Raw genomic sequence first — 57671 nt, 5'->3', positions numbered from 1 at the left:
TCTGCAAATTTTCTGGCTCTGGTTACACTCCCCAAATCTGGAGAAACTACAACTACATCATCTTTTTCATCAAATCCTTTTTGTATAAAATATTTCGCAAGTATAGGTGTTCCTAAAAGATGATCAAGCGGTATATTAAAATACCCTTGAATTTGAGAGGCATGTAAATCCATTGTAAGTACTCTGTCTGCACCAGTAGCCGTTAATATGTCAGCTACAAGCTTTGCTGTGATTGGATCTCTTGCCTTAGCTTTCCTATCCTGTCTTGCATAGCCATAATAAGGTATTACAGCCGTTATTCGCCCTGCAGAAGCTCTTTTAAAAGCGTCAATCATAATTAAAAGTTCCATTAAATTGTCGTTTACTGGATTATTCGTGGATTGTACTATAAATACATCCATTCCTCTTACTGTTTCATTAATATTTACACATATTTCCCCATCACTAAAAGTTGTAACTTTGGAATCTCCTACCTTGATATCTAGGATATCCCCTATTTGTTTAGCTAAATCAGGATGAGAATTTCCTGCAAAAATTTTAATATTTTTACCATGGGTTATCATTATGTAAAGCCCTCCTAAAATTTTTATTTCTTTAATCCTTTTTTATACACCCAACTCTTTTTGTTAACCTGCCGTGCCCTAGCTATAGCCAATGCTCCCTCGGGAACTTCATCTGTTATAGTAGAACCTGCCGCTATATAAGTATTGTCATTAACCTTAACGGGAGACACTAAATTTGTATTACATCCTATAAATGAATTGTCTCCCACTAAAGTTTTATTCTTATTCTTCCCATCATAGTTTACTACAACGGTTCCACAGCCAAAATTACACTTGCTTCCAATTTCAGCGTCTCCTATATATGTTAAATGAGATATTTTTGTATTATCTCCTATTGTAGACTTTTTAACTTCTACAAAATCACCTATCTTTACAGACTTTCCTATTGTAGTTTCAGGTCTTATATAAGCAAAAGGCCCTACATTAGTATTTTCCCCTATTGTACTTTCTAATATCACGGAATTTTCCACTGTTACATTATCTTTTATTATGCTGCTTTGTATTCTAGAATTAGAATACAAAATACAATTTTCGCCTATTACAGTATTTCCCTGAAAAACATTTCCAGGATATATTATAGTATCTTTTCCTATTTCAACATCTAAGTCTATATAGGTATTGTCATAATCAATTAATGTAACTCCTCTTTCCATATGTATTTTATTTATTCTGCTTCTCATGATCTTTTCAGCCTCTGCAAGCTGTACTCTTGAATTAACTCCCATAGTTTCCTCAAAGGAAATGGGAAGTGCACCTATTTTTTTACCTTGCTTTTTTAATATTTCTATAACATCTGTTAAATAATACTCTCCTTGAGCATTATTATTATGTATTTTACTTAATCCTCCAATTAAACTTTCTATATCAAAACAATACATTCCTGAATTTATTTCATTAACCTGAAGTTCCTCCTGCTGACAATCCTTATGCTCCACTATTTTAAGTACTTGGTTATCTTCCTCTCTTATGATTCTTCCATAGCCAAAAGGATTCTGTACTATAGATGTAAGTATGGTAACTCCATACCCTCCAGATTCATGAAAATCCAGCATGTTTTTTATAGTATCTTCTTTTATCAAAGGTGAATCCCCTGTAAATACAGCTACAGTTCCCTTTTTATTTTTCAAAAAATCAACAGCACAAAGGACCGCGTGTCCTGTACCTAATTGTTTATCTTGAAAGGAATAATTTATATTTTTAGCCTCAGTAGCCCTTTTTACCTTTTCTGCATTCTTTCCAATTACCACATTTATATCCCTTATTTGTGCTTTTTTTACAACATCAATAACTATATTTATCATTTCTTTGCCACAAATTTTATGAAGTACTTTAGGATTGGAAGATTTCATTCTCTTTCCTTCACCTGCAGCCAGTATTATAGCACAATTATACATTTCAACACCTCTTTAATGGTTATAAATATTCACTTTTCTACAATATATCATTAAACATCCCTTAATATTATATTTTATATAAAAATTATTTGCAACCTTATAAAAATAGCATAAAATAGCCAAAAATAATAAAAAGGAGTAATTACTCCTTTTTATTATTCCTCTACCTTTTCTTCGGTAACAGTTTCCTCATTTTTTACTTTTTCATACTCACCAAGAATTGCTTTTTGTATTTTCTCTCTTGTTTGAGTATTAATTGGGTGAGCAATATCCTTAAACTCTCCATCAGGAGTTTTCCTACTTGGCATTGCTATAAAAAGACCATTCTGACCTTCTATAACCTTTATATCGTGAACAACGAATTCGTTATCAAAGGTTACTGAAACAATAGCTTTCATCTTACCCTCGGCAGCAATTTTCCTCACTCTGACATCTGTAATTTGCATATAATCCACCTCCAAGATGCTTATGTATATACTATTCTCTATATCTTATATTTTTCCTTCTTGTTTTTTGAAAAACTAATAAATTTTTTGAAAATTTTATTACTTAAATACTTTCAGAAGGAAATAATAATGCATTACCCTCTTCATCAATACCTTTAAAATCCACTATAGACTTATAATCCTGTACTAATTTTTTAGGAGTTTCCACATTATCTATTAAAAACCCTATGCCTAAAAGCTCACTTTCAAATTCTCGCAACAGATTTATTATACCGATGGCAGTTCCTCCTGCCCTCATAAAATCATCAATAAAAATACATTTACTCCCCTTATTCAATGCTTTTTTAGATAAAGACATAGTTTGAATTCTTCCCGTAGAACCTGAAACATAATTTATAGTTAGAGTAGAGCCTTCCGTAAACTTCTGTTCTCTCCTTACAACTACAAGTTGGACTCCCATCATTCTGGCCACTTCATAGGCCAAAGGAATTCCCTTGGTTTCAACCGTAACCACATAATCAATATCTTTCTCTATGAAAATAGATGCTAAGACCACCCCTGCAACATGTATTATAGCAGGATTAAACATTATATCTGTCATATATAAAAAATTACCTGGTATTATTCTTTCTCTATTTTTCAAAATAATACATAATTTTTCAGCAAATTCTCTTCTCTTCCCACTGGATATTCCACAGACATACTTTATACCCCCTGAAGCCCCAGATATAGTATCTATTCTTCCCATTTGAAATTTATTTAAAGTATCTTTTACTACTAATATATCTTCACTTACCGTGGACTTGGCCGTATTAAACATAAGAGTGAAATTGTTCAGACTCATTATTTTATTAGGATTTTCCAGCAAAATTTTGGTTATTGCTGCTATTCTATGGTTTCTACTGAATTTCTGCATCTTATCACCTATCTATAAATTTTACGAATAATATCTTAAGATTTTATTCTATTATTCATATTGTATTCTAAAAGCTGCTAATAATCAACTCTTATTTAATTATAACATTAACACAAATACATATATTTTATTTTAAAAAGTACAATTTTATGTGTTTTTTAATTAAGTTTTGTATATAATTAGTAAATAGGTTAAGTTAATTATAAGGAGTGATTTAATTGTCATTTGATTTTATAAAAAATAAAAGAGTGCATTTTATAGGCATAGGCGGCATAAGCATGAGTGCACTGGCAGAAATTCTGCTAGAAAAAAATTTTCAAGTATCAGGTTCAGATACTAAATCTTCTAAAACTACAGAAAGATTAAAATCAAAAGGAGCAAAAATATACATAGGACAAATAAGTAAAAATATAACTCCTGATATAAATCTTGTGGTGTATACTGCTGCAATTTCAGAAAACAATGAAGAGCTATTACAAGCTCAAAATTTAAAAATTCCTCTTATGGACAGGGCTGAATTTTTAGGTGAAATAATGAAAGGACATAAGTATAATGTAGCAGTATCTGGTACCCACGGTAAAACCACCACTACTTCCATGTTATCCTCTATAACTCTTGAAGCTAACATAGATCCTACCATACTTGTAGGCGGAAATTTAGATATAATAGGAGGAAACGTCCGTATTGGAAATAGTCCTTATTTTATTACAGAAGCTTGTGAATACAAAGAATCCTTTCTTAAATTTTTTCCTTTCATAGGAGTAATATTAAATATTGATGCAGATCATCTAGATTACTATAAGGATATAGATGAAATACAAAAAGCATTTATAAAATTTGCAAAACTAATTCCACAGGAAGGATACTTGGTATGTTGTGCCGATGATAAAAGAATGGGAGAAGTTATATCAAATGCAAATTGCAATATAATAAGTTACGGTATAGAAAGGGGAGAGGTTACTGCTAAAAACATACTCTTTGACGGAGAGGGACGTGCTTTATTTGAAGTATATAAATCTGATAAAAAGTTATTTTCCTTAAATTTAAGTGTTCCAGGTAAACATAATATATTAAATGCACTAGCAAGTATATCCGTTTCTTTAATTTTAAATATATCAATTGATAATATAAAAGAGGGCTTAAAAAACTTCAAAGGCACTCATAGACGATTTGAAATTAAAGGCAAGAGGAAAGGTGTAGTAGTTATAGACGATTATGCACATCATCCTACAGAAATCAAAGCAACATTAAATACGGCAAGAAATTATCCTCATGAGAGAATAGTTTGTGTATTTCAGCCTCATACTTTTTCAAGAACTATAAGTTTATTTAAAGAATTTACTGCTGCCTTTGATAATGTAGATGAGTTAATACTAGCTGATATATTCGCTGCAAGAGAAAAAGACACTGGTGAAGTAAGCTCATCTATGCTGTGTGATGAACTTGTAAAAAGAGGGATTAACTGCAGGAACATAAAAGACTTTAATTCTATAATCCAATATTTAAATGATATTTTAAAAGAAGGAGATATACTATTGACAATAGGGGCAGGAGACATTTTTCAAGTTGGTGAATTATATTTAAATCAATAATTCCATCAAAAAATTTATAATTAGGTGTAAAACACCTCTTATAGGGTAATACTATATTCGATATCCTATTGGAGGTGTTGTTAGCATGAAAAACTTTTTAATATCTGCTGTTGTAGATATTTTCTTGATCTTAATATCCTATTTCTTGTTTGTAAAAATAATCAATGGCCCTACAAGACATAAATTATATAAAAAATTCTTTAGTTCTTTTGCTAAATTTGTAATTTATATATTCATTATAAGTATACTTATAACTGGTATAACTGCTTTCATATTATATAAAACTTCTTACATAGCTTATATAAATATAATATCCCCGGCTTTAGTTTCCATATTAGTGGGATTTTTAATGTCTACAGTACCTACAAGAGGTGAAGGAGACAATGATAATATTGCTGTGAAATGATATTACCTTAAATAAATCTAGTGCTACATTTATTGAAAGTAGCTAAATCCTAAAATAATGGTATATTTCAGGATTTAGCTACCTTTTTATTTTTAGAAGATATATTACTGAAAATTTCGAAATAATATACTATTCTGCAATTGTCTAAATATGTTATAATTGTAGAATAAAAAGCTTAAAAAGGAGTTGTTAAAATTATGAAAGACAAATATAGAGCTCTATTTAAATCAATTGTAAAATCCTACTACGATGAAAACTTTGAAGAAACCATAGAACAAATTTTATCTGAACACAAATTAGATAGGGAAGAGTTCTGTAAAATAATATCTTCATTGTGTGGCACTAACATAACTTACAGCTCAAATTTTATAGAAGAATTAAAAAAAGCAATAAAATGTTATAATAAGGACGAAAAAATCATAAATAAAGTCACTAGTTGTTCCCACGAATGTAAAAACGGAGATAAAACTCCATGTGAAAAATCTTGTCCTTTTGATGCTATATTTATTCATAAGGATAAAAAACATACATCCATAGATGAAGATAAATGTACTGACTGTGGCTTTTGTGTAGATGCCTGTCCTAGCGGTTCTATAATGGACACTGTTCAATTTCTACCACTTGCCAATATCTTAAAAAGTGATTCCCCTGTAATTGCCATAGTAGCTCCTGCTATAACCGGACAATTCGGAGATAACATTACAATGGAACAATTGAGAGCTTCTTTTAAGAAAATAGGTTTTACGGATATGATAGAAGTAGCATTCTTTGCAGATATGTTAACCTTAAAAGAGGCGGTAGAATTTGACAGTCATGTAAAGGATAAAAAGGATCTTGTAATAACTTCTTGCTGCTGTCCTATGTGGGTAGGCATGTTAAGACGAAAATACAATAATCTAGTAAAGCATGTATCTCCTTCCGTATCTCCAATGACCGCTGGTGGAAGGGTACTTAAAAAATTAAATCCTGAATGCAAAGTTGTTTTTATAGGTCCTTGTATAGCTAAAAAAGCAGAAGCAAAAGAAAAGGATATAGTTGGGGATATAGACTTTGTACTTACTTTTACAGAAACAAAAGATATCTTTGATGCACTTAACATAGATCCATCTAAAATAGAAGGTGATGCTTCAACTGAATATGCTTCTAAAGGAGGAAGGTTATATGCCCGTACCGGAGGAGTATCCATTGCCGTTGGAGAAGCTGTGGAAAAAATGTTTCCTGAAAAAAAGGAACTATTTAAGCCAATTCAAGCAAATGGTGTAAAAGAATGTAAGGAATTATTAAACCGTGCTGAAAAAGGAGAAGTCTCCGCTAACTTTATTGAAGGAATGGGATGTATCGGTGGTTGTGTAGGAGGTCCAAAAGTACTTATACCAAAAGAAAAAGGCAGAGATAAAATAAATGCCTTTGCAGAAAACTCTGAAATTAAAGTTTCTATAGACAGTAAATGCATGGATAAAATACTAGAACTTTTAGATATTAATTCTTTAGAAGACTTTAAAAATGCTGAAGAAATTGAACTGTTAGAAAGACGTTTTTAAAATATCTTTGTCATCTTATTATGTTAATTTTGTTATATATAAATTATTTTACTATTACGTTTATGAAATTTTAGTATTTATGTTACCTTATTTGGATGTTATACTTAAATATGAGGTGATCATGATGCTTAAAAACACTAAAGGGGTTATTTTTGATATGGATGGAACCCTTGTAGATTCTATGTGGCTGTGGGAAAGTATTGATAAAAAAATTTTAAATAAAAGAAACATCCCAATACCCAAAAATTTGAAAGAGGCTATACAAACCATGACTTTTCATGAAGTTGCAAAATACTTTAAAACTAGATTTAATTTGCCCGAAAGCGTAGAAGAAATTCAAAATGAATGTTATGACACATGTGTTTATGAATACTCTACAAACATACCATTAAAACATGGTGCCAGAGAATTTCTACTCTTATTAAAACAGAAAAATATTAAAATAGGCCTAGCTACCAGTAATTCCAGGGAGTTAACAGAAATAAGCCTTAAAAAAAATAAGGTATATGATCTTTTTGATGCCATAACCACAGTATCTGAAGTTAAAAGAGGCAAAAGTTTTCCTGATATATTTCTCTTAACTGCTAAAAAATTAAATTTATCTCCCAAAGATTGTATAGTATTTGAAGACATTTTACCTGCAGTTAAAGGTGCTAAAGCCGCTGGTATGTCTGTAGTTGGAGTATATGATTTTTATTCAGATTATCAATGGGATGACGTAATAAAACATGCAGATATGTATATATTTAAATATAAGGATTTAACAGAAGGTAGTATAAAATTTTCATCTTTAAGTGAGTTATTGAATATAATGTAATGTTATAGAAATATTAATGGAGAAGTTAAAAATGCTTACTTTTTTATTTTTACTACTTATAATAGGTAATGGAGTTATTTTATATCATTTTTCGAACACAATTTCATCTCAAAGGAGACAAATAATTTCCTTAAAATATGAAAATGATTCCTTAAAATCAAAATTATTAAAAGAATCTCCAAAGAAGGTAGATATAAACTATATTACTCCTGAAAATTCAAATGGAATAGTTACCATAAAAACTAGTCTCTATTTAGCTCCCACTTTAAAATCCAGTATAGTAAATATTCTGGATGAAAATACCACACTAAAAATTGAGGATACCGCTAAAATACAAGATCAACTGTGGTATGAAATATCTTTAAGTGGAATTAACAGATTATCTAGAATAAATTCCAAAGGATGGGTAAGATCTAATTATATAAAAATAACCTGAATAAACTCCAGCACTAGATAAGCTGGGGTTTTTAATTATAACTTAACTTATTATTCCATCTATATATTCTGGAACAATTTTTATTATATCTTTCCTGCAGCAGTATTCTAAATCATCATACAACTTTAATTTTTGTATTCTTTTATAATGAGAGGCTTTCTCTATAAAAGTTATAATATCCGGGTTCTGTTTATAAACATATAGTGCAGTTTTAGCTATATCTGTAAGGGTTACCTTCATCTTTTTTATTATACAACTTATTATGTATCCGCTGCATATAAAATCATCCATAGAAAATTGTCCATAGGTACCTGCATTAACTATTACCACATCATTATTTAAACTTACACTTCTGTTTGCCACTTCCTCTGCATTTATAAGAGCACCCATTAATATATTTTTAGCCATTATGCTCCCTTTGATAGCTCTGGTTCCATTACTTGTAGTAATTATCAATGTCTTATTTTCTACAACTTGTCTACCATATTCCAAAGGAGAATTAGAGCAGTGAAATCCTTCTATTTTTAAAGCTTTCCTCTCTCCTCCCATTATGTATTTTCCTCTATTTTTATGGTATATTTCCAAGGCCTCTTCTATAGTTAACACTGGTATTACTTCTTTGCATCCATTATTAATAGCAGTAATTATTACAGAGGTTGCCCTGAGCATATCTACTATTATTACAGACTTATGTAAAATCTTTTCGTCCTTTATATCATCTGCCGATATTATTATATCTATTTTCAATTGAACTTCCGCCTTTCTCAAAAATGATTCTACAATATACTACTTGCAATATATTCCCTGATATATATTTTTATCTTTCATTGCCTTATCAATTTCATTTAAAATTTCCCACTTTTTTAAGCTCCATTTAGGTTCTATAAGCAAATTTCTGGGAGAATCTCCCGTTAATCTATGGATTACAATATCAGAACGAGTATTTGATAAAGCCTTACATATTATGTTTACATATTCCTGTTGTTCCATGAACCTCAACTTACCTTCATTGTATAATTGAACCATAGGGGTATGTTTCATTAAATGAAGAAGATGAAATTTTACCCCCTGTATATCTTGATTTGAAATATATTTCACTGTATTTATCATATCACTTTCCTCTTCTCCCGGAAGACCCATTATCATGTGTATCACTACATCAATATTTCTTCTTCTAAGATTATACACAGACTTTTCAAAAACACACAAATCATATCCTCTATTTATTCTTTTGGCAGTATACTCATTGGAAGTTTGAAGTCCAAGCTCTACCCAAACATAAATTTTTTTACTGAATTCCTGCAATAACTCTAAAACATCCTCCCCAAGACAATCCGGTCTAGTGGCTACCGCCATTCCAACTACACCTTTCTGTTTTACAGCTTCTTCATATTTTTTTCTCAAGATTTTTACAGGTGCATAAGTATTTGTATAAGCTTGAAAATAGGCTATATACCTTCCCTCTTTCCACTTTTTATTCATCATTTTCTTAATATTATAGAATTGTTCTGTTATAGAAAGATTCCTATTACCTGCAAAGTCTCCTGCTCCTCTTTCACTGCAAAAAATACACCCTCCTCTACTTATTTTGCCATCTCTATTAGGACAAGAAAACCCCCCATCTAAGGATATTTTAAATACTTTTCCTCCAAACTTTTTTCTCAAATAATAATTCAAAGTATAATACGCCTTATCTCCCCACTGCATTATAAATTTTCATCCTTTCAATAATACATAACTGATAAAACTTATTATATCATATTTTAACTGCCTTAAATTCTTTTAAGTTGAGCCTCCATTTTCCAATTATATCAGGAAGAGATTCGCCGTTGGTTGCTTTAGATATGACATCAAAATTTAATGTATCTGTATCAAAGGATGAAAAAACGACATCTACTTTATTAAGTGGAAACTTATCTTCAAATTTAAAACTTATCATATCCCCAGAATCCATTTTATAAACTCTTATGCAGTGACCTACACTGCTATTTGTATATTGAAGTGCAATAAATTTTTCATCAGAAGAAAATGTTAAAAATTCTACCTTAGCATTTTTTAGAATATCTACATTTATTATATTCTTACCTATAATTTTTTGATTGTATTCATCTATTTGATTTCCCTGTGTATCATTACTCTCACTACTTCCCTGTCCATCTGAAGATCCCGCATTACCAGATTGTACTTCCATGCTTTCATCTACTTTTACCACACCTATATATGAATTTTTATCATAAGTAACTAGAGCTAGGTAGTCTCCTCCATAAGAAAAATCCAATATTCCAAAGTTATCTCTTGGTACAGACATTTTATTTACATTTGCTTTATCATCTTTAGAAAATACATATTGAGGCATATTATTTATACCTATTATTACATTTACACTTATATTGTCCTTACTTCTCATTTTTATCTTATTCTTCTCAACAAAAGCTTCCCTATCTAAAATGCTGCTAATTTCGCCAATCTTATAATCATTTTCTTCCTTTATGACCTTTATGGAATATTCATCTAAAGTTGAAAAAGGTTTACTTAGATCTGATCTTACAACCTTTACTTTAAAAACTCCAGATCTACCAACTTCACTATTGTCACTTAAATTATAACCCATAATATTCAAATTTTGATTTCCATTTGCTGCAGGATTTTTTAAAAGCTCCTTACAATATAATTTTTTGATGTTTTCAATATCATCCTTCATAAGATACTTCATGTAGGTATCCACTGTATTAGCTGCAGCTTTCATATCAAAATTTTCATTTATATTGGTAGAATTTAATTTCTCATTTGAACTACACCCAAACAATATACCTGAAAAGAAAATGACAATGACCATTATTTTAAACACATATATCTTTTTCATAAATTTTCTACCAACTAATTCTCAAATTTAGTAGAAACTTCACCCCCTTAATTGAAGATAATAATTAATTTATAAATCTTATTTTTCCCTCAAATAAAATTTTAATTTATAATTCATTATTTTTATTTAATATCTATATACTTAATATTGGGATAGCTTTATCAATTGTATTTTATGGGGGGATATTTTTTGAAAGATAAAATAATCTTAATTTTTCAAATATCTACAGTTTTTATAGGAACTGTAGTTGGGGCAGGTCTGGCATCTGGACAAGAAATTAGCCAATTTTTTACACAATATGGCTATAAAAGTTTCATAGGCATATTAACTTGTTCAATTATTTATATAGTAATGTCCATTATAATAATAAATATAAGCATGAAATATGGATTAAATTCTTACGATGGTCTTATAAAATTGGTTAGTCCCGGATTTTTAGGTATGGCTACTAATTTTTTGACTACCTTTTTTTTAATAGGAAGTTCAGCAATAATATTGGCTGGAAGCGGTGCTTTAATACACCAGTACTTTCAACTGCCTAGATGGATAGGCATATTATTAATGCTCACTATATCCATAATTGTATTATCTAGAAATATTAAGGGCCTAATGGAGATAAATTCAATCATAGTACCTTCTCTCATATTAGTCATACTCACTTTATTTATATTATACCTGGCTTTCTACAAAAATATAAATATATCATATTTAAAGAATATACCTCATTACAAAAATAACTGGTTTTCTTCTTCATTGATATACGCAGGATTTAACATATTATGTTACAGTGGAGTATTAATTCCTCTCACACTTTCTATAAATAAAAAGAAAAGTCTCATAGCAGGTTCCATCATAGGTTCTTTAGTTCTTACCATATTAGCCCTTATTATAAATTTTCTATTGATTTTAAACATACCTTATATTTTTAAATATGAAATTCCTCTGCTTTATATAGCCAACCGTTTTGGAAAAACACTTCAAATAATGATACTTATTATAATGTGGCTTGAAATGTTCTCTACTGAAGTATCCAACATATATAGCGTAGGAAAAAATTTTCAGGAAATATTTAATATATCTTATAAAAAATCAATATTTATAATTATTCTCATTACAATTCCTATATCCCAAATTGGTTTTATAAATCTTATTTCTTTTTTATATCCGGCCTTTGGAGTAGTTAGTCTTATATTTATAATACAATGCATAATTTTTTACTTTAAAAATTAAATTTATAATAAATGGCATAATAATAACTGGACACCTGTATGTAATGAGAATATACTTAAAAAGTGCTGATAAAATTCTATCATTAACTCTACATAATATATTATTTAAGGAAGTGCTTTTTATGATAAATCACCTTAAAAGTTGTCAGTTATGCCATAGATATTGTAAGGTGGATAGGCTAAAGGGAAATACCGGTTTTTGTCATGCAGGTAAAGATGTAAAAATAGCCAAGGTATGCCTGCACACTTGGGAGGAACCCTGTATATCTGGAAATAAGGGTTCTGGAACTATATTTTTTTCTAACTGCAATTTTAGATGTGCTTTTTGTCAAAACTACAAAATAAGTGCCAATGGTTTGGGAAAGGAAATATCTATAGAAGGACTTAGTAAAATTTTTCTATTTCAACAAAGTCAAGGAGCACATAATATAAATTTGGTTACACCCACCCATTATATTCCTCAAATAATTAAAGCCTTGGATATAGCAAAATCACAAGGTCTTAATTTGCCAGTTTTATTTAACACAAACAGTTATGAAACTATACATGCATTAAAATCTTTAAAAGGATACATAGATGTATATTTACCAGATTTAAAATACTTTAGCAATAAATATTCCATTAAATATTCTGGTGTTTCAGATTATTTTATTCATGCCACTAAAGCTATAGAAGAAATGTTTAATCAAGTAGGAAGTGTAAAATTTGATGAAAATGGATTAATAATAAAGGGGGTTATAATAAGACACCTTATGCTTCCCGGACTACTATTTGACTCTAAAAAAATAATAGATTATATTTATAACACTTTTGGTGATTCAGTATACATAAGTATAATGAATCAATACACCCCCCTTTATAAAGCCTATAAATTTCCTGAAATAAATAAACCCTTAAATCCAAAGCACTATGATTCTTTTATAAATTATTGTCTTTCACTTGGTATAAAAAATGCATTTATACAAAGCACTGGCACTTGTTCTAAAAATTTTGTACCTGATTTTGATTTAGAGGGAATTTAATATAAAATATAGTAAGAAACTTGGCCAAAGATACGGGCCAAGTTCTTTACTATATTTTATACTTATGCAATTCTGTTTTAAAAGATTCTGTTATATTCTTAAATTCATGTATATTAATCATGAGGTTTTTAATTTCATTAGTATAACTTGATACACTGGCGCTCACTTCCTCAGAAGATGCAGAATTCTCCTGTGCAATTGCAGCTAAAGACTCCATATTTTCATATATTCCAGATATGGTTTTTGATTGTTCATTTAACTTATCTATAGTTTTTATCATTGATTCCGCTACGGATTCTGCTGCAGTTGTCGCCTCATAACTTATACTCCTTACCTCTTTTAAGTTTTCACTTTCTCCTTTAAGAACATTAAATTGTGATTCTATCTTATCCACCAATACTTTTATTTCATCTACAAATTTAATTAAATTAGAATCTATATTCTTAACTGCATCTTGAGACTGTTCTGCTAAAACCCTGATTTCATCTGCTACCACTCCAAATCCTTTGCCCTGCTCTCCTGCTCTGGCCGCTTCAATAGAAGCATTAAGTGCCAACAAATTGGTCTGTTCTGAAATCTCTGAAACAACTGAAACTATACCTGTAATATCTTTTACTTTTGATTGTAGTTCTAACCCTTTGTCATTAACCTCTTTAAAACTCTGTAATGTAGTCAATATATTTTCACTTGTATTATCTATATTATTGTAACTATTATTTATCTTGTCTATTGATTTTTCCAGTTCTAACTTATTATTGTTTTCACTTTCTACTATATTTTTCAAATGTGTTATATTGTCATTTAACACAGATACCACACTTTGAGTATTTTCTGCCTGTTCCACAGCACAGTTGGCCACTTGTTCTACCACATCGGATATTTCACTTGAAGTACTGTTCATAGAATTAGATATCTCATTTATATTAGATACAAAGGTATTCATCTCATCCGTTACACCTTTAAATCCTGTAAAGTCTGCCTTAATGATACTTTTGTGTTTTTTAAGAAGATTAAATATATCCTCAAAAAAATCATTTGTCTCTATATCTCCATCTTCAATAAAATTACCATTATTAATTTTATCTATAGTCTCCATTATGATGGATTTAGGTCTCATAAGTATAGAACCAGAAATATATGATGCAAAAAGAACTAATATTGAAACAACTATAGATTTAAACCAATCATTTAATCCAAACATTAAAATAGAAATTATAAAGCAAAGTATAAAATTAATTATTCCCATTTTTAAGCCTAGATTATTTATGATACCAAAAGAAAGAATTTTATTGAACCTGTATACCTTCTTATAATATATCTCATTCTCAAAAATAAATTTAAATTTTACTGAATTACTGGTTCTCTCCATTTCTTCTATCTTCAATTTTTCACCAAAAAATTTTGTACTTCCCTCTATCATTCCCACAAGATAATCAAACATGCCTCTTTCAGACTTATACTCAAATACGGCAGTTTTTGAAGATGTGGGATTAATCATAACTAAAGGTGGCTTAGCTCCTGGAAACTTTTTAGTCATGGCTACATGAACATCAAACATTGATCTTAAAAAAGAATATAAGTTTTCATGTTTAAAAAAAGCTGGATAATCCTTGTAAAAGGCATTTATGTTGTCACGGCCTATTTTTTTCCATAACTCTTTCGTATTTTCCCTGTTAGCTTTTGCTATATACTCTATTACTTTTTTTATTTCCCCGTCATTTACATTTTCAGCAGGGGAAAATATTTTAGATGGCCCCCATCCCACTGAACTCATAGCATCATTTACAACCTGGTCATTATATAATTTTCTGCAAGTTCTCATCCATGTGGCAATAACAGTTCCTTTCATTTCTATTTCTCCTTTCAAAATTTTTATTTATAATAATTAAAACTAATTCTCAAAAAATATTTTTAATGGAAAGTTTTTTAAAGGAGCTTATAATATAGCTAATTATACAACAAAATCTATATTTTATAAAATTTACTTTTGAATCTACTAATTATCTATGAAATAAAAGTCCTAACCATAACTTTATTTTAGATTAGAACTTTAAATTATGTATTTAATAATTTTCTGTATTACTATAACTTTATTTCCAACTTATCTAACTTTGCAATAATTTTAAAATTTTTAATTTCTACAGTTTCAGTTCTTATGCTGCTTCCTCCACTTACAAGTAAAATTTTTCTATTGTCTAATTTTTTTACCTGTCTTAACTCCCTCTTTCCATTATATTCAACCAGACATATGGAATTATTCTCTATTTCTCCAGTTATATGTGCCAAAGCTAAATCTCCATGTTGAATTCTAAACCCTTCCATATCATTGCTTTCTATGTGCAAATATATTACCTTGTCTTGAGCATAGCCCTCTACTTTATTATTTATTACAGGTAATTGTTTGAAATTAATCACTTTATCCATGTTATATCCATAAACAGGCACCTTTTTTAAAACCGAGCCAAAGGCTTCACTCCAAACATCCTGAACCTGAGTTTTTTCTTTCTTAGATACAGGAGCAAATTTTTCATTTTTTTCTTCTTCATAGGCTTGCTCTTCAAAAGACATAGTTATATCATTTATATTTTTTCCTAAAATTTTGGATACTTTATCAATTATACCTTCACTTACTATTTTCCTTCCTAATTCTACTTCATTAATAAACTTTTCTGATACACCTAATTTTTTACCCAATAATTTTTGACTAATTCCTAATTCTATTCTTGCAGATTTTATTTTTTCTCCTACCCTACTCATCTTTCCCTCCTGATTTAATCTCATATATAATTTAAATTCTATGTAAAACTTAAAAATTTCATTCTTTTAAAAGCTTATAACTTAATTTTATTATATATTGACTATTCATAGAATTAAATATCTTTATCTTTCCAACTTTACTATTTTTACTTTCTATATGATGTTTAATAAGCTGTCTTTTCAACTGCCTAACGGTTCCCTTACTTCCATCAACTATTGGAACATCCTGATTTAAAACCTTAGATATACTTTTCTTTATAAAGGGATAATGGGTACATCCAAGTACTACTGCTGCAATTCCTTTTTCTTTTAAAGGAGACAATTTTTTTTCCAGATAATATTCTATTTCCTCTCCTTCTGTTTTTCCTTCCTCAATAAGTTCTACCAAACCGCTGCAGGGAAGAGGCACCATATTTGAATTGCCATATTTTTTCATGAGATTATTAAACTTACTTTCCGCTAAAGTCATAGGTGTTGCCATTATTATTATATTTCCTCTTCTATTACATTCCACTGCAGGTTTCAAAGCTGGTTCTATACCCACTATAGGCATATATTTACTATATGCCTTTCGCAAATCTATTATAGCAGCACTAGTAGCAGTATTACAGGCAACTACTAAAGCCTTTATATTTTTTTTTAATAAAAATTCTACAGCATTAAACGTGAGTTTTTTAACCTCTTCCACCGTTTTGACTCCATAAGGTGCCATCTTTGAATCCCCAAAATAAACAAAATTTTCATTTGACAGGATCTTTACAGCTTCTTTTAGTACACTTATTCCACCCACTCCTGAATCGAAAAAGCCAATTGGCCTATCCTCAGAATCCACTCTATCACCTCATAACTTAATAAAAATGTTATACATTTTATTATATAATATAGATTTAAACTACACAAATTTTTAAAGACATGAATAAATGACCTCAATTTTTAAACTTTATTCTTAAAATCAAATATTATATTTTATATTTTTTAACTATTGCAACATAACCCATAAATTTATTCAAAATCTATTGACATATAGGAATATTAATTATAAAATCATAAATATATAAATTTTAAATAATTAATAAATAATTTATATTTTATCAACTAGAATATAAATTAAATTGACTATACACTGACAGAGTATTAAAAATTCATACTCTTCTAATTATTTATAGGAGGAAAAAACTATGTTAAAAGATTTAATCTATGTAATACCTACCACTATGCAATCTGAAGATAGTTTAAAAGAAATACTAACTTCCCATCCTGAAATAAAATTCGTATCCCTTGTCGGCATAGACCTTTCAGGAAATGATACTGACGAAAAAATTCCTATTAAGATTTTTCTAAAAGATATCTCTGGATTTTTAAAAGGATCAATTCAAACTGATGGTTCATCGGTAGTTCTTCCAGGCATAGCTACCCTAAATAATGCAAAAGTTGATATGGTATGCGATTGCGATGTAAATTGGTATGTAGACTATAATACCAATAATATCGATGTTGAAACAAATAAACCTGTAGGAACGCTTAGAATTCCATGTTTTTTCTATCATGAACACAAAGCTGTAGATTCCAGGCATATATTGAAGAATTGTATACAACATTTTAAGACAAATCTTATGAGTTTATTCAAGAAATATCCAAGTTGTCTGTCTTCTTTCGGAATAAAATACGAAGATATAGATGATTTAATTGCTACCTGTGCAACAGAACTGGAATTCTGGGTAAATACTCCTAATAATCCTGCTGAAATTGAAGAACTATCCACATCTCAAACATTACAAGAACAATATTGGACCAGAACTAAAGGTTCAGTAAGAACTGCCTTAGAACAAACACTTTCAATTATGGAATTATACGGATTGGAACCTGAGATGGGTCATAAAGAAGTAGGAGGAATAAAGTCTAACATTGATGACAGAGGAAGATTCAATCATATAATGGAACAACTTGAAATAGACTGGAAATATTCTACTGCGGTACAATCTGTGGACAATGAATTACTAGTAAAAAGCATAGTTAAGGAAACCTTCAGAAATAATGGACTAGAAGTCACTTTCTTGGCTAAGCCTATAGATGGAGTAGCTGGAAGTGGAGAACATACTCACATAGGTATGGCATTGAAACTCAAAAATGGTAAAATGATAAATTTATTTTCTTCCACTAAAAACCACTTTTTAAGCATTTTTGGTTACGCTTCAGTAATGGGAATACTTAAAAACTATGAAGTCATAAATCCTTTCGTATCTTCTACAACAGACTCACTGAGAAGATTGAAACCTGGATTTGAAGCACCTATTTGCATAGTAACATCTATAGGTCACTCTGTTGAAATACCTTCAAGAAACAGAACCGTACTCATAGGAGTTGTAAGAGATTTAGAAAATCCGTTGGGCACAAGATTTGAACTTAGAGCACCAAATCCTCGCACCAATACTTACCTGGCTGTAACAGGATTGTATATGGCTATGTTAGATGGAATAACCTATGCAATAACCAACTCTAAAACAGAAGATGATCTTTTGACTGAATTATCTAAAAAGCCTGGAGAAGATGCATCATATCTTGAAAAAGATAGGGCTTATAGAAGTGAGGAAGACGTATTTGAAGATTTTACTGATGAAGAAAGAGTTAAATTCTTCGGTAAAGCACCTGGAACTGTATATGAAAACTTAATTGCTATTGATAAATACCCTGAAAAAAAAGCTGTATTAACTAAAGATGATGTATTAAATGACAAATTAATAAACAGTTTTAAATTGGGTGCTATAAAAAGGTGGTTAGTAGAACTTAATCATAGAATTTTAAATGAATATACTGATGAAATAAGAGGTTATAAATTGCTTCATTCTGTAGATAAAGCTTTAGACTTGGATGTAGCTACCTGGATGAAAATAGATGCTTTAAAATGCCACTTAATGAAGGATTCCTATTCTAATAAGAGTTTATTCTCCAAGATAAGAATTGCGTCAGAAGAAGAAAACTATGAAGAAGTATCTAACCTTCAGCTGGAAGTAGAACAGAAAATGTCTGAATTAAGAGAACTATATTCCATATATAAGAAAAATTTACTTGATATTTAATATAAATAAAAAACAGAGGATGTCTCCACAGTCTCCTCTGTTTTAAACTTAATCTAAAAATTTCTTAGAGAAAATTTTCTTAATGTTACCTCTTTTTTGTTGTTTACAGCCTTCCAGAGTTCAATTCTATCTATTTTAACCATCTTATGGTTACTTTCTCTCTTAATATTTTCATGAAATGTATTACTATGTTGTTTGGAATTTGATTCTCTCATTTGATAACTGGTATTTGCCAGCAATACTTTTAAGTTGATATCATTTAAATTTTCTCTTACATTAAATTTATGTAATCTTAGAATTTCATTTATTTGCCTGGCTAACCTTATAATATATCCTTTATTCTCAATCTTCAAATTAATAGCTTTATAAAAAGGATCCATACTAATATCATTTATCTGTACCTTGAATTTCTTATACGGTTTTAGTATATCCGAAATAACTTTAGTCAGTTTTTCCAAATCGGGATTTTCTATAACTTCAAGAGTTATATGTAACATGGGTATATTTTTATATAATTTATATTTTCTACATATACTCTTTTGTATACGCTGAATATAGAAATAAGAATCTTTATCAAATAAAGCCACCAAATAATACTTCATTATTTTCCCAATCCCCCAAATGTACATTTTGTTTAGGTATTATTATAACATAAAACTACTATATATAGTATTAAATATTTATATTAATTTATAGAATACAAATTATATAGAAAGACAATACTATTAATGTTTAAAAATTCACATAAGGAAAGAGGTGACAAATCCTACTTAAATAAAAATATTATATTTTTATTAAGTAGGTAAAATTATGAGTAATAGTAAAAATTCTAGTATAGGATGTATAGTTAACGAATGTAAATTTCATGCCAAAGACACTAATTATTGCACACTTGACAAAATAGAAGTGACAAAACATGAAGCAATGGCTAAAGACATACAATGTACTGACTGTGGGAGTTTTAAAAAGGAATAATTACTTCCACAGTATATCACAAGTTACACTAAAAAAACCTAGCTTTATTTTTTAAGGCTGGGTTTTAATTTTGCAAATAAATAATTTTATCACACCCTTCATATTTTTAAATTTATTATTAAAATAATATAGAATTATGTTATAATAAACTTTGTGTAATATGAATTAAATTTAATATTTTCTACAACTTTATGTAAATTAAATTTATGATAAGGATGGATACATAAATGAATAAATTAGTAATTAATGGCGGAAATCATCTTTCCGGTTCTATAGAAATTAACGGTGCTAAGAATGCTGCCGTTGCAATATTACCAGCATCAATACTAGCCAGCAGTGGCATATGTTCTATTGACAATATACCCGATATAGAAGACGTACACTGTATAGAAAAAATTTTAAAGAGTTTAGGCTGCAAAGTAAAGACTGGTAAAAATTTAGTGGTTATAGACAGTACTACCATAAATAAAATAGATGCAGATACCGATGATGTAAGAAAAATGCGGGCTTCTTATTATCTTATAGGTGCTCTGCTTGGCAGATTTAAAAAGGCAAGGGTTGAACTGCCAGGGGGATGTCCTATAGGAGTAAGACCTATAGATCAACATATAAAAGGTTTTGAGGCATTGGGGGCCAAAGTAGAAATCAAACATGGCTGTGTATCAGTAAGTGCAGAAAAACTAATTGGCACAAGTATATTTTTTGACGTTGTAAGTGTAGGTGCTACTATAAATGTAATGTTAGCCGCTACCCTAGCAGAGGGAGTAACAACTCTTGAAAATGTAGCAAAAGAACCCCATGTAGTTGATGTGGCAAACTTTTTAAATAGCATGGGGGCAAATATTAAAGGTGCAGGTACTGAAATAATACGTGTAGTGGGAGTAAAGGAACTAAAAGGATGTTCCTACAGTGTAATACCAGATCAAATAGAAGCAGGTACATATATGATTTCAGCTGCCGCTTGTGGTGGTGAAGTAGTAATAGAAAATGTTATACCTAAACATTTAGAATCCATATCTGCAAAACTTATAGAAATGGGTGCCGAAATAATAGAAAATGGTGATTCCATAACCGTGAAATCAAAAAATAAACTGAAAGGTGTAAATATAAAAACTCAACCTTATCCGGGTTTTCCTACTGACGTTCAACAACCTATAAGTGCTCTCTTGACAGTTGCAGAAGGAAGAAGCATTATAAATGAAAGTATATGGGAAAGTAGATTTAAACATATAGACGAATTAAAAAAAATGGGTGCAAATATCAAAGTAGAAGGAAGAATTGCTATTATAGATGGGGTAGATAAACTAAGCGGTGCCATAGTAAAAGCTACAGATTTAAGAGCTGGTGCAGCCATGGTTATAGCAGGTCTTATTGCAGATGGTACCACTGAAGTTTTGAGTATTGATCATATTGACAGGGGATACCCTAATATAGAAGATAAATTTAAAGCTTTAGGTGCCGATATAAAAAGAGTATCTTATGTGGAATAATTAAAATTTAGGAGATATTAAAATGATTTTTTGTCCTTTATACAGCGGAAGCAGCGGAAATAGCACCTTTTTAGCCTCGGATAATACTAAACTTTTAGTAGATGCAGGTCTTTCAGGTAAAAGTATAGAAACTGCTCTTTTAAAAATCGGATTCAATCCCAATGAAATAGATGCTATACTAGTCACACATGAACACATAGATCACATCAAAGGAGTAGGTGTTTTATCTAGAAAATACAATATACCTATTTATGCAAATGCTCTTACCTGGGGATGTATGTTAAAACATATCGGAAAAATAAAAGAACATAATATAAAAGTAATTTATAATAATCATATAAGTATAAAAGATATGGACATAACAAGTTTTAGTACATCCCATGATGCTGTAGACCCTTATGGTTATGCTGTTGATTGTAAAAATAAGAGAGCTTGTATAGCAACGGATTTAGGGGTTATTTCAAATGAAATTAAATATATTTTAAAAGATTCTGATGTAATTCTTCTAGAAAGTAACCATGATGTTGAAATGTTAAAATTCGGACCATACCCCTATGATTTAAAAAGACGAATTCTAAGTAAAATAGGTCATTTGTCCAACGACGACTGTGGAAAAGCCATATTAAACATTATAAATAATAAATTTAAAAAGATTATTTTAGGACATCTAAGTAAAACAAATAATTATCCAGAACTAGCATATCAGACTGTAATAAACACATTAACTGAAGCTGGTGTAAAATTAAATATGGATGTGACTATATCTATGGCAAGACGTGATAAACCCAGTAATTATATAAAATTTAAATAGAAAAAGGTGATACATATGAAAAAATTTTTTGTTATATTTCTATGCCTTATAACTACATTTTCTATTTTAACATTATCTGCCTGTGATAAAAAGGACAAATTAAGCATAAACAACAAAGAAAAAGAAAAAACTATAGCTTTTTCAAAAGAAACAGACAATACCTTGGATTTAAGTATTTATTTTAATTCTTCTAAAGATTCAAATACAGTTGAAATATCTAAAGAAAGCCGAATAATAAAAAAAGATGAACTATTTGCAGAAACTATAATAAATGAAATAATAAAAGGTCCTTCTGTTAAAAGTAACTTGGCTCCTGTACTCCCTAAAAACACCAGAATCATAAGTATGTCAATAAAAGATAATGTAGCTTATCTAAATTTAAGTGAAGAAGCCAACATTGAAATGACCTCAATTAAAGAAGAAACTTGTTTAAAAAGTATAGTTTTTTCTCTCACTCAAATTTCAACAATAGACAAAGTTAAGATTTTCATAAATAATAAGGATTTAGACATATGGAGCAATAATTTTGACTTATCAAAACCTATTGGAAAGGATGATATTGAAAATGCCAGAAGAAAATAAATACTGTTGCATTGAACATATAGATATATCTTTTGACGATTTTATATTAGATAACGAGACTTTTCCTTATTTGGTGAGTTGTGAAAAACACAAATGCACTTATTGTGATAAGGAAGCTAAATACATTTTAAAATTGAAACCTTAAAATAAAAATTTCTGAAGGGAGGTACTGCTACAAAGTTAAAGTAGCAGGATATAACTATGAGTTTATATAAAGATTGGACAGATATGGTGGTAGACTTTGTAAAAACTAACGGAGAAAATGCATTCTGGAAACAGTACGGCTCAATTGAAAAAAATATTTATTCAAAAATATTATGTGAACACAAAAATATACTGAAGGGAACCATAAGAGAACTAGCAGAAGAATTTGAAACATCAACTATATATTTCATGGGATTTCTAGATGGTGTAAATACTAGCTTGGATACTCCTCTGGAATTAGACACTTTGGAAGAGAACTCTAAGATAAATATAAATATTAACTTTGAGAAATTGTATTATAATATGTTAGATTCAAAGGCAGATTATCTATATAAGCTTTCTCCATGGAATTCTATATTCTCCACCGAGAAAAGAAAAGAAATCCGTAAAAAATGGCTCAGTTCCAAAACAATAGTCAATAAAAATAAAGTAGGTAGAAATGATCCCTGTCCTTGTGGAAGTGGCAAAAAATACAAACACTGCTGCGGAAACAACTAAATTATAAATTACATAAAATCCTACACACACGCCACTAATATTCAATTATTAGTGGCGTATATTATAAACCTTATTATTGAATTTAAAGGAGGAACCTAATGAGAATTTTACATACTTCTGACTGGCACCTTGGAAAAAGTCTGGAAGGTCACAGTCGCATGGAGGAGCAGGAGTCATTTCTTGAAGATTTTATAGACATAGTTGAAAATAATCATATAGACCTAATAATTATTGCAGGAGATATTTATGATAACGCAAACCCGCCGGCAAAAGCAGAAAAAATATTCTATAATACATTAAAAAAATTATCTTCAAATGGCAAAAGAATTACTTTAATTATATCTGGAAATCATGATAATCCCGATAGACTAATAGCCGCAGAGCCTTTAGCTAAGGATCATGGCATTATAATGGTGGGAACTCCAAAATCCATAGTACCACGAGGTAATTACGGAGATAACAAAGTAATACATTCCGGTGAAGGCTTTATTGAACTCGAAATAAATGGAGAAAGAGCTGTAATTATAACAGTACCTTATCCTAGTGAAAAGAGATTAAATGAAGTTCTATATAATAATATGGAAAATGAAAAAGAACAAGTAAAATCATATAATGATAAAATTAAAACGTTATTTTATAATTTAAGCAAGAATTATAGAAAAGACACTATAAATATTCTTGTTTCCCACCTATTTACCATGGGAAGTGACCAAGCTGGTTCCGAAAAAAATGTACAGCTTGGTGGAAGTCTTATTGTAGATAGTACTTGTTTCCCTGAAAATGCACAATATATAGCTTTGGGTCACATTCATAAACCGCAAATAGTACCAGGAACCAATGGAAAAGCCAGATACTCCGGCTCACCCATTCAATATAATAAAAAAGAAATCAACTTTAAGAAAAAATGTTTTATTATAGATATAAAAGCTGGAGAAGATTTTAATATACGTGAAGTTGAATTCAAGGTGTATAAGCCTATAGAAGTGTGGAAATGTTCCAGCATTGAGGATGCCATAAAAAAATGTATTGAGAACATGAATAGAAACTGTTGGGTTTATTTAGAAGTAACTACAGACAGATTTATAAGAGAAGATGAAATAAAGTTTATGAGAACCACAAAAAAGGACATAATTGAAATTATACCAAAAATAAAAAATAGTTCTTCTAGAAAGATGAATATATATGATTTTTCCCATAAGTCCTTTGAAGAAATTTTCAAAGAATTCTACTTTAAGGAAAGAAAAGTAAAACCCCAGTCAGAATTAATAGATCTATTATTATCTATTATAGAGGAGGGAAAAAAAGATGAAGCCCATTCGTCTTAAAATTAAAGGATTAAACAGCTTTGAAGACACCCAGGAAATTGATTTTGAAAGATTAACAAAAAAGGGTATATTCGGTATATTTGGACCTACCGGCAGCGGAAAATCCACTATTCTTGACGGTATTACCCTTTCTCTATATGGAGAAATATCCAGAAAAAGCTCAAATTTTATAAATGTAAACTGCAATAATTTATATGTAAGCTATCAATTTCAAATATCTGAAAAGGAAATAAGAACTTACAGGGTAGAAAGAGAATTTAAAAGAGATCAAAAAAGTGGAAATGTAAGAAGTAAAAGTGCTAGAATAATAAGTATTGAAGGACCTACAGAAAAAATTCTAGAAGAAGGAGCCAAAAATGTAACTGAGAAATGTGAAAAAATATTAGGACTTAAACTGGAGGATTTTACAAGAACCGTAGTACTTCCTCAAGGCAAGTTTAGTGAATTTCTAAAACTTGAAGGTAAGGATAGAAGAAATATGCTTGAAAGATTATTTAATTTACAAAAATATGGAGATGACCTTTCATTTAAACTAAATTTGAGAAATACAGAAGAGAAAAGAAAATTTGATGAACTCAATGGACAGTTGAAGGGTTATGAAGAAATTAATAAAGAAATTTTAGAAAATAAAATAAAAGAAATAAAAAAATTGGATAATAACTATAATAAAGTTAAAAATGAGTATGAGCAATTAGAAAAAAGGTATAATGATGAAAAATATTTATGGAAGCTTCAATTGGAAGTAGCAGAAAAATCTCATGAATTAGAAATATTAAAAAAAAGGGGAAATAAAATAAAGGACTACGAGGAAAAGATCAAATTAGCAGAAAATGCTTTAAATGTAAAACCTTACTTAGATAATCTTAAAAACACATGTGCACAAATACAAATCACCAAAAACAGCCTATCCAATTTAAATATTAAAATAAATAGTATAAAAAAGAATAAAAATGAAATAGAAATATCATTCAATAAGTCCAAGAGCGAAAAAGATAAAAAACTCCCTGAATTAAAATTAATGGAACAAAAAATAAAAGATGCTATGGAAGAGCAAAAACTGCTTGAAAAACTGAAACAGCAAAAAATTCTTATTGAAAATCATATTGAATCCTTAAGAGAAAAATTCAATAACAAAAATAATCAGATAACAACAAATGAAAAGTATGTCTCTGATTTATCGAAAGAACTAAAAAATAAAGAAGAATTAATGGAAACTTTAAAGATCCCCCAGGACTATATAAGAAAAATAAATGAAAGTATTATCATTTTAACTAATTATGAAAATAAAATACTACAAATAAATAAACTCACTAAAAGTATACAAAATTGTGAGAAAAACATAAAAGTGTCCATTTCTAAAAAAGAATTATTGTCAAGACGTATAAGTGAACTGGAAAAAGCTTTATATAATTGCAACAAAAAATTAGATACACTAATTAAAACCTGTCCAGGAGATGAAAACACACTATTAAATTTTCACCAACATTTATCTTATTTAAAAACAAAATGGGACAAATATGATGAATATATGGCTCTTTTAGCTAAAGATAAAAGTATAGTTGAAAATTTGAAGAAAAATCTTCAGGATATAAATACTATAAAATCCAACATGGAAAATTCCATAGAGGAACTAGAAAAAAATATTCATCAATGTGAAAAAGACAATATGGCCCTTATGCTAATGCACACTCTAAAAGAAGGGGACTCATGCCCTATATGCGGCTCCATATATCATGAAAAAAAAGAAACCCGTAAAATCAATATAAATAACCTTGAAAATTTAAAATCACAATACCTTGAAAAAAATGCCATCATGGAAAAATCCATCAGGGAATCAATAGAAATCCAAACTAATATAGCATTAAAAAGAAAAGACATAGAGGAAAATAAAAAGAAAATAGCATCATTGGGAGAAGACTTTAAATTAACGCCTCTAAAGATACTTCAAGATAAATTTTATAAATTAAAACAGCAGATAAATGATTTTAAAAAAGAAAAAAATTTTATAGAGGAAAAAATAAAAACATTAAAAGACAACAAAAATTCCATGGATATGGACTATAATAAGGAAGTTATAATAGAAGATGAAAACAGTAACCAGCTAATACGGCTACATGAAGATTTAAAATTGGAGGAAGAACAAATCAAATCTATAGAAACCCAATTATCTTTGTTGAAGACGGATTTATCTGTAAAAGATTTGAAGAACAAATCAAATGAGATAATAAAAACACAAAAACGTATATCTCACCTGGAAACTGAGGCAAAAAAAATCAGGAAAACCTTAGAAGTAAATCAAGGTGAAATAGAGCTAATGAAAAATGATATTATAGAATTAAAAGAAAAACTTAATGAAAATCAAACAAGAATTGAAGAGATGGATAAAAACATAGTTGAAAAAGAATACAATATAAAAAATAAAGTAGGTGAAATAACTGATCTAAAACACTTCAATAAAGAAATATGCACGCTTATAGAGAAAATCGAAAACGACTATACAAAAACTGAAAAAGCTACTATAAAGATATCAAAAGAATATGATGAAATCAATAATAAAATAATATTATCTCAAAATAATTTGTTTAATTTAAATGAGAGAAATATAAAAGAAGAAAAGATACTTAAAGACATGCTGTATAATTACGGATTCAAAAGCACCTATGAAGTTGAAAAATTTTTTATGGATAAATCAGAAATAGAAAAATTAAATAAAGAAATACAAGAGTATAGAACTTCTCTTTCAAAAATAAAAGGTGCCCTAGAAAATATTTATAAAAATATGAATGGAAAAACCCTTACAAAAGAACAATGGGTCAAAACACAAAATGATAAAGATAAAAAAAGCTATGAACTAAAAAAATTATACGACGATAAAATAACATTGGATAAAGAAGTAATTTCTATAAATACAAAATTGTTAGAATTAAAGGATCTCTTAAATAAAAAGGAAAGCATAGAACATAAATTAGGGCTCCTAAATGATCTGGAAAAGTTATTTAAAGGTAAAAAATTTGTAGAGTTTGTAGCATCAAATCAATTGCAATATATATCACTGGAGGCAGATAAAAAATTAAAGGAAATCACCTGTGGCAATTACGGTCTTGAAGTAGACCAGAATGGAAAGTTCTTTATTAGAGATTATAAAAATGGAGGTAAAGAAAGAGACGCTTCCACATTATCAGGAGGGGAAGTTTTCCTTGCATCCCTGGCACTGGCACTGGCACTATCATCTCAAATACAATTAAAGGGAAGATCTCCTTTAGAATTATTTTTCTTAGATGAAGGTTTTGGAACTTTGGATGATAACCTACTTGAAGTAGTTATGGATTCACTGGAAAAAATTCATAATGACAAGTTATCCATAGGAGTGATAAGCCATCTGGAAATCATAAAGGAAAGAATGCCCATAAAACTCATAGTAACTGCTGCTGAATCCGGAATGGGGGGAAGTAAAGTAAAAATAGAAAGAAACTAATTAAATTTGCTAAAAAAATGAGAAAGGAATATTCATGATATATGTGGAATAGAAAAATCCTATGGCTAAGTTCAATATTAATAATTTTATTTTTTACACTAACATATTTCAATAGCCCTTTAAGAGATAATAAAAATTATCCTATAGTAGATGGTTCCTTCATACAATTAGATTTAACACAAAACTGGAATTCAAATAAATGGGAAAAAGAATTACTCCATCTTAAAGAAAATAAAATGAACTATCTTGTAATAACAAACGTTTCTCAAACAGAGAAAGGTATTACTAAAATATGTTATAAAAGTAAGAACAAAAACTTCCAAAAACTATATGGTAATACTGATCCTGTAGAACTGTGTTTAAAAAATGCTGAAAAGTTAAATATTAAAGTTTTTATAGATACCAATTTTAATAGTGAATGGTGGCAAGTACCTGCAAATAATTCTCTATGGTTAAACTCTCAAATGGAAAGAGCTAATTTTATAGCCAGTGAATTATATGAAAATTATCATTCTAAATATCCCAATGCATTTTATGGCTGGTATTTTCCCTATGAAGTGGACAACGCCAAGTTTAATAAACTTAGTGACTTTGATACCTTAGCTAGTGCCCTTAATATTCATTTAAATTACCTAGATAAAAACCATAAACGTTTGCCAATCCTGTTATCACCATTTATGAATTCTTCTGCAGGTACTGCTAAAGAATATGCTTCTAACTGGGAGTATTTGTTTTCAAAAACTAATTTTAAAAAGGGAGATATATTTTGTCCTCAAGACTCTATTGGAAGCGGCAGACTAAAACTTGAAGAAGTTAACTCCTGGTATACCGCTCTTAGAAAAGCAGTCTCTAAAAAATCTGAGATGTTATTCTGGGCTAATACAGAAACCTTTGATTATGTTAATAATTCAACGGTACCTCTAGATAGATTCTTAAAACAACTTAAGCTAGAACAGCCTACTGTAGATAACATACTCTGTTTCTCATATAGCCACTACTACAGTCCAAACAATATCTCCAGCGGTTTTAACAAAGCATACTCTTATTATGTAAAGAACGGAAAACTTCCTAATAAAAAGTTAGATATACCCCAAAATGTCAATGTAGCTATCATAGAAAAAAATAAATTTAAAATAACCTGGCAAACTCCAAAAAAAACCGATAATATCTGCGGATATGAAATTTACAGAGATAATATTTTAATTTCAAGAACTATGGTTCAAAGAAATTATGGAGGAGATCCTAAAGTATTTTCAAATACTATTATAGATATTCCTATATTAAAAGAGGGTGTGAAATCCCACACCTATATAGTAAAATCCCTTGGATTTTCAGGCAATATATCTAAACCATCCAATATAGTGACAGTTAATGTGGATTCTATACAGAAACTACCTAATATAGTTTCTACAAATTGCACTTATACTTTATCTCCCATGCCCCATGAAAAATATAATGACTCAAACCTTACTAAAATCACAGATGGTAAATATTCTTCTGTAAACTCGGTAAAAGATAAAAGTTTTGTAGGGTGGTACAATGATCCCCTAGATATAACTATAGACTTAGGAAAAGTAATACCTGTACAGCAGTTCATGGTAAGTTATCTTAGAGATCCCATTCCTTGGTCTGAATTGCCTGATGGAGCTTCTATCTCTATATCACAAGATGGTATAAATTATACCCCAGTGGGATCTATAAGGATACCCTCAGTTCCTTTTTCCGATAGATATGGTTCTAAATACCCTTTATATCTTACATTAGATACTCCTGTAAATGCCAGATATGTAAGACTGTTTTCTGTAACTAAAGCCAATCATTATACTTTTATAGATGAATTTGAAGTGAGAAATTGAAAGTGATAATTTTTATATAGAAAGGAGTAATTAATTATGGAAATCTCAAATACCTCTTATTATTCTTCTCCTATTGGAACTATAAAAATAGATGGTGACAATACAGGAATAACTTCTATATTATTTTTAAACCATGAACCGGAAATTACAAACAATAGCCATTGTAGTATACATATAAAAAATTGTATAACTGAACTGGATGAATATTTTAAGGGAACCAGAAAAAACTTCTCAATTAAATTTCATATTTCAGGTACCCCTTTCAGGGAAAAAGTGTGGAGAGAACTTTTAAAAATACCCTATGGTCACACCTGTTCTTATTATGATATAGCCAATTCAATAAATAATAAAACTGCTGTAAGAGCCGTAGGAGGGGCAAATCACCATAATAAAATAAGTATAGTTATCCCCTGTCACAGAGTTATAGGAAAGAATAGAAATTTAACTGGATATGGAGGCGGATTATGGCGAAAAAAATGGCTTTTAGAGCATGAACAAAAATACAGCTGATATTAACATATTTTTTCATAATCATTGACAATAAATTTCATAAATATTATAATTTTAAAATAAAGATTAAAGTTATAATAAATTTTAACTATAAATTAAAAACTATGATGAGACGAGTAAATATAGGAACTTTCCAAAGCGAATTGGTTATGGTGAGAGTCCAATGTAAGTCTATATTGAAAAACATCTCGAAGTTTCTAACCGAAACCTTTATGGAACTAGGCTTAGAGGTATTCAACACCTTAAAATTGAAAGATAGGGTATTTACTTTATCTTAAGAGTCGGTCATATTTATGACAAATTGGGTGGTACCGCGAATTAAGTCTTTCGTCCCTTTAGGGATGAAAGGCTTTTATTAATAACATAATAAATTTACGGAGGAAAATAACATGGAAAAAACATTAGTAAAATCTCTTTATAGAGAAACTGAAAAATTTACAAATAAAGATATCGAAATCTCAGGCTGGATAAGAACCATAAGAGATTCTAAGTCCTTTGCCTTCATAGAATTAAATGACGGATCATTCTTTAAAAATGTTCAAATAGTCCTAGATGATAAAACAGAAAATTTTAAAGAAATAATAAAATTACCTATTAGTTCATCACTGTCTGTAAAAGGTACTCTAGTTTTGACGCCAAATGCAAAACAATCTTTTGAAATTAAAGCTAAAAAAATATCTTTAGAAGGAAATTCTTCTTCTGACTATCCTCTTCAAAAGAAAAGACACACTCCTGAATACCTAAGAACAATAGCTCATTTAAGACCACGAAGCAATACTTTCTCTGCTGTATTTAGAGTTCGTTCTATTGCAGCCTATGCAGTACATAAATTCTTTCAAGAAAAAGATTTTGTATATGTAAATACTCCCATTATCACAGGTAGTGACTGTGAAGGTGCTGGAGAAATGTTCAGAATAACTACAATGGATCTAAATAGTATTCCAAAAAAAGAAGATAACTCTGTAGACTTTTCCAAAGATTTTTTCGGTAAAGAAACCAATTTAACTGTAAGCGGTCAGTTATCTGCTGAAACCATGGCACTTTCTTTTAGAAATGTATATACCTTTGGCCCTACTTTCAGAGCTGAAGATTCAAATACTTCAAGACATGCAGCTGAATTTTGGATGATAGAACCTGAGATGGCTTTTGCTGAACTAAAAGATTATATGAATATTGCAGAGGAACTGGTGAAGTATATAATAAACTATGTGCTTAAAAAAGCTCCTGAAGAAATGGCCTTTTTCAATTCATTTATTGATAAATCTCTATTTGACAGATTAAATAACGTAGCTAATTCAGAATTTGGAAGAATAACCTACACCGAAGCTGTAGACATTTTACAGAAAAGTGGTGCATCCTTTCAATATCCAGTAGAATGGGGTATCGATCTTCAAACAGAACATGAAAGGTACTTAACAGAAAAAGTGTTTAAAAAACCCATATTTGTTACAGACTATCCAAAAGCTATAAAAGCTTTCTATATGAGAGAAAATGAAGATGGAAAGACGGTAGCCGCTGCAGACCTTTTAGTACCGGGAGTAGGCGAAATAGTGGGAGGAAGTCAAAGAGAAGAAAGATTGTCTGTCCTTGAAAAAAGGATATCAGAATTTGGACTTAATAAAGAAGATTACTGGTGGTACCTGGAACTTAGGAAGTATGGTGAAACCAAACACTCTGGTTTTGGATTGGGCTTTGAAAGAATACTCATGTATATAACAGGTATGTCTAACATAAGAGATGTAATTCCATTTCCTAGGACACCGGGTTCTGCTGAATTTTAAAATATATATTACTAAAGGGGGAATATTTTTTGGAAAAAAGAATTGCTGTGGTTGGAATAGTTGTGGAAGATCTTGATAATACCTCAATTGTAAATAATATACTTCATTCTTTTTCAGATATTATAGTAGGGAGACTGGGCATTCCCTACAGGGAAAGAAATATTTCTGTTATATCCATAATAGTAGATGGAACTTCTGATGAAATAAGTTCTATGACAGGAAAGTTAGGCAGAATAAATGGGGTAACTGTAAAAACAGCTATTACCAAAAAATAATATATTTTTATTTCATAAGGCTTTTATAATTTATGTACATTATAGAAGCCTTACTTTTATATACATATAAGGTATATTTATTATGCGAAAAGAGATCCCATATTTTCACTATAATTTACAGTAATCGTTATAAATCATTTTATTTTTAAAATTAAAAATAAATTTTTAGTGTAACCGGTTGCACATTGTTTTAATATATATCAATTTTAGCTAAAATATTATTAAGTAAAAAATTTTTTTACAATAATTATATCAATATGGAAAGGCGGTCTGTTTATGGATCTTGTAAAATTATTTGAATTACAAGAAAACTTGGATGAAAGAACAAAAAAAAATATTTTTATGGAAAAAAAAGATTTGCTTTCAAAAAAAACTCTTGCACTTCAAGTAAAAATAGCTGAACTGGCTAATGAAACTCAATGTTTCAAATTTTGGACTGATAATGCACCTACCAATAAGGATTTAATTTTAAAAAGTTATGTAGATTGCTTGTACTTCATATTGACTTTAGGACTTGAAAAAGGGTTTACAGATATTAAAGTAAACATAAAAGTTAATGAAGATGTTATTACATCACAATTTTTAAACATATATATTGATATAAATGATTTTATAGTCTGTTCTTCTAGAGACCATTATATTACTTTATTCGAAGACTTTATAAGTTTGGGAAAAAAGATAGGATTATCTATAAAAGAAATAGAAAATGCTTACTACTATAACAATTCTATCTATAAAGAAAAATTTAAATGTTGAAAGACTATTCTCTGTATGTTGATTTAATACAGAGAATAGTCCACTAATTAGACCTATATTAAAATCTCACTTATAGTTTTAATAATATATTGCCTTTATGGTTACACTAATTTTCAGGAAGGTGATGTATTATGGTTGGTATATTATATGCAATAGTATCAGGAATAAGTATGAGCATACAGGGTGTGTTCAATACAAGACTTAGCGAAAAGATAGGATTATGGTTAACAAACGCAATAGTACAAGGCATTGGTTTTATAATAACTCTTATAATAGTTTTTACCATTAAAGACAAAAATTTGTCAAATTTAAGCTGCTGCAAAAAACTATACTTTCTAGGAGGAGCCTTGGGAGTCATTATAATCTTCACTGTAATGCAGGGAATTAAACTTTTAGGGGTAACCCACTGTATTGCTATAATTCTAACAGCACAACTTATAGCTGCAGCTGTAATTGACCTTTTTGGTTTATTCGACTCCCCTAAAATCAGTTTTACCTTAAATAAAATAATAGGAATTGCAGTAATGATAACAGGAATTATTATATTGAAATGGAAAGGGTAGATACATATTTTTATAAATATATATTAATTATTATACTTAATATCACATATACTATTAAGTAATATTATAATATTATGGTAATTAATTTTAAGGGGAAAAATATGTTTTCTATAAAAAATAAATTAGAAAGCAATCTAAAGATATCCTTGGATAAAGGATTGTATAAAAATTACAGGGTAATAATAAAATGCACTTCCTTGCCGGAATCTATAGAAAAAAAGATTAAAACATATGCCGGTAATATAATACACTCAATTTCAATGATAAACTGTATATGTGCCACCTTGACTCCTCATTCTATAAATAGAATAATTGAATTTCCTCAGGTGAGCTTTATAGCAAATGATTATTTTGCCCTACTTTGCGGTGAAAAAGGCGTTCTTCCTTCAAATGGAATAATATTTCAAGGAAGATATAATCTCACTGGGAAAGATATATGTATAGGTTTGGTAGATTCTGGAACCTATCCACACCCGGATCTTTTAAGTCCAAAAAATAAAGTAAAAAAATTTATAGATTTAATAGGAAATTATAAATATCCTTATGACGACAATGGTCATGGCACTTTTATAAGCGGAATTATATGTGGAAATGGTATGCAATCTAAAGGTATGTATAGAGGTATCGCAGAAGGCAGCAGCATTTATTCCATAAAAGCTTTTAACTCTCTTGGAAAAGGTTATATATCTGATATTTTATTCTCACTTCAATTATTAATACAAGAAAGCACCAATGAAAATATAAAAGTAATCTGCCTGCCTTTTGAATTAGAACTGGTTGATTACTTTGTACTATCTCTATTTGAAAAACTTTTTGAAGAAGCCGTTAAACTAAACATAGCCATTGTAGTTCCCACAGGACATAGAGGAAACTTTGAAGGCAGCATGCAAGGTATAGCCATTTTGAAAAATTGTATAACTGTGGCCGGTATAGACACAACCTATAAAACCCCAAAACCTTATAAATACTCATCCTGTGGACCTATTAATAAAATAAAAAAACCAGATCTGGCTGCAGCTTGTGTAAACATATGCTCTATAAATACAAATACAAGTTATATTTCTGAAAGAAATGGCATGAAATTATATCCTAAAATACTAGAAAAACCCTACACCTGCTACAGTGGAACTTCCTGTGCTACCGGTTATATAAGTGGAATATGCTCTCTCATGTATGAAAATAATCCATCACTTACCTTTAAGGATTTAACTTCTCTTTTAAAAGTATGCTGTAACTCCTTGGATATGCCAAAATACTATCAAGGTTCCGGTATGTTGAACCTGGAAAAATTATTACCATAAGCTAAACTAAAATTTAACAGACTATTTAAACTTTAGTGAAAATATGTTATTATGAATATATACTTTTATTTAATAATTATAATTTACAAGGAGGTGTAAACTGTTATTTTAAAACAATTATAAAAAACAACTTTTATAAGTTTTGATAACGGTACTATTATGATAAGCGAAAGATTAGTAAATTTTATAAACGATCAAATAAATTTTGAGTACTACTCTGCTAATATCTATTTAGCCATGCAGGCATATTTTGCATCACAGGGTCTAAATGGATTTACAAATTTCTTTAAAGTACAAATAGAGGAAGAGAACTTTCATGCTACAAAACTCTTTAATTACCTGAATCAAGTAGGCGGAAGAATTATTATTAAAGGCTTCCCGGATCCTGAAAATAATTATGAATCACCTCTTAAAGCTTTTGAAGCTGCTTTAGCTCATGAACAAAAAGTTACACAGAGATTTAACAACTTAATGGAAATAGCCAGAGAAGATAAAGATTATGCTTCATTAGGTTTTCTCCAATGGTTTATAGATGAACAAGTTGAGGAAGAAGATACTTTTAATAATGCCATCCAGACGTTAAAAAGGATAAGTGATAATCCTGCAGCACTTTACTTATATGATCAAGAACTAGCAAACAGAACTTTTACTCCTCCTGCTACCCTGTAACCCATAAAAATTCACATAAATAAAAATAACTACACTGATATTCAATTATTCTCTGTAGTTATTTTCATTATCTTTACTATTCTATAAATTTACCCATATCCCTAAACTTATTATATCTATTCTTGAGTAAATCATCTATAGAATACTTACTAAGCATATATAAATCTTCTAAAAGTTCTTCTTTCATGGCTTTAGCCATAGTATCTACATCTTTTTGTGCTCCTCCTGAAGGTTCTTTCAATACTTTATCTATTATTCCATAATCTCTTAAGTCTTGAGCTGTAAGCTTCATAACTTCTGCAGCCTCTTTAGCCCTGGATGCATCCTTCCAAAGTATACCTGCAAATCCCTCTGGAGATAAGATAGAATATATGGAATTTTCAAGCATCCATACTGAATCTCCAACAGCAAAGGCAAGTGCTCCTCCACTTCCCCCTTCTCCAATTACTATAGATACTATTGGAACTCTTAATTTGAACATATTCATCAAATTTTTAGCTATAGCCTCTCCCTGTCCTCTTTCTTCTGCCTCTACACCACAAAAAGCTCCTGGGGTATCTACGAAGCATATGATTGGCCTATGAAACTTATCTGCCTGTTTCATAAGCCTTAAACTTTTTCTATATCCTTCTGGTTCCGGCATGCCAAAATTCCTTTTTATATTTTCATTGGTATTTTTCCCCTTTTGCTGTCCTATTACAGTTACTGGTTTTCCCTCTAATAGTGCAATTCCACCCACTATAGAAGGATCATCTCCAAAATATCTGTCTCCATGAAACTCCATAAAAGAGTCAAATATCTTGTATATATAATCTAAAGAAGTAGGCCTATCAAGCATTCTCGCCAAAGTTACCCTATTCCACACATTTTTACTTTCAAACTTTTTATTGATAGCTTTCTGCACCTTTCCTAACCTTTCCATACAAGAACTTCCTTTCTCCCCACAAATCTATAATAAAATATAAATAACTCTTTAATATTAGTTACTTTCTCCTATGAACAACTAATATCCTCCTTAAAGTTTCTTTTAAATTTTCCCTGGAAACTATATTATCAATAAATCCATGTTGTAGTAGAAATTCTGATTTTTGAAATCCTTCAGGAAGTTTTTGCCTTATAGTTTGTTCTATTACCCTTTTTCCTGCAAATCCTATAAGTGCACCAGGTTCTGATAAGATTATATCTCCAAGCATAGCAAAGCTGGCTGTTACTCCCCCTGTTGTAGGATCTGTAAGTACTGATAGATACAAAATGCCCTCTTCATTCAATCTACTGATTGCACCACTTACTTTTGCCATTTGCATTAATGAAAAAATTCCTTCCTGCATCCGTGCTCCTCCAGAGGTTGTAAAAATAATAAGCGGTAACCTTAATTCTATAGCTTTTTCTACTGCTCTTGTAATTTTCTCCCCTACCACAGAACCCATACTTCCCATCATAAAGTTGCTATCCATAATACATACTACTGCAGCTTCTCGCCCTATGGTACCTTTTCCTGTAACTACGGCTTCTTTTATATTGGTTTTCCTTTGCATACTTTTAATTTTCTCTTCATATCCTTTAAACTCTATGGGATTGGCAGCAGTCATATCTTTATCAAACTCATAAAAACTGTCCTTATCCAATATAAACTCTAGCCGTTCTAATGCGTTCATCCTAAAATGATACCCGCAATGATAACATACTTTATTATTTTTCTCCATATCATTTTTATACAATACCTTACCACAACCATCACATTTTACCCACATACCATTTGGTATACTGGGTTTCTTTGTAAGATCATCATTAATATCCCCTAAAGTTCGCTGGCTGACTGTAATGTACTTGGTCTTTTTAAAGAATTTATCTAACAAGCTCCCTATCACCTCTTTTATAAAATCACCAGTTAACTAAGTTGCCATTTAATTTATTATATAGTAAAACATTGCAAAAATAAACTCTACTTATTATCTATCACCATACTTAAAATTTTATCAGTATTTAAAACTTTTCTCTATAAATGATGTATCATAGGTTCCATTTATAAATTCATCACTGCTTATTAATTCAAACTGAAAATCTATATTTGTATCTACTCCCTCTATAACAAATTCTCCTAAAGCTCTTCTCATCCTGCATATAGCTTCTTCCCTATCCTTGCCATATACAATAAGCTTTGCTATCATAGAATCATAATAAGGTGGTATATTGTATCCTGAGTATACCGCACTATCCACTCTGACATTAGGCCCTCCAGGAACATATAATTCAGTTATTTTTCCAGGAGAAGGCATAAAGCCCTTTTTCACATTTTCTGCATTTATTCTGCATTCTATGGAATGTCCGCTTATTTTTATATCCTCCTGTGAAAAACTCAACTTTTCCCCAAAGGCAATTTTTATCTGTTCTTTTATAAGATCTATTCCCGTTACCATTTCAGTTATGGGGTGTTCTACTTGTATACGGGTATTCATTTCCATAAAATAGTACCTTCCATCTTTATCTAAAAGAAATTCTACAGTTCCGGCATTATTGTAATCTACAGCCTTAGCAGCTTTTACAGCCATCTCTCCCATAGATACCCTGAGTTCATCTGTTATGACCTTTCCTGGAGCTTCTTCTAAAAGTTTTTGATTTCTCCTTTGCATGGAACAATCTCTTTCTCCTAAATAAACTATATTTCCAAAATTATCTCCAAGTATCTGAATTTCAATATGCTTTGGAGACTCTATAAATTTTTCTAAATATATAGTATCATCTCCAAAAGCTATTTTTGCCTCAGCTTTAGCATTTTCATAACTTCTTATAATCCCTTCTTCACTGCGTACAATTCTTATGCCTCTTCCGCCTCCCCCGGCAGAAGCTTTTATCATAACAGGATATCCTATATTTCTTGCCACTTCTAAAAGTTCCTCACTTGAATCTATAGCTTTTTCAGAACCTGGTATTATGGAAACTCCCGCCTTGCTCATTATATTTCTGGCATTAGACTTATTGCCCATATTATAGATACACTCTGCTCCAGGCCCTATAAAAGTAATATTACACTCCTCACATATCTTGGCAAATTTACTGTTTTCCGATAAAAAGCCGAATCCAGGGTGAATAGCCTCAGCACCTGATAATATGGTAGCACTTATTATGTTTTGTACGTTCAAATAACTTTCCCCTGGTGCAGGAGGGCCAATACAAATAGCCTCATCTGCCATTTGTGTATGAAGGGCATCTCTATCCGCTTCTGAATATACCGCCACAGTCTCTATACCCATCTCTCTACAGGCTCTAATTATTCTAACTGCTATTTCTCCCCTATTGGCAATCAAAATTTTACTAAACACTTCTAAAACTCAACTCCTGACAATCTAATTTTTGTCTCCTATCATAAACATCAATTCTCCTTCAGCAGCCTTTTTTTCTCCTACATAAGCAATTCCTTTTCCTATTCCCGCAGAACCTTTAATTTTTATTATTTCTACTTCTAATTTCAAGGTATCCCCAGGTATCACATTTTTTCTGAATTTTGCTTTATTTATGGCTCCAAAAAAAGCTATTTTGCCCTTAAATTCTTCCTGGCTTAAAATAGCCACAGCTCCTGCTTGAGCTAATGCTTCTATTATAAGCACCCCTGGCATTACAGGCATTTCAGGGAAATGACCCTGAAAAAAATATTCATTTGAAGTGACATTTTTATAAGCTACAACTTTTTTCCCAGGTTCTATATAACGTACCTTATCTATTAACAAAAAAGGATATCTATGGGGAATGATATTTTTAATATCCTGCACTCCAAAATCCACTTTAAACTGTTCTTCCATATATATTCTCCCTTTCTAATTACTAGCTTTTATCTTAAAAATAAGCTGTCCATACTCTACCATTTGTTCATTTTTAGCCAGTATTTCCACTACTTCTCCTTCTATTTCACTTTGGATCTCATTCATAAGTTTCATAGCTTCTATTATACAAAGCACATCTCCTTTTTTAACTTTAGAGCCTACATTTACAAAAGGAGGTTTATCAGGACTGGGAGAACTATAGAAAGTACCTACTATAGGTGCTGTTATTTCTTTTATGGAATCATCCCTTTCAGTGGCTATTTCACTTTTTGTAACTTCTGATTCATTCATTTTTTCTTCCCTTTTTATTGTCTTATCTTCATAATTTGGTGAAATAACATTTACTTTTTCTTTATTCTCTCCCATAATGTTTATATTTTTTATATTGCCTTCTTCTCCTTGTTTCTTCATTACTATAGATATTCCCTGCCAATTTATTTCTAAATATCCCAATTGTGAATTATCCATAGTTCTTATAATATCTTCAATTGCTTTAACATCCATATTATTCACTCCACTTTTTTAATAAGATTACTGCATTATGGCCTCCAAATCCAAAGGAATTAGACATGGCATATTTAACCTCTCCACTTCTTCCCTTATTTGGAACATAATCAAGATCGCACTCCTCATCTGGAACCTTATAACCTATGGTAGGCGGAATATAATTGTCTTGAACACATTTGACACACACTATAGCTTCCACAGCCCCAGCAGCTCCTAAAAGATGCCCTGTCATAGATTTAGTTGAACTTATAGGTATATCTTTTGCCTTATCTCCAAATACTAATTTTATAGCTTTTGTTTCAGCCTTATCATTAGTTGGAGTACCTGTACCATGAGCATTTATATAAGAAACTTCCTCCTTATCAATTCCCGCTTCTTCTATAGCAATCTTCATAGCTCTTGCAGGTCCTTCTCCTTCTGGATCCACTGCGGTTATATGATAAGCATCACAAGTTGAGCCATACCCTACTATCTCCGCATGTATGTTAGCATTTCTTTTCTTTGCATGTTCTAGGGATTCAAGTATAACAATGCCTGCCCCTTCTCCCATAACAAATCCGCCTCTCTCCTTATCAAAAGGAATAGATGCTCTTTTTGGATCATCACTTCTGCTAAGTGCTGTAAGAGATATGAATCCTGCTATGGAAAGAGGTGTTATAGAGGCCTCTGTACCTCCTGCAATCATTACATCTGCTCTTCCATCTTCAATCATCTTATAAGCTTCACCAATTGCATTTGTACCTGTAGCACAGGCTGTAACAACCGTAGTACATACCCCCTTAGCCCCAAACTTTATAGCAATATTTCCAGCTGCCATATTTCCTATAATCATAGGTATAAATATGGGACGTACCCTGCCAGGTCCCTTTTCCATAAGTGTACTATGTTCTTTTTCTATGGTACCTATTCCGCCAATTCCGGAACCTACCAAAACTCCAAACCTATATTTATCTAAGGTATCAAGATCAAGTTCTGAATCCTTTAACGCTTCTTCTGCGGATACCATGGCAAATTGTGAAAATTTATCTAACCTTCTAACTTCTCTTTTATCGAGAAATTTTTCAGGAGAAAAATCTTTTACTTCTGCTGCTAACTTGGATTTAAAATTTTCTGTATCAAAGGACTTAATAAAATCTATTCCACAAACGCCACTTTTTACATTATTCCAAAAAGTATCTACATTATTTCCCAAGGGAGTAACCGCCCCAAGTCCTGTAATTACAACTCTCTTTTTCATATATTTCACCTAACCTTTAAAAATTTACATTACCATTCCACCATCTATATTTATTATCTGTCCTGTTAAATAATCTGCACCAGGAGAGGCGAGAAAAGCTATTACATTTGCCACATCCTCAGCTGTTCCAAATCTTTTTAGCGGTATACTGTTTAATGTATCTTCCTTTAACTTTTCTGACAGAGCATCTGTCATGTCTGTCTTTATAAATCCTGGGGCTACAGCATTTACATTTATCCCTCTTGATGCCAGCTCTCTGGCTGTAGATTTTGTAACTCCTATTATTCCGGCCTTTGCTGCAGAATAATTTACCTGCCCTGCATTACCTGTTACACCTACTACTGAAGATAAATTTATTATTTTTCCGCTTCGCTGCTTTACCATTATTGGACTTACATGTCTTATACAATTAAATGTCCCTTTTAAATTCACAGCTATAACCTTGTCAAAATCTTCTTCCTTCATTCTAAGTATTAATCCATCTTTGGTTATGCCTGCATTATTTACCAGCACATCTATCCTTCCAAAAGCACTAATTGCTTCTTTTACAATATTTTTTGCATCTTCAAATAAACTTACATCTCCCTGGATGGCAACAGCTTTACTTCCTCTTTTTTCAACCTCATTTATTAATTCATCTATAAGATTTGAACTGCTTCTATAATTTACTACTATATAGAATCCCTGTTCTGCCAATTTAAGTGAAATGGCCTTTCCAATTCCCCTAGCTCCTCCTGTAATTAAAGCTACCTTTCTATTTAAATTATCCATTGTATTTCTCCTATCTATTTCTTAATTTTTCCACAGTACTATTTAGACTTTTCATGTCCTGAACATTTAAAGCACGTACCTTCCTGTTTACTTTCTTTACAAATGCACTCAGTATCCTTCCAGGACCTATCTCTATAAAAGTATCTACTCCAAATTCTATCATAGTATTTATGCTTTTCTCAAAAAGCACTGTACTCATAACCTGTTTCTTAAGGTAAGGTCTTATATCATCAACTTTTTCAATTATCTCTCCAGTCACATTTGTCACAATCGGCACAGCAAACTGATTTATAGATATATTCTTCAATTCTTCTTCCAGTTTTTCTGAAGCAGGTTTTAGCATGGATGTATGAAAAGGGCCGCTGACAACAAGTTCCACTACCTTACGTGCACCCTTATCTTTAGCTGCACTACAAGCAGCTTTCACTGCTTCTACTTCTCCACCAATTACAACCTGTCCTGGACAGTTAATATTTGAAAGTTCTACTGTTCCCAAGTAACTGCATTCATTACATATTTTTTCCACATCTAAATAATTTAATCCCATAATTGCTGCCATAATTCCCTTGCCCTCTGGAACAGCTTCTTGCATATATTTTCCTCTCTTTTTTACTAAAACTACAGCTTCCTGAAAACTTATAACGCCACTATATACAAGTGATGAGTATTCTCCAAGACTCAGTCCTGCAGTAATATCAGCCTTAATATTAAAACTTTCTAAAGCCCTCAATGCTGCTATACTAGTTGTTAAAATCGCCGGCTGTGTATTTTCAGTTCTATTTAAATCCTTTTCCGGTCCTTGAAAACACACATTACTTATAGAAAATTGCAATGCATTATCTGCCTGCTTAAATACCTCTTTACAAACATCTATATTTTCAAAGAGATCTTTTCCCATCCCTAAATACTGTGCTCCCTGACCCGAAAATAAAAATGCTATTTTACTCATAGTTCCCTCCAAATACTATTTTTTAAACATATTGTTTATCTTTTGAACCCTAAACTCACATTCCTTAAATATTTCTTCTATTATTTCACTACAACTTTGTTCTTTATTTACAAGTCCTGCTATCTGTCCTGCCATAACAGAACCATTTTCTACATCTCCATCCACTACAGCCTTTGCAAGAGCTCCCTTTCCCAACTCTTCATATTGTTCAAGAGATGCCCCTTCTTTTTCCAACAGTTGAAATTTTCTAGTAAGTTTATTTCTCAAAACACGTACAGGATGACCTGTAGCTCTTCCTGTAACTTGAGTATCTATATCTCTGGATTTTAATACCTTATCTTTATAGCTTTTTGGAACCGTACACTCTCTTGCAACTAAAAATCTGGTTCCAAGTTGTATACCTGCTGCTCCAAGCATAAAAGCTGCTGCTGCCCCTCTCCCATCACCTATGCCACCTGCTGCAATTACAGGAATACCTACAGCATCCACCACCTGTGGAACCAATGCCATGGTTGTAAGTTCTCCTATATGTCCTCCCGATTCACATCCCTCTGCAATAACGGCATCTACCCCTGCTCTTTCCATTCTCCTTGCTAACGCCACAGATGCAACCACTGGTATAACCTTTATATTATACTCCTTCCACATATCTATGTATTTTCCTGGATTTCCTGCCCCTGTAGTAACAACCTTTATATTTTCCTCACATGCCATTTTAGCCACAGCTTCTGCTGTTTCAGAGAGTAACATTATATTTACGCCAAAGGGTTTATCTGTAAGCTTTTTAGCCTTTTGTATTTCACTTCTTACCCACTCAAGGGGTGCATTTCCTGTAATTATCCCAATCCCACCTGCATTAGATACTGCAGCTGCCAAAGAGCTATCTGCAATTCGGGCCATTCCTCCCTGAATAATTGGATATTCTACCTCCAGCATATTGGAAAACACAGTATTAATCATAAACTAATCCTCCTATTTTATATTAATTTTTTCTTCTACAACCTTTACTGTATTTTGAACAGTTTTTATTGATTCCGCATTTTCTATTTGAACATTAAATTCCTCTTCTATATCAATTACTATTTGAAATAATTCCAAAGAATCTATTTCAAGTTCCTCAAAAGAAGTATTTTATTTTATACCCTTTTCATCTAACCCAAGCTGTCCTGCTATAATCTTCTTTATTCTACCAAAAATCATTTTTATCCTCTTAGAATACTGATCATTATACTACATTAATCAATAATCCTCCGTATGTTAATCCTCCTCCAAAACCTATAATAAGAACCTTATCTCCCTTTTCCACCAAATTCTTTTTATAAACTTCATCCAGAGCTATTCCTACACTGGCTGCAGATGTATTTCCATATATATCTAAATTAATATAAAATTTATTCATATCCACTTTCAGTATTTTAGCAGCACATTCTATTATTCTATAATTAGCTTGATGGGGAATTATATATTTGATTTCTTCCAAAGTAAGCCTCTGTTCTTTAAGCAACATTTTCACAGACTTCACTAAAATCTTTACTGCAAATTTAAATATAGCTTTACCATCCATTTTTACTACACTTTGCTGGAAGTCCGAAGTGGTACAGGGATTATTCACAGGAACTGCAGGACAGGTTAGGGCATCCCCTTGAAAGCCATCAGAGCCTGTATATGCAGAAAGTATACTATCTTCCTGTCCAACTTGTAAAATAGCAGCAGCCGCCCCATCTCCAAATAAAATACAGGTACTTCTATCCTGCCAATCCAGTATTTTAGAAAGAGTCTCTGCCCCTATTACAAGTACTACCTTAAATCTTCCTGAACGTATAAATTGAGTTCCAACATCTAACCCATATATGAGTCCAGAACAGGCCGCAGATATATCAAAACAAGTAGCATTAACAGCTTTAATGTTTTTTTGTACTATGCATGCCGTAGAAGGTATAAAATTATCTGGTGTAATGGTGGAAACCACTATAAGGTCAATATCTTCTGCTTTTATATTTGCACTTTCCATAGCATTTATGGCTGCCTTTGTAGCCATTTCTGAAGTATTTTCCCCTTGTGATATTCTCCTTTGTCTTATCCCCGTTCTCTCTATTATCCATTCATTATTGGTATCCACTATTAAAGACAGATCATTATTATCCAAAATTTTAGGCGGAACATAACTTCCCACACCTGCAATTTTTACTTTATTCATTGTTATTCTCCTTTAGTCTGATTTTAAGATTATACTTTGATTTAAAGAAATTATTAAGCTTTTCCAAGGATTTAATTAAAATCTTTTCATCTTCTTCTGTAAATCCCCTCATGGCTTCCCTAACCATATCAGAATGAAATTTGTGATGCACTCTAAACGCAAGTTTACCCTTTTTAGTTAACTGTACATATACAATTCTCCTATCTTCTTCACTACGCCTTCTTAGGGCATATTCTTTCTTTACCAATTGATTTACAGCTTTAGTAAGAGTGCCTAACGTTATATTCAACTGACAGGCAACTTCAGTCATTTTTCTGGGCTTATACATACCTATAGCCTCTATAGTATGTACTTCTGTAATAGATAGATCATTAAATGCTGCATTTTGAAGGGCATTTTGTTCTATTTGTAAAATATCATTGAAAATGTCTACCAATAGTTCATTTATAACATTTATGCCTTCGTTCACTAAATCACCACTTTAAACAGATAATATATTTTAATATGTATCAGCACTCTTCTGCTTCTTCCACAAGCTCCTTTATAAGTTCTTTGACCTTTACAATCTTATTTACCCTATATCCATTACTCCCTATAAATACAAGTCCATCTTCCACATTTCCTTTAACTGAGTCAATTAAAGCTTTAGATATACAGTACGGTGTTTTAGCAGGATTGCATTTTTTTAAACAGTTATAACACCTATCAGGAACAATTGTATCAGTGACTTCAGTTCGCTTTATGAATTTATTTCTTATAGCCCTTCCTGGAAGTCCTACAGGACTTTTTATTACACTTATATCTTCTTTTTTTACATTTATATAGGCATTTTTAAAATTTATATGTGCATCACATTCTTCAGTAGCTACAAAACGTGTTCCCATTTGAACACCACTTGCCCCTAGTTTTAAAAATTTTGCAATATCATATCCTGTATATATGCCTCCAGCAGCAATAATTGGAATACTATTTCCATTTTCAAAACTTCTTACCACCTTAATAACTTCCAAAACTATATCTTCCAGTGATTCTTTACCTTCTTGAAGTTGCTTCAAGTGAAATCCAAGATGTCCACCTGCCTCAGGTCCTTCTACTACCACTGCATCTGGCATTCTTGAGTATTTTTTAAGCCAATTTCTTATTATAATAGATGCAGCCTTTCCAGAAGAAACTATAGGTGCTATTTTTATAGGACTTCCATGAACCAATTTAGGTAGATTAAGGGGCAATCCAGCTCCCGATATTATTATATCCGCTTTTTCTTCCACGCAAGTTTTTACCATTTCATCATACTGCTCTATAGCAACCATTATATTTACACCAATTATACCCTTTGGGCTCAATTTCCTAGCTTTTCTTATGTGTTTTCTTAGAGCCCTAATATTGGCACCTCTAGAATTAGTTTCAAAATCCAATTCATTATAACCTATCTGAACAGTAGAGATTACACCTATTCCACCTTCATTTGCTACTGCCTGTGCTAAATTATATCCAGAAATGCCCACACCCATACCACCTTGAATAATAGGTATATCAGCCTTTAAATCTCCTATAATCAATGAAGGTAATTTCATTTAACTCTCTCCTTTTTTAATTTTTAATTATCAAATATTTTGATAATCAAAGTATATATTAAAAACTTTTAACTGTCCAGTATGTTAAAATTTTCCGTAAGTTTATCATTTCTATAATCCTTTTAGTCCATTATACTTTTTGCATTTAGTCTGATATAATAATTTAGTAATACATCTTTTGAATCCTTATTTAATAAAGGCAGGTAAATGGAATATGAGTACATATATGTTTAACACTAAAGAAAGCAGCTATACTCCTGTAAGCAATATATTTATAGATAAATACATGACTAAGGCCCGTGGAGAATTTGTAAAAGTATATCTTCTTGGATTAAAATACTGCAAATCAGGAGAGATCGGAGTCAATTCCCAAATAATAGCAAATACTTTGCATCTTTTGGAAACAGATGTATTAAATGCATGGAATTATTGGAATAAAGAAAATGTAATAAAAATGATTCCTATAGATAATATGGGAAACTACAATATAGAATTTTTAGATTTACATGATGATATAGAAACAGAAAAAGAGGGTAATATAAATTTACTAGAGGAGTTAAATAATCATTCTGTAAAAGACATGCTAGAGGATATAGAAAAATCTATGGGAAGACCATTATCTTCAAAAGAAATGATGATGTACATAAGTTGGTTAAATGATTTGAATTTTTCCCCGGAAATAATACTATTACTAGTACAATATTGCACTCTAAAAGGAAAAACTAATGTAAGATATATAGAAAAAACTGCCTTATCCTGGTTCGATGCTAAAATAAAAAATATAGATGATGCTCAAGCCTTTATAAAAAAACATGAGGATAAATGGGTAAATATAAGAAAAATTCTAAATTATCTTGGTATAAAAGATGGAGAAATAATGAAACCTCAAGAAGAATTACTTTCTAAATGGATAGAAAGCTATAACTTTTCCATAGAAATTATATATAAAGCCTGTGATATATGCTTTCAAAGAATAAATAAAGCAGATTTTAAATATATTGATGGTATACTTACAAGCTGGTATAAAGATAATATAAAAACTACTAAAGATATACGAAAAAAAGATATGAAAAAAAATACATCTACTAATTATAAAAACTCAAAGAATAAATCCAATCAAGGATCCTTTAATAATTTTAAACAGAGAAGCTATGATTTTGAGGATTTAGAAAAAAAACTATTAGGATGGGATAGAAATGATTAAAAATTATCATTCAAATATAACAAAAATTTATGAAGATATACGACAGAAAAATGAACAAACCTTGAACTTAAGGAAAGAAGAAATTAGAAAAATTGTTCCTGAAGTATTGGATATTGACAATGAAATAGGTACATTGTGTATAAGATTATCAATAAATATATTAAACAATGCAAAATATAAAGATAAATACTTAAAAGAACTTAAAGAAAAAATTAAAAATCTGAGAAAAAAAAAGTCCCAACTTATGGTAGCCAATAATTATCCTATAAATTATTTAGATACGATTTACAAATGTGATAAATGCAAAGATACTGGTTTTATAGGTACTAAAAAATGCCTATGTTATAAAAAAAAATTGATTAAATTATACTATAACAATTCTGACCTTATGAATACACTGACTAAAAACAATTTCGATAATTTCAACTTTACCCTATATTCTCCTTTAAAAAATGAAGGAGAACCAACTAGTCCCAGAAAAAATATAGAAAAAATAGCTTCTACATCATGGAAATATATAGAAAATTTTTCTTCTTCCAAGGAAAACCTACTATTTTACGGTAACCCAGGAACAGGAAAAACCTTTTTATCAAATTGCATAGCAAAAGAACTTCTAGATAGAGGATTTCTAGTAGTATACAGAACTTCTGAGGCTTTAATTCAAGATTTAAAGAACATAAGATTTAAGGAAAATTCTAAATTAGAAGATCTCATAATAAATTGTGATCTATTAATAATAGATGATTTAGGTTCAGAGCAAATAACGGATTTTTCCAAAACGGAACTCTTCAATCTTATAAATAGAAAATTATTGAAACAAAATAAAATGCTTATATCTACCAATTGTGATTTGGAAGAACTTTTAAAATGTTATTCAGAAAGAATTTCTTCTAGATTATTAGGTGAATTTACCTTATTTAAATTTTTTGGAGAAGATATAAGAATACGTAAAAATATAAAAAGTAAAAACTTTAAATAACAAAAAATGATAAACTCCATGATATTATATCATGGAGTTTATGGTGCTGGCAGTAGGCTTCGAACCCACGACCTACTGATTACAAGTCAGTTGCTCTACCAGCTGAGCTATGCCAGCAAAATAATGGCGACTCAGAAGGGGATCGAACCCTCGACCTCCGGCGTGACAGGCCGGCACTCTAACCATCTGAGCTACTGAGCCTTATGTTGGTGGGCACAACAGGGTTCGAACCTGTGACCCCCTGCTTGTAAGGCAGGTGCTCTCCCAGCTGAGCTATGCGCCCACATAAAATGGTGACCCCTAGGAGAATTGAACTCCTGTTACCACCGTGAAAGGGTGGTGTCTTAACCGCTTGACCAAGGGGCCTTAAAATAAATTCAATGTTTTAACTTAAACTTAAGTAACTCTCTCCCTTTAGAGTAGACTTCCTAATTTAAGCTAAAAGCCTATTACAACAAATAGATGTTACAAGGCATGGCGACTCAGAAGGGGATCGAACCCTCGACCTCCGGCGTGACAGGCCGGCACTCTAACCATCTGAGCTACTGAGCCTTATGTTGGTGGGCACAACAGGGTTCGAACCTGTGACCCCCTGCTTGTAAGGCAGGTGCTCTCCCAGCTGAGCTATGCGCCCACATAAAATGGTGACCCCTAGGAGAATTGAACTCCTGTTACCACCGTGAAAGGGTGGTGTCTTAACCGCTTGACCAAGGGGCCTTTACTCATACATCAAGCCTACCCGACGGCCTGACATAGTCTATAATACAAAATATTTTGCAAAGTGTCAACACTTTTTTTTATATTATTAAATATCTTTTTTTATATTTCTACTAAAATCCTTATATCTCAACACTTTACGGTAATTAATAATTATATAAATTTTTATTCATTCTAGATTAAAAGTAAGATTTCAACCTATGCTCTACCCCCTAGAAATTTCCATAAGTGCACACCCTTCTACAGAATTTATTCCATTATTATTACAAAAATTCAATATTTCATCACTTTCCGCACCGGGTTGTATCAATATTTTATCTATTCCCATCCTGTTGGCTTTCTTAACTATATCTATGCCAAGTATAGGATTTATGCAAAGATCTAACACATCTATAGCAAAGGGTACATCCTCCAAAGACTTATAAGCATCGCCTCCAGTACTTCTTGGGTTTACCCCAGCTACATTAAACCCATTATCTTTTAAGGCATTCAATATTCTAAAAGCATATTTTTTATTGTTAGTCACACCGCCTATCACTACCCAATTTTTATAATTTAAAAATTCAGAAGCTATCATAAATAATCCCTCCTTTTTCTTCTAATTATAGTATACACAAATTTAAAGTAATTATATAATTTTTATCCACAAACTATATTAAAAAAAATATAAGTGAGTTAAAATATTATATAGTAAATTCAATTCAGCTTAGGAGGGTATATTTTTGTTTCATGAGATAATGGTAATTGGTGCCGGTGCCTCTGGTATAATGGCTTCAATTACTGTAAAAGATAGTGGGAAAGATGTTGGAATTTTAGAGTCAAAAAAAAGAATTGGTCAAAAATTATTATCAACTGGAAATGGAAGATGCAATATAACTAATAAATATATAAATTACTCAAGATATCACAGTAAAAATCCTGACTTTTTTAAAGATACCCTAGACAATTTCACTCTAAATGATACAATCACATTTTTTAATTCTTTGGGGTTACCTCTCACAACCTTAGAAAAAGGGAGAATGTATCCACTTTCTCTTCAAGCATCTTCTGTACTGGATATACTAAAGATGTCCCTTGAAGATAGGAATATCCCTATTTACTTGAATTCCAAAGTTAAATACATTGTATACACAAAGAAATATTTTAGAATATTTTGTGAAGATAAATTATATGAATCCAGAAAGATTATTTTATGCACTGGTGGTAAATCTGCTCCTGATACCGGTTCTGACGGCTCCGGTTTTAATATATGCAAAAAATTAGGCCATAATATAATTTCCCCTATTCCTGCACTGGTACAGCTAAAACTGGACTACACCCGTTTAAAAGCCCTGTCTGGAGTGAAATTTAATGGCAATGTAACTTTACTCATAGATAACAAAATAAAAGAACAAGATGAAGGTGAATTATTATTTACCGACTATGGCATATCAGGCCCCCCTATACTAAATATAAGTGGAACAGCATCTTATAATTTACTGAAAAAAAGGTTGGTTGAAGTAGAAATTGACATGCTTCCACAGTTTAGTGAGAAAGAGTTAATAGAGTTTCTGGAAAATCATTGGGGAACTTTAAGTTATAGAAGTCTCCATAATTCTTTAATAGGAATAATAAACAAAAAAATAATACCTATACTTTTAAATGAAGCTTCAGTAAAAAATATCCATAAATGCTGTGATGAATTAACGTGGATAGAAAAAAACAACATATACAGATTAATTAAATCTTGGAGATTCAAAGTATATGACACCAATTCCTTTAAAAATTCACAAGTTACATCAGGAGGCATTGATGTATGCGAAATAAACCCAAAAACCTTGGAATCTAAAAAAATAAAAAATTTGTATTTTGCCGGTGAAATATTAGATGTACATGGAGATTGTGGGGGCTTTAACCTTCAATGGGCCTGGAGTTCTGGATTTAAAGCTGGAAAAAGTGCTGCTGAAAAATAATTCATCAGCCTTTTATCTTACCTAAAACAGCCTCTATGGCAGATAACCTTTTACCTTCTTTATCTACAATTTCATGTATAGATATATAACCTTCATCTTGTTTGTTTAACTCAGTATGTATTGTTATAATTTCACCATATTTGGCTTCTTTTTCATAAGTTATATTCAAATTTTCTATGGAATAGTTAAGCACTATGTCTAGAGGAATGGTTTCTATTATCCAATCCACATATTTAACATTATTGACATGTCTGTTAGTATCTATGTCACTATACCTTACTTCAAAACTTTTCTCTATAGAAAATTTTTCTGGAAGCTTTATTTTCTTTATATCTATCAAATATTCACTTTTTCCATTTATACCATACATTTTATACATATCCTGTGTTATCCTAAGTATTTTGCGTCTGCTGACGTCTATTAAAATCCAGAGAGAATTCGCATAGGCTATCACATTACCCTCTTCATCCATAACGTGAAAAGTTCTGTAGGCATAAAACTTTTTAAAGGAACAAGCTTTAGTCCTTATAGTAATTTTTTCACCATAATAAGGACTTTTATCTATATTAATATTCCACTTATAAAGAACCCATGCGATTCCCTTTTCTTTTAGATATTTAAGACTTCCTCCTATAGCCTCAGAATGCTTCGTAGCCACATCAGCAAAATAATTTATGAGACTTGTAACAAGTAGCCTCCCTTTAAAATCTATTTCATGATATTGAACTTCATATTCTTTTTCAAAAGTTGATTTATCCAATATTCTTCCTCCTATAATTTACTATAAACTTATTTTATAACATAATTTTTATTTTTTCCATAGAATAAAATTTCACCTTTAAATAAACTTCTAAATCAATAGAATTTATTTAAAGGTGAAATTTCAAATTACATATTATTTAAATTTATGGTTTGATCTCTTCCTGGTCCCACAGAAACTATAGATATCTTAGTATCAGTAAACTCTTCTATTTTATTTAAATATATTTTGGCATTCTCTGGAAGTTCATCATATGTCTTAGCATTTTCAATATCTTTATCCCATCCGTCAAATTCTTCATACACAGGTTCACATTTAGCCAGATCCTGTAGACTGGCAGGTACATAATCTATTACCTTTCCATTGAATTTATATCCTGTACATACTCTTACCTTTTCCAGTCCCCCTAATGTGTCTATTTTGGTAATAGCAAAATTAGTAAGTCCTGAAACTCTGCTGCTGGTTTTAAGTATAACAAGATCAAGCCATCCGCATCTTCTAGCTCTTCCTGTAGTAACGCCGTATTCACGTCCACTTTTTCTAATCCAATCTCCTGTATCATCAAAAAGTTCTGTAGGGAAAGGTCCTTTTCCGACTCTTGTGGTATAGGCTTTTGCAACACCTATCGCACCTGTTATGAGTGTAGGTCCTATTCCTGCACCTATACACACCCCTCCTGCAATAGTACTTGAGGAAGTAACATAAGGATAAGTTCCATAATCTATATCCAATAAAGTTCCTTGAGCCCCTTCAAATAATACCTTCTTATTACTCTTAATGCTATTATATACCTCTACAGATATATCCTTAACATAAGGTAGCAATTTCTTTCTATACTCAATGTATTCATCATATATTGAATCAAAATCTAATGCGTTTCCTCCGTAAACCTTTGTTATTATGTCATTTTTAATCTTTAGATTTTCTTTTAAATTTTCCTTGAAAACCTCCTGATTTATAAGATCACAAACCCTTATACCACTTCTCTCCATCTTATCTGTGTAACAAGGACCAATTCCTTTTCCAGTGGTACCTATGTCCTTTTTGCCTCTGGATTTTTCTTTTATTCCATCCAATACCTTGTGATAAGGCATGATGAGCTGAGCCCTGTCACTTATCATCAAGTTATCAGGCTGAATATCCACCCCCGCTTTTTCCAAATAATCTATTTCCTGAAATAATGCTTCCGGATCAAGCACCACCCCATTGCCTATTACATTCACTTTATCCTTGTAAAGTATTCCAGAAGGTATAATATGAAGTTTATATTCCTTATCTTCTACCCTGACTGTATGACCTGCATTATTACCACCTTGGAATCTTACAACTACATCTACATCTTTTGCAAGATAATCGGTCATCTTACCCTTTCCTTCGTCGCCCCATTGGGAACCTAAAACAATAAATGCTGACATGAGAACTTCCTCCCCTTTTTTACATATCATGAAACTTATACTTAATACAATTCAACTTTAAAATAATATTTATACTATTTATGTGCTATATCCCTTGCAACTACCACCCCAGTTACAGAAGCCTGCATGAGACCTCTTGTAATGCCAGCTCCGTCTCCTATAGCATATAAATTTTTTATAGCCGTTTCAAACTTGTCATTAGTTTCAAATTTACTTGAATAAAATTTCACTTCCACACCATAAAGTAATGTATTTTTACTATAAAGCCCCGGTGCAATATTATTAAAAGCTTTTAATGCCTCCACTATAGAAGTCAAACACCTCTGAGGCAATACAAAACTTAGATCACCCGGTACTGCTGACTTAAGAGTTGGTATAGTAGTAGATTTTTTAATTCTTGAATAATCAGTTCTTCTGCCATTTAACAAATCTCCCAATCTTTGAACCATTATTCCATCTCCAGTTAGCATATTGCTAAGCTTTGCAATATACTTGCCATAAGTTATAGGCTGGTTAAAAGGTTCTGTAAAAGAAGTAGAAACAAGCATAGCAAAATTAGTATTTTCGGTTCTCAATTCTTTTTCCGAGTAACTGTGACCATTTACAACTGCTATAGTTCCATCATAATGTTCTTCAGATACAACTCCTCCTGGATTCATACAAAAAGTTCTAACTTTATTGTCAAAAGTATCAGAATAGTAAACAAGTTTAGCCTCATACAAATCTTTAGTTAAATGATCCATTATGGAATTAGGTACCTCTACTCTTACCCCTATATCTACAGCATTATTTTTAGTTTTTAAATTTAACTTTTTAGATTGAATTAAAAACCATTCCGCTCCACCCCTACCTGGTGCAACTATCACATATTTTGCAGAAATTCTTTTTTGTCCCTGTTTATTTTTAACCAGAACTCCTGCAGCTACATTATCTTCTACTAATATATCTTCTACCTCTGTAAGTTCACTAAATTCTATATTTGTATCATTTAAAATATAATGATACATTTTCTTTAATACTTCATAAGCTAATTCTGTGCCTAAATGTCTTACAGGACATTCTATAAGACGAATATTATATTTACTTGCTTCGTATTTTATTTTATCTATTTTTTCATTGTTTAATCCATATACAGTTTTATTAGCACCAAAATTCAAATATATATCATCACAATATTTTATTAATTCCATGCACTCATCTTCTGAAAAATACTCTAGTAACCTTCCTCCCACTTCCGGGCTTAAAGAAAGTTTCCCATCTGAAAAAGCTCCCGCTCCTGACCAGCCGGAAGTAATACCACAAGGATTACAATTTATACATTTTCCATTTACTCTTGCAGGACATTTTCTTTTTTCTATACTTCGTCCTTTATCAATTATAAGTACACTTAAGTTCTTATTTAGATTTATAATTTCAAGAGCAGCAAATATTCCAGCAGGTCCTGCTCCAATTATCACAACATCATATTTTTCCTTCAAGTAGCATCCCTCCTACAACATGGTATCAAAATTGAATGTTACAGTCAATAAATAATCCGAATATTTTTCACAAATTTTCTATCAAAATTCGTGAAATACTGGTAAAAAACTTATTTTCTCACTTCAAAAGTTCATATTTTTAAAAAAATAAGCACCAGCCAACTTGCCAGTACTTATTTTTAATAAGGGAGATCTATACTATTCAAATTTCTGATAAATTCTATGCTAATATAATTATTTTATATAACCATTGTGACAACATTATGTCATATATATTAAATAGTTATTTACTTTTTTAATATTCTATAAATAATATTTAAAATTATATATTGAATATTTTAAAATTGGATAATAAAATATATATTAAAATAAAAGTTATTTTAGGAGGAATTATGAAAAATTATGAAATCGAAGAAGCAGAAGAACTTATAAATTATATCTATGAAAGTCCTACAGCATTTCATGCTGTGAAAAATGCTGTAAATTTACTTAAAGAATCTGGATTTATTGAGATTAAAGAGGATAATTCATGGAATTTAAAAAAAGAGGGAAAATATTTTATAACCAAAAATGATTCTGCACTCATTGCTTTTACAGTAGGAAATGGAAAAATAGAAAAAGATGGCTTTAAAGTAATAGGTGCTCATACTGATTCTCCCTGCTTTAAAATAAAGCCTAATTCAGATATAAATGTAGAAAATAACTATATAAAAATAAATACAGAGGTATATGGTGGTCCCATATTAAATACATGGATGGATAGACCCCTTGCCATGGCAGGTAGAATTGTATTAAAAAGTGAAAATCCTTTTTATCCACATAGATTACTAATAAATATAGCTAAGCCCCTTATGATAATACCAAATCTAGCCATACACATGAATAGAGAAGTAAATTCAGGTATTAAGTTAAGCAAACAAAAACATATGCTTCCCCTTTTATCTCTTATAGACAGCAACTCTAAAAGCAAACATTATCTTACTCAAATTATAAGTGAAGAATTATCTATAGCTAAAGAAGATATTTTGGATTTTGACTTATTCTTGTATGAATTCGATAAAGGAACGATGGCAGGAGCCAATAAGGAATTTATATCTTCTAGCAGATTAGATGATCTAAGCATGGTATATTCTGGTATAAAGTCCATTTCAAATACCAAGATTAAAAACAGTACAAATGTTATGGTATGTTTTGACAACGAGGAAGTTGGCAGTACCACAAAACAAGGTGCAAATTCTCCTATGTTATTGTCTTTTTTAGAAAGAATATGCTTAAATCTAGGTAAAAATAAAGATGATTTCTATAGAGCCATATCAAAATCCTTCATGATATCCTGTGATCTTGGGCACGCACTGCATCCAAACTATATAGAAAAATCAGATCCTGTAAATAGACCTATTATAAATAAAGGGCCCATTATAAAAATAAGTGCCAGCCAAAGTTATACTACAGACGGTGTTTCAGGTGCGATATATAAAAGCATATGTGACAGGGCTGACATTCCAGTACAGATATTTGTGAATCATTCAGATGAAAGAGGAGGTTCAACTATAGGACCTATTTCCTCAAGCCACATCAATATGACCTGTGTAGATATGGGCATACCTATATTATCTATGCATTCTATAAGAGAATTGGCAGGTGTGAAAGACTATATATATGCAATGAATTCCTTTAAAACATTTTATAATTTTTAAACTATATATTTTACAATAACACATAGCTAATCTTGAAAAAACTCTTAAATAGCTCGTAAGGTCATTAAGAAAAATTTTTATAATCATCTGTTAGTGTAAATTATATAGTTCTTCACCCTTATACTGCTAAAATTGGATTTTATAACAACAAATATTGACAAAAGTAAAATGTCTTGCTATAATTTCTAAAGCTGGCTCTCCAGTATATCCATTGTCCGCACAAAGATTTTGGTGATTTTTAGCTGTAGGTTCTGGACGCTCTGTAACTATAGAGTTCAGTACTTTT

55 protein-coding genes, 7 tRNA genes, 1 pseudogene and 1 other annotated feature (1 of these 64 running past the window's edge) are annotated in these 57671 nt (G+C 30.8%); of the genes and pseudogenes, 28 read left to right on the top strand and 35 right to left on the bottom strand.

Annotated features, from left to right (window positions below; all coding sequences use genetic code 11):
* The 4 genes from V7Q02_RS06490 to purR form a co-directional block, all read right to left on the bottom strand.
* Positions 1-563 carry the 5' portion of a ribose-phosphate diphosphokinase gene (locus tag V7Q02_RS06490; protein ID WP_333860192.1) on the bottom strand. 397 nt of this gene lie to the left of the window's left edge, so only the first 563 of its 960 coding nucleotides appear in the window; the start codon lies at positions 561-563; its stop codon lies beyond the left edge, outside the window.
* Between the two features lie 23 nt (positions 564-586).
* A complete protein-coding gene (gene glmU, locus V7Q02_RS06485; RefSeq protein ID WP_333860191.1) occupies positions 587-1957 on the bottom strand; it encodes a bifunctional UDP-N-acetylglucosamine diphosphorylase/glucosamine-1-phosphate N-acetyltransferase GlmU in 1371 nt (456 codons plus the stop codon).
* 155 nt (positions 1958-2112) lie between these two features.
* Positions 2113-2403, bottom strand: coding sequence for a septation regulator SpoVG (gene spoVG, locus V7Q02_RS06480; protein ID WP_011988741.1), 291 nt, complete (start codon positions 2401-2403; stop codon positions 2113-2115).
* Between the two features lie 103 nt (positions 2404-2506).
* Positions 2507-3319: a pur operon repressor gene (gene purR / locus V7Q02_RS06475; protein ID WP_333860190.1), complete on the bottom strand. Its 813-nt coding sequence runs from the start codon at positions 3317-3319 to the stop codon at positions 2507-2509.
* 218 nt (positions 3320-3537) lie between these two features.
* Between purR and murC the strand changes: the two genes are divergently transcribed.
* The 5 genes from murC (at position 3538) to V7Q02_RS06450 (ending at position 8111) form a co-directional block, all read left to right on the top strand.
* On the top strand, positions 3538-4911 hold the full coding sequence (murC, locus tag V7Q02_RS06470) for a UDP-N-acetylmuramate--L-alanine ligase (protein WP_333860189.1): 1374 nt from the start codon (positions 3538-3540) through the stop codon (positions 4909-4911).
* 85 nt (positions 4912-4996) lie between these two features.
* Positions 4997-5317 carry a hypothetical protein gene (locus tag V7Q02_RS06465; protein WP_333860188.1) on the top strand — a complete coding sequence of 107 codons (321 nt, stop codon included), beginning with the start codon at positions 4997-4999 and terminating at the stop codon, positions 5315-5317.
* Between the two features lie 197 nt (positions 5318-5514).
* Complete coding sequence (locus V7Q02_RS06460; RefSeq protein WP_333860187.1) at positions 5515-6858, top strand: [Fe-Fe] hydrogenase large subunit C-terminal domain-containing protein; 1344 nt, start codon at positions 5515-5517, stop codon at positions 6856-6858.
* 124 nt (positions 6859-6982) lie between these two features.
* Positions 6983-7675, top strand: coding sequence for an HAD family hydrolase (locus tag V7Q02_RS06455; RefSeq protein WP_333860218.1), 693 nt, complete (start codon positions 6983-6985; stop codon positions 7673-7675).
* Between the two features lie 31 nt (positions 7676-7706).
* Positions 7707-8111, top strand: coding sequence for a hypothetical protein (locus V7Q02_RS06450; RefSeq protein ID WP_333860186.1), 405 nt, complete (start codon positions 7707-7709; stop codon positions 8109-8111).
* 42 nt (positions 8112-8153) lie between these two features.
* Here V7Q02_RS06450 and V7Q02_RS06445 read toward each other — a convergent pair whose 3' ends face one another.
* Genes V7Q02_RS06445 through V7Q02_RS06435 form a run of 3 tightly spaced genes read right to left on the bottom strand, consistent with a single transcriptional unit; the run spans position 8154 to position 10974 of the window.
* The gene (locus V7Q02_RS06445) at positions 8154-8858 is read right to left on the bottom strand and encodes a 2-phosphosulfolactate phosphatase family protein (protein WP_333860217.1); all 705 of its coding nucleotides are present in this window, start codon (positions 8856-8858) and stop codon (positions 8154-8156) included.
* Between the two features lie 39 nt (positions 8859-8897).
* Complete coding sequence (locus V7Q02_RS06440) at positions 8898-9818, bottom strand: TIGR01212 family radical SAM protein (protein ID WP_333860185.1); 921 nt, start codon at positions 9816-9818, stop codon at positions 8898-8900.
* Between the two features lie 49 nt (positions 9819-9867).
* On the bottom strand, positions 9868-10974 hold the full coding sequence (locus V7Q02_RS06435) for a hypothetical protein (protein ID WP_333860184.1): 1107 nt from the start codon (positions 10972-10974) through the stop codon (positions 9868-9870).
* 174 nt (positions 10975-11148) lie between these two features.
* Between V7Q02_RS06435 and V7Q02_RS06430 the strand changes: the two genes are divergently transcribed.
* Both V7Q02_RS06430 and V7Q02_RS06425 read left to right on the top strand, forming a co-directional pair.
* Positions 11149-12204, top strand: coding sequence for a YkvI family membrane protein (locus V7Q02_RS06430; RefSeq protein WP_333860183.1), 1056 nt, complete (start codon positions 11149-11151; stop codon positions 12202-12204).
* Positions 12205-12325: 121 nt separating this feature from the next.
* Positions 12326-13225, top strand: a complete 900-nt coding sequence (locus tag V7Q02_RS06425; protein ID WP_333860182.1) for a radical SAM protein — start codon at positions 12326-12328, stop codon at positions 13223-13225.
* A 49-nt stretch (positions 13226-13274) separates the two neighbouring features.
* On the opposite strand, the gene V7Q02_RS06420 is transcribed toward V7Q02_RS06425, so the two are convergent.
* The 3 genes from V7Q02_RS06420 to murI form a co-directional block, all read right to left on the bottom strand.
* Entirely contained in the window at positions 13275-15074 is a 1800-nt protein-coding gene (locus V7Q02_RS06420; protein ID WP_333860181.1) for a heme NO-binding domain-containing protein, read from the bottom strand.
* Between the two features lie 233 nt (positions 15075-15307).
* Complete coding sequence (locus tag V7Q02_RS06415) at positions 15308-15982, bottom strand: helix-turn-helix domain-containing protein (protein ID WP_333860180.1); 675 nt, start codon at positions 15980-15982, stop codon at positions 15308-15310.
* Positions 15983-16040: 58 nt separating this feature from the next.
* Positions 16041-16814, bottom strand: a complete 774-nt coding sequence (gene murI / locus V7Q02_RS06410) for a glutamate racemase (RefSeq protein WP_333860179.1) — start codon at positions 16812-16814, stop codon at positions 16041-16043.
* Positions 16815-17160: 346 nt separating this feature from the next.
* On the opposite strand from murI, the gene V7Q02_RS06405 reads away from it, so the two are divergent.
* Positions 17161-19059: a glutamine synthetase gene (locus tag V7Q02_RS06405; RefSeq protein WP_333860178.1), complete on the top strand. Its 1899-nt coding sequence runs from the start codon at positions 17161-17163 to the stop codon at positions 19057-19059.
* Positions 19060-19112: 53 nt separating this feature from the next.
* Here V7Q02_RS06405 and V7Q02_RS06400 read toward each other — a convergent pair whose 3' ends face one another.
* Positions 19113-19661 (bottom strand): 2'-5' RNA ligase family protein, encoded by a 549-nt coding sequence (locus V7Q02_RS06400; protein WP_333860177.1) that lies wholly within the window; start codon positions 19659-19661, stop codon positions 19113-19115.
* Positions 19662-19869: 208 nt separating this feature from the next.
* On the opposite strand from V7Q02_RS06400, the gene V7Q02_RS06395 reads away from it, so the two are divergent.
* From V7Q02_RS06395 to V7Q02_RS06320, 16 genes are all read left to right on the top strand, one after another.
* On the top strand, positions 19870-20034 hold the full coding sequence (locus V7Q02_RS06395) for a DUF1540 domain-containing protein (RefSeq protein WP_333860176.1): 165 nt from the start codon (positions 19870-19872) through the stop codon (positions 20032-20034).
* A 227-nt stretch (positions 20035-20261) separates the two neighbouring features.
* Positions 20262-21524, top strand: coding sequence for a UDP-N-acetylglucosamine 1-carboxyvinyltransferase (locus tag V7Q02_RS06390; RefSeq protein WP_333860175.1), 1263 nt, complete (start codon positions 20262-20264; stop codon positions 21522-21524).
* Positions 21525-21546: 22 nt separating this feature from the next.
* The gene (locus tag V7Q02_RS06385) at positions 21547-22335 is read left to right on the top strand and encodes an MBL fold metallo-hydrolase (RefSeq protein WP_333860174.1); all 789 of its coding nucleotides are present in this window, start codon (positions 21547-21549) and stop codon (positions 22333-22335) included.
* Positions 22336-22350: 15 nt separating this feature from the next.
* Positions 22351-22917, top strand: a complete 567-nt coding sequence (locus V7Q02_RS06380) for a GerMN domain-containing protein (RefSeq protein ID WP_333860173.1) — start codon at positions 22351-22353, stop codon at positions 22915-22917.
* Positions 22901-23062 carry a CxxH/CxxC protein gene (locus tag V7Q02_RS06375; RefSeq protein WP_333860172.1) on the top strand — a complete coding sequence of 54 codons (162 nt, stop codon included), beginning with the start codon at positions 22901-22903 and terminating at the stop codon, positions 23060-23062. The genes V7Q02_RS06380 and V7Q02_RS06375 overlap by 17 nt, the downstream gene beginning before the upstream one ends.
* A 56-nt stretch (positions 23063-23118) precedes the next feature.
* On the top strand, positions 23119-23619 hold the full coding sequence (locus V7Q02_RS06370) for an SEC-C metal-binding domain-containing protein (RefSeq protein ID WP_333860171.1): 501 nt from the start codon (positions 23119-23121) through the stop codon (positions 23617-23619).
* 98 nt (positions 23620-23717) lie between these two features.
* Positions 23718-24944 carry an exonuclease SbcCD subunit D gene (locus V7Q02_RS06365; protein WP_333860170.1) on the top strand — a complete coding sequence of 409 codons (1227 nt, stop codon included), beginning with the start codon at positions 23718-23720 and terminating at the stop codon, positions 24942-24944.
* Positions 24925-28419: an AAA family ATPase gene (locus tag V7Q02_RS06360; RefSeq protein ID WP_333860169.1), complete on the top strand. Its 3495-nt coding sequence runs from the start codon at positions 24925-24927 to the stop codon at positions 28417-28419. Before V7Q02_RS06365 ends, V7Q02_RS06360 begins: the two co-directional genes overlap by 20 nt.
* A 41-nt stretch (positions 28420-28460) precedes the next feature.
* The gene (locus V7Q02_RS06355; protein ID WP_333860168.1) at positions 28461-30275 is read left to right on the top strand and encodes a DUF4434 domain-containing protein; all 1815 of its coding nucleotides are present in this window, start codon (positions 28461-28463) and stop codon (positions 30273-30275) included.
* A gap of 36 nt (positions 30276-30311) precedes the next feature.
* On the top strand, positions 30312-30785 hold the full coding sequence (locus V7Q02_RS06350) for a methylated-DNA--[protein]-cysteine S-methyltransferase (protein WP_333860167.1): 474 nt from the start codon (positions 30312-30314) through the stop codon (positions 30783-30785).
* 95 nt (positions 30786-30880) lie between these two features.
* Positions 30881-31123, top strand: a binding site (T-box leader).
* Between the two features lie 51 nt (positions 31124-31174).
* Positions 31175-32566, top strand: coding sequence for an asparagine--tRNA ligase (gene asnS, locus V7Q02_RS06345; RefSeq protein WP_333860166.1), 1392 nt, complete (start codon positions 31175-31177; stop codon positions 32564-32566).
* Positions 32567-32595: 29 nt separating this feature from the next.
* Positions 32596-32841, top strand: a complete 246-nt coding sequence (locus V7Q02_RS06340) for a TM1266 family iron-only hydrogenase system putative regulator (RefSeq protein ID WP_333860165.1) — start codon at positions 32596-32598, stop codon at positions 32839-32841.
* Positions 32842-33117: 276 nt separating this feature from the next.
* On the top strand, positions 33118-33597 hold the full coding sequence (locus V7Q02_RS06335) for a dUTP diphosphatase (RefSeq protein WP_333860164.1): 480 nt from the start codon (positions 33118-33120) through the stop codon (positions 33595-33597).
* A gap of 131 nt (positions 33598-33728) precedes the next feature.
* Positions 33729-34160 carry a DMT family transporter gene (locus V7Q02_RS06330; protein ID WP_333860163.1) on the top strand — a complete coding sequence of 144 codons (432 nt, stop codon included), beginning with the start codon at positions 33729-33731 and terminating at the stop codon, positions 34158-34160.
* Positions 34161-34261: 101 nt separating this feature from the next.
* The gene (locus V7Q02_RS06325) at positions 34262-35461 is read left to right on the top strand and encodes a S8 family serine peptidase (RefSeq protein ID WP_333860162.1); all 1200 of its coding nucleotides are present in this window, start codon (positions 34262-34264) and stop codon (positions 35459-35461) included.
* Between the two features lie 159 nt (positions 35462-35620).
* On the top strand, positions 35621-36130 hold the full coding sequence (locus tag V7Q02_RS06320; RefSeq protein WP_333860161.1) for a ferritin: 510 nt from the start codon (positions 35621-35623) through the stop codon (positions 36128-36130).
* A 76-nt stretch (positions 36131-36206) separates the two neighbouring features.
* Here the strand turns inward: V7Q02_RS06320 and V7Q02_RS06315 are convergent, their stop codons facing one another.
* From V7Q02_RS06315 to V7Q02_RS06255, 13 genes and pseudogenes are all read right to left on the bottom strand, one after another.
* Positions 36207-37052, bottom strand: a complete 846-nt coding sequence (locus V7Q02_RS06315; protein WP_333860160.1) for an acetyl-CoA carboxylase carboxyltransferase subunit alpha — start codon at positions 37050-37052, stop codon at positions 36207-36209.
* A gap of 61 nt (positions 37053-37113) precedes the next feature.
* A complete protein-coding gene (accD, locus tag V7Q02_RS06310) occupies positions 37114-37986 on the bottom strand; it encodes an acetyl-CoA carboxylase, carboxyltransferase subunit beta (protein ID WP_333860159.1) in 873 nt (290 codons plus the stop codon).
* Positions 37987-38106: 120 nt separating this feature from the next.
* Positions 38107-39450, bottom strand: a complete 1344-nt coding sequence (locus tag V7Q02_RS06305; RefSeq protein WP_333860158.1) for an acetyl-CoA carboxylase biotin carboxylase subunit — start codon at positions 39448-39450, stop codon at positions 38107-38109.
* 24 nt (positions 39451-39474) lie between these two features.
* Entirely contained in the window at positions 39475-39927 is a 453-nt protein-coding gene (gene fabZ / locus V7Q02_RS06300; protein WP_333860157.1) for a 3-hydroxyacyl-ACP dehydratase FabZ, read from the bottom strand.
* A gap of 15 nt (positions 39928-39942) precedes the next feature.
* Positions 39943-40452 carry an acetyl-CoA carboxylase biotin carboxyl carrier protein gene (gene accB, locus V7Q02_RS06295; RefSeq protein WP_333860156.1) on the bottom strand — a complete coding sequence of 170 codons (510 nt, stop codon included), beginning with the start codon at positions 40450-40452 and terminating at the stop codon, positions 39943-39945.
* Position 40453: 1 nt separating this feature from the next.
* Entirely contained in the window at positions 40454-41692 is a 1239-nt protein-coding gene (gene fabF / locus V7Q02_RS06290) for a beta-ketoacyl-ACP synthase II (protein WP_333860216.1), read from the bottom strand.
* Positions 41693-41716: 24 nt separating this feature from the next.
* Complete coding sequence (fabG, locus tag V7Q02_RS06285) at positions 41717-42463, bottom strand: 3-oxoacyl-[acyl-carrier-protein] reductase (protein ID WP_333860155.1); 747 nt, start codon at positions 42461-42463, stop codon at positions 41717-41719.
* 10 nt (positions 42464-42473) lie between these two features.
* The gene (gene fabD, locus V7Q02_RS06280) at positions 42474-43412 is read right to left on the bottom strand and encodes an ACP S-malonyltransferase (RefSeq protein ID WP_333860154.1); all 939 of its coding nucleotides are present in this window, start codon (positions 43410-43412) and stop codon (positions 42474-42476) included.
* A gap of 15 nt (positions 43413-43427) precedes the next feature.
* Entirely contained in the window at positions 43428-44372 is a 945-nt protein-coding gene (fabK, locus tag V7Q02_RS06275; protein WP_333860153.1) for an enoyl-[acyl-carrier-protein] reductase FabK, read from the bottom strand.
* A gap of 12 nt (positions 44373-44384) precedes the next feature.
* Positions 44385-44531 (bottom strand): annotated as a pseudogene (locus tag V7Q02_RS06270) (acyl carrier protein); the annotation flags it as partial.
* A 106-nt stretch (positions 44532-44637) separates the two neighbouring features.
* Complete coding sequence (locus tag V7Q02_RS06265; protein ID WP_333860152.1) at positions 44638-45609, bottom strand: beta-ketoacyl-ACP synthase III; 972 nt, start codon at positions 45607-45609, stop codon at positions 44638-44640.
* Complete coding sequence (locus tag V7Q02_RS06260) at positions 45602-46078, bottom strand: MarR family winged helix-turn-helix transcriptional regulator (RefSeq protein WP_333860151.1); 477 nt, start codon at positions 46076-46078, stop codon at positions 45602-45604. Before V7Q02_RS06260 ends, V7Q02_RS06265 begins: the two co-directional genes overlap by 8 nt.
* A 40-nt stretch (positions 46079-46118) precedes the next feature.
* Positions 46119-47183: an NAD(P)H-dependent flavin oxidoreductase gene (locus tag V7Q02_RS06255; protein ID WP_333860150.1), complete on the bottom strand. Its 1065-nt coding sequence runs from the start codon at positions 47181-47183 to the stop codon at positions 46119-46121.
* A 214-nt stretch (positions 47184-47397) separates the two neighbouring features.
* Between V7Q02_RS06255 and V7Q02_RS06250 the strand changes: the two genes are divergently transcribed.
* The gene (locus tag V7Q02_RS06250) at positions 47398-48387 is read left to right on the top strand and encodes a DnaD domain protein (protein WP_333860149.1); all 990 of its coding nucleotides are present in this window, start codon (positions 47398-47400) and stop codon (positions 48385-48387) included.
* The gene (locus V7Q02_RS06245; protein WP_333860148.1) at positions 48380-49366 is read left to right on the top strand and encodes an ATP-binding protein; all 987 of its coding nucleotides are present in this window, start codon (positions 48380-48382) and stop codon (positions 49364-49366) included. Before V7Q02_RS06250 ends, V7Q02_RS06245 begins: the two co-directional genes overlap by 8 nt.
* A gap of 41 nt (positions 49367-49407) precedes the next feature.
* On the opposite strand, the gene V7Q02_RS06240 is transcribed toward V7Q02_RS06245, so the two are convergent.
* The 8 genes from V7Q02_RS06240 to V7Q02_RS06205 all read right to left on the bottom strand — a co-directional run bounded on the left by V7Q02_RS06240 (position 49408) and on the right by V7Q02_RS06205 (position 50660).
* Positions 49408-49483, bottom strand: a tRNA-Thr gene (locus V7Q02_RS06240).
* A 7-nt stretch (positions 49484-49490) separates the two neighbouring features.
* Positions 49491-49567: transfer RNA gene (locus V7Q02_RS06235), tRNA-Asp, on the bottom strand.
* A 6-nt stretch (positions 49568-49573) separates the two neighbouring features.
* Positions 49574-49649, bottom strand: a tRNA-Val gene (locus V7Q02_RS06230).
* A gap of 8 nt (positions 49650-49657) precedes the next feature.
* Positions 49658-49732, bottom strand: a tRNA-Glu gene (locus V7Q02_RS06225).
* 109 nt (positions 49733-49841) lie between these two features.
* Positions 49842-49918, bottom strand: a tRNA-Asp gene (locus V7Q02_RS06220).
* A 6-nt stretch (positions 49919-49924) separates the two neighbouring features.
* Positions 49925-50000 (bottom strand) — tRNA-Val (locus tag V7Q02_RS06215).
* Positions 50001-50008: 8 nt separating this feature from the next.
* Positions 50009-50083: transfer RNA gene (locus tag V7Q02_RS06210), tRNA-Glu, on the bottom strand.
* A 205-nt stretch (positions 50084-50288) separates the two neighbouring features.
* A complete protein-coding gene (locus V7Q02_RS06205) occupies positions 50289-50660 on the bottom strand; it encodes a CoA-binding protein (protein WP_333860147.1) in 372 nt (123 codons plus the stop codon).
* A gap of 145 nt (positions 50661-50805) precedes the next feature.
* On the opposite strand from V7Q02_RS06205, the gene V7Q02_RS06200 reads away from it, so the two are divergent.
* Positions 50806-52035 (top strand): NAD(P)/FAD-dependent oxidoreductase, encoded by a 1230-nt coding sequence (locus tag V7Q02_RS06200; protein WP_333860146.1) that lies wholly within the window; start codon positions 50806-50808, stop codon positions 52033-52035.
* 4 nt (positions 52036-52039) lie between these two features.
* On the opposite strand, the gene V7Q02_RS06195 is transcribed toward V7Q02_RS06200, so the two are convergent.
* The 3 genes from V7Q02_RS06195 to V7Q02_RS06185 all read right to left on the bottom strand — a co-directional run bounded on the left by V7Q02_RS06195 (position 52040) and on the right by V7Q02_RS06185 (position 55688).
* Positions 52040-52795 (bottom strand): acyl-[acyl-carrier-protein] thioesterase, encoded by a 756-nt coding sequence (locus V7Q02_RS06195; protein WP_333860145.1) that lies wholly within the window; start codon positions 52793-52795, stop codon positions 52040-52042.
* A 128-nt stretch (positions 52796-52923) separates the two neighbouring features.
* On the bottom strand, positions 52924-54210 hold the full coding sequence (locus V7Q02_RS06190; RefSeq protein WP_333860144.1) for an adenylosuccinate synthase: 1287 nt from the start codon (positions 54208-54210) through the stop codon (positions 52924-52926).
* A 74-nt stretch (positions 54211-54284) separates the two neighbouring features.
* Positions 54285-55688, bottom strand: a complete 1404-nt coding sequence (locus V7Q02_RS06185) for an NAD(P)/FAD-dependent oxidoreductase (RefSeq protein ID WP_333860143.1) — start codon at positions 55686-55688, stop codon at positions 54285-54287.
* Positions 55689-56080: 392 nt separating this feature from the next.
* Here V7Q02_RS06185 and V7Q02_RS06180 point away from each other — a divergent pair, with 392 nt between their 5' ends.
* Positions 56081-57385 carry a M18 family aminopeptidase gene (locus V7Q02_RS06180; protein WP_333860142.1) on the top strand — a complete coding sequence of 435 codons (1305 nt, stop codon included), beginning with the start codon at positions 56081-56083 and terminating at the stop codon, positions 57383-57385.
* The last annotated feature ends 286 nt before the right edge of the window (positions 57386-57671 follow it).

Origin of the sequence: Clostridium sp. (genome assembly GCF_036781005.1) — a bacterium.
Taxonomy (GTDB): Bacteria; Bacillota; Clostridia; order Clostridiales; family Clostridiaceae; genus Clostridium_B.
The sequence above is the reverse complement of the archived record's forward strand: the minus strand, read 5'-3'. Positions and strand labels throughout refer to the sequence as shown.

Excerpts from the sequence above, each read along its gene's own strand:
- glmU (WP_333860191.1), bottom strand. The coding sequence starts at position 1,957 with ATGTATAATTGTGCTATAATACTGGCTGCAGGTGAAGGAAAGAGAATG.
- spoVG (WP_011988741.1), bottom strand. The coding sequence starts at position 2,403 with ATGCAAATTACAGATGTCAGAGTGAGGAAAATTGCTGCCGAGGGTAAG.
- purR (WP_333860190.1), bottom strand. The coding sequence starts at position 3,319 with ATGCAGAAATTCAGTAGAAACCATAGAATAGCAGCAATAACCAAAATT.
- V7Q02_RS06465 (WP_333860188.1), top strand. The coding sequence starts at position 4,997 with ATGAAAAACTTTTTAATATCTGCTGTTGTAGATATTTTCTTGATCTTA.
- V7Q02_RS06460 (WP_333860187.1), top strand. The coding sequence starts at position 5,515 with ATGAAAGACAAATATAGAGCTCTATTTAAATCAATTGTAAAATCCTAC.
- V7Q02_RS06455 (WP_333860218.1), top strand. The coding sequence starts at position 6,983 with ATGCTTAAAAACACTAAAGGGGTTATTTTTGATATGGATGGAACCCTT.
- V7Q02_RS06450 (WP_333860186.1), top strand. The coding sequence starts at position 7,707 with ATGCTTACTTTTTTATTTTTACTACTTATAATAGGTAATGGAGTTATT.
- V7Q02_RS06440 (WP_333860185.1), bottom strand. The coding sequence starts at position 9,818 with ATGCAGTGGGGAGATAAGGCGTATTATACTTTGAATTATTATTTGAGA.
- V7Q02_RS06435 (WP_333860184.1), bottom strand. The coding sequence starts at position 10,974 with ATGAAAAAGATATATGTGTTTAAAATAATGGTCATTGTCATTTTCTTT.
- V7Q02_RS06430 (WP_333860183.1), top strand. The coding sequence starts at position 11,149 with ATGGGGGGATATTTTTTGAAAGATAAAATAATCTTAATTTTTCAAATA.
- V7Q02_RS06425 (WP_333860182.1), top strand. The coding sequence starts at position 12,326 with ATGATAAATCACCTTAAAAGTTGTCAGTTATGCCATAGATATTGTAAG.
- V7Q02_RS06420 (WP_333860181.1), bottom strand. The coding sequence starts at position 15,074 with ATGAAAGGAACTGTTATTGCCACATGGATGAGAACTTGCAGAAAATTA.
- V7Q02_RS06415 (WP_333860180.1), bottom strand. The coding sequence starts at position 15,982 with ATGAGTAGGGTAGGAGAAAAAATAAAATCTGCAAGAATAGAATTAGGA.
- V7Q02_RS06405 (WP_333860178.1), top strand. The coding sequence starts at position 17,161 with ATGTTAAAAGATTTAATCTATGTAATACCTACCACTATGCAATCTGAA.
- V7Q02_RS06400 (WP_333860177.1), bottom strand. The coding sequence starts at position 19,661 with ATGAAGTATTATTTGGTGGCTTTATTTGATAAAGATTCTTATTTCTAT.
- V7Q02_RS06395 (WP_333860176.1), top strand. The coding sequence starts at position 19,870 with ATGAGTAATAGTAAAAATTCTAGTATAGGATGTATAGTTAACGAATGT.
- V7Q02_RS06390 (WP_333860175.1), top strand. The coding sequence starts at position 20,262 with ATGAATAAATTAGTAATTAATGGCGGAAATCATCTTTCCGGTTCTATA.
- V7Q02_RS06385 (WP_333860174.1), top strand. The coding sequence starts at position 21,547 with ATGATTTTTTGTCCTTTATACAGCGGAAGCAGCGGAAATAGCACCTTT.
- V7Q02_RS06380 (WP_333860173.1), top strand. The coding sequence starts at position 22,351 with ATGAAAAAATTTTTTGTTATATTTCTATGCCTTATAACTACATTTTCT.
- V7Q02_RS06375 (WP_333860172.1), top strand. The coding sequence starts at position 22,901 with ATGCCAGAAGAAAATAAATACTGTTGCATTGAACATATAGATATATCT.
- V7Q02_RS06370 (WP_333860171.1), top strand. The coding sequence starts at position 23,119 with ATGAGTTTATATAAAGATTGGACAGATATGGTGGTAGACTTTGTAAAA.
- V7Q02_RS06365 (WP_333860170.1), top strand. The coding sequence starts at position 23,718 with ATGAGAATTTTACATACTTCTGACTGGCACCTTGGAAAAAGTCTGGAA.
- V7Q02_RS06360 (WP_333860169.1), top strand. The coding sequence starts at position 24,925 with ATGAAGCCCATTCGTCTTAAAATTAAAGGATTAAACAGCTTTGAAGAC.
- V7Q02_RS06355 (WP_333860168.1), top strand. The coding sequence starts at position 28,461 with ATGTGGAATAGAAAAATCCTATGGCTAAGTTCAATATTAATAATTTTA.
- V7Q02_RS06350 (WP_333860167.1), top strand. The coding sequence starts at position 30,312 with ATGGAAATCTCAAATACCTCTTATTATTCTTCTCCTATTGGAACTATA.
- asnS (WP_333860166.1), top strand. The coding sequence starts at position 31,175 with ATGGAAAAAACATTAGTAAAATCTCTTTATAGAGAAACTGAAAAATTT.
- V7Q02_RS06335 (WP_333860164.1), top strand. The coding sequence starts at position 33,118 with ATGGATCTTGTAAAATTATTTGAATTACAAGAAAACTTGGATGAAAGA.
- V7Q02_RS06330 (WP_333860163.1), top strand. The coding sequence starts at position 33,729 with ATGGTTGGTATATTATATGCAATAGTATCAGGAATAAGTATGAGCATA.
- V7Q02_RS06325 (WP_333860162.1), top strand. The coding sequence starts at position 34,262 with ATGTTTTCTATAAAAAATAAATTAGAAAGCAATCTAAAGATATCCTTG.
- V7Q02_RS06320 (WP_333860161.1), top strand. The coding sequence starts at position 35,621 with ATGATAAGCGAAAGATTAGTAAATTTTATAAACGATCAAATAAATTTT.
- V7Q02_RS06315 (WP_333860160.1), bottom strand. The coding sequence starts at position 37,052 with ATGGAAAGGTTAGGAAAGGTGCAGAAAGCTATCAATAAAAAGTTTGAA.
- fabZ (WP_333860157.1), bottom strand. The coding sequence starts at position 39,927 with ATGGAAGAACAGTTTAAAGTGGATTTTGGAGTGCAGGATATTAAAAAT.
- accB (WP_333860156.1), bottom strand. The coding sequence starts at position 40,452 with ATGGATGTTAAAGCAATTGAAGATATTATAAGAACTATGGATAATTCA.
- fabF (WP_333860216.1), bottom strand. The coding sequence starts at position 41,692 with ATGAAAAAGAGAGTTGTAATTACAGGACTTGGGGCGGTTACTCCCTTG.
- fabG (WP_333860155.1), bottom strand. The coding sequence starts at position 42,463 with ATGGATAATTTAAATAGAAAGGTAGCTTTAATTACAGGAGGAGCTAGG.
- fabD (WP_333860154.1), bottom strand. The coding sequence starts at position 43,412 with ATGAGTAAAATAGCATTTTTATTTTCGGGTCAGGGAGCACAGTATTTA.
- fabK (WP_333860153.1), bottom strand. The coding sequence starts at position 44,372 with ATGATTAATACTGTGTTTTCCAATATGCTGGAGGTAGAATATCCAATT.
- V7Q02_RS06265 (WP_333860152.1), bottom strand. The coding sequence starts at position 45,609 with ATGAATAAAGTAAAAATTGCAGGTGTGGGAAGTTATGTTCCGCCTAAA.
- V7Q02_RS06255 (WP_333860150.1), bottom strand. The coding sequence starts at position 47,183 with ATGAAATTACCTTCATTGATTATAGGAGATTTAAAGGCTGATATACCT.
- V7Q02_RS06250 (WP_333860149.1), top strand. The coding sequence starts at position 47,398 with ATGAGTACATATATGTTTAACACTAAAGAAAGCAGCTATACTCCTGTA.
- V7Q02_RS06245 (WP_333860148.1), top strand. The coding sequence starts at position 48,380 with ATGATTAAAAATTATCATTCAAATATAACAAAAATTTATGAAGATATA.
- V7Q02_RS06205 (WP_333860147.1), bottom strand. The coding sequence starts at position 50,660 with ATGATAGCTTCTGAATTTTTAAATTATAAAAATTGGGTAGTGATAGGC.
- V7Q02_RS06190 (WP_333860144.1), bottom strand. The coding sequence starts at position 54,210 with ATGTCAGCATTTATTGTTTTAGGTTCCCAATGGGGCGACGAAGGAAAG.
- V7Q02_RS06180 (WP_333860142.1), top strand. The coding sequence starts at position 56,081 with ATGAAAAATTATGAAATCGAAGAAGCAGAAGAACTTATAAATTATATC.